The sequence below is a fragment of the Paraburkholderia sp. CNPSo 3076 genome, assembly GCF_026343935.1.
GTDB classification, from domain to species: Bacteria; Pseudomonadota; Gammaproteobacteria; order Burkholderiales; family Burkholderiaceae; genus Paraburkholderia; species Paraburkholderia nodosa.
In genome coordinates, this window is record NZ_JAPMAL010000024.1 from 1 (window position 1) to 56222 (window position 56222).

The following is a 56222-nucleotide window of genomic DNA, read 5'->3' on the forward strand; positions in this document are numbered from 1 at the left end:
CGCAGCGTTCACCCCAATGCGGGTGCCCTCCACGCGCACCGTCGTTAGCTGCGGTGTGGTTTCGGTCGCGAACTCCAGATCGCCGAAACCGCAGATCGCCAGTTGCGAGGGCACCTGCACGCCCATCTGGCGCGCAGCGCCAAGCGCGCCGATGGCGAGCAGATCCGAGCCGCAGAACACAGCGTCGATGTCTGGTGCACGTGCGAGCAAGGGCGGTAGCGCGCGCTTGCCGTGCGCGACCGAACTGGGCGGCGCGACCAATTCTTCGGGCACGTCCTCGATGCCTTCCCGCGCGAGCCGTTCGCGAAAGCCCGCGCGCCGCGCGAGCGCGCGCGCGTCGTTGGCGGAGATGAGCGCGGGACGGCGAGCGCGGCGCGCGAGCAAATGCGCGGCCACCGCGGCGCCGATCTGGTAGTGAGAAAAGCCCACCAGCATATCGATCGGCGTATCGGTCATGTCCCACGTTTCGACCACGGGAATGCCGACGTTCTTCAGGCGCTCGCGCAACGAATCGGTATGCGCGACGCCCGTGAGCAGCACGCCTTCGGGGCGGCGGCTCAACACCGTATCGAGCAGGCTCTCTTCGTTCGACGCGCTATAGCCGCTCAACGCGAGCAGTACCTCGTAACCCGCGCGCGACATCGTCTCGCTGAAGACCTGGATGGTTTCCGAAAACAGCGAGTGCGAAACGGTCGGCACCATGGCCGCGATGAGCCGCGAGCGCGCCGACGACAAACCGCCTGCCAGCCGGTTCGGCACGTAGCCCAGCTTCTGCACGACCTGACGCACGCGCTCCAGCGTTTCCGGCGCGACCGACCGCGGGTTGTTGAACACGCGCGAAACCGTGATGGGCGAGACGCCCGCCTGCGCGGCCACGTCGGTAATGCGCAGGCCTTTGGGCCCGCCGCGCGTGCGCTTCGTGCGCCCGGTGGCGTCCGCGTGTTCGATGCTCGGAGCGGGTTTGATGGTCGACATGAACTTGAACGGAGGTGGGCAATGCGCGGCTATAGTAGCGAAACCGCCTCGCCGGCTAGCGCGCGTTGCTCGGCAGGGGCGCGCCGTCGACGGTTTGCGGCGTGCGCTCGCCACGGCGCAGGATCATGGCGGTCACGATCGCGAAGATCACCATGCACGCGGCGGGCACGAGCATGGGCATGCGCGTGCTGCCCGTTACCTGCTTCACGAACGGCACGAGATTTTGCGCGATGAAGCCGCCGATATTGCCGAGCGAATTGATCGCGGCGATGCCCGCCGCGGCACGCGCGCCGTAGAGGAATTTGGGCGGCAGCGTCCAGAAGCACGGAATCAGCAGATACATGCACGGCGCGCCAAGACACAACGCGGCGAAGCGCAGCGCATGGCCCGGCAGAAAAACCGACGAAACGAAGAACACCATGCCGAGCAGTGACGACACCAGCATCGCGACGGTCGCATGATTGCTCGCGCGCAGCCGCGAAGGCAGCGTGGCGAGCACGATCGTCGCCAGCAGCCAGGGAATGATGTTGAGCAGCCCATTGGTGGTATTGGTCACGCCAAAGCCTTTTACGAGCGTAGGCAGCCAATAGCTCACGCCGTACACGGAGATCGACAGCATCATGTAGTAGAACGCCATGCCGAGCACGCGCGGCTCCGTGAGGACGCTGAGCACCGAGCCGTGGCGCGACTGGTTGCGCGCGGCCGCGTTCTCGGTCGAGAGCGTGTGCGTGAGCCAGCGCTTCTCGCCTTCCGAGAGGAACGTCGACTGCTGCGGCGCCTGCGGCAACAGGAACAGCACGACAATCGTGAGCAGTACCGATGGAATGCCGGTGACCACGAACACGAGCTGCCAGCCTTGCAGGCCGAACAGTCCGCCCTTGTCGAGCAGCCAGCCGCAGATCGGCGCGCCGATCATGTTGCCGAGGCTGCTGCCCACCGTGAAGTAACCGAGCATGCGCACGCGGTGGCGCTGCGGGAACCACAGCGTGAGGTAGTAGATCACGCCGGGATAGAGCCCGGCTTCGGACGCGCCCAGCAAAAAGCGCAGGATGTAGAACATCGTGGCGTTGCGCGTGAAGGCGAGCAGAATCGTGACCGCGCCCCACGTGAACATGATGCGCGCCATCCAGCGCGGCGCGCCGTACTTGTGGAGCAGCACATTGCTCGGCACCTCGAACAGCAGATAGCCGATGAAGAAGAGCGAAGCGCCAAGCCCGTACGCGACTTCGGAAAGCCCGAGGCTGCCGAGCATCTGCAGCTTCGCGAAGGCGATGTTGGAGCGGTCGATATACGCGACCAGGTAGAGCACGCCGAGCAGCGGCATCAGCCGCCAGCCCATGCGGTTGATCAGACGAGGCTCGTCGATCGCTGCGGTGGCATCGTTCACGTTGTCTCCTGAGCCCGCGTCGCGCGCGGGCCTCTGATTATCGGTATCGTCCTGCGTGCTGCGTGAGTTATTTTGCCTGCTGCGCGCACCATGCGCGATACGCCGCCAGCGTTTCCTCGTTGGGCGGATAGGTGCCGCGCAGTGCCAGTCCCGACTCGATGCGCTCGGTGATGAACGCCTCGAGCCGCTCCTGCTCGGTGGCGTCACGCGCCACTTCCTCGACCATTTCGTGCGGCACGATCACGACGCCATCGGCATCGCCCACGACGATATCGCCCGGATAAACCGGCACGCCGCCGCATGCGATCGGCACGTTCAGATCCACGGCGTGATGCTTCGCGAGGTTGAGCGGCGCACTCGCGCCCGCGCACCAGATCCGCAGGCCAAGCGCCGCGATCGTGCCGCTGTCACGCACGGGGCCGTCCGAAACCATCCCCGCCACGCCGCGCTTCGCGAGGCGCAACGCGAGAATCGAGCCCACCGAAGCCACCGTGCGGTCGCCCCGGCAATCCTGCACGAGCACGCTGCCCACGGGTGCGGTTTCCACGGCCTTGCGCTGCGGGTGGTCCGGATTCTGGAACACGCCCACGTGGTCGAGGTCCTCGCGCGCCGGAATATTGCGCAGCGTGAACGCCGGGCCGACGAGATTCGGCGAGCCCGGTTCAGGCTTCACAAGCGGCGCCACGCCCTGCAGAAACACGTTGCGCAGACCGCGCTTGAAAAGTTGGGTCGTGAGCGTGGCGGTGCTGACGTGACGCAGTTGTTCGAGCGCGGCTTCGCTGACTGGCGGATTCGGTGCGGTCATGATCGGTGATGTCTTCGAGGGTGGGGATTAGTGAATTTCCGGTTCGGCGCCGTGGGCTTCGCACGGCGTAGCGGCCGGCGTTTCGAGGAAATCGAAATCGCAGCCCTTGTTCGCCTGCGTCACGTGCAATTGATGCATCACGCCGAAGCCGCGTTCGAACGGCCGCTTCGGCGGCGTCCACGCCGCCTTGCGCGCGGCCAGTTCGGCGTCGCTCACATGCAGATGCAGACGACGCGCCTCGACGTCGAGTTCGATGACGTCGCCGTCTTTCACAAACGCGAGCGGCCCGCCCACGAACGATTCAGGCGCGACGTGCAGCACGCACGCGCCGTAGCTCGTGCCGATCATGCGCGAGTCGGAAATGCGCAGCATGTCGCGCACGCCGAGCTTGAGCAGTTTCTGTGGAATCGGCAGTTGGCCCCATTCGGGCATGCCCGGCGCGCCAACCGGGCCGGCGTGTTGCAACACGATCACGGAGTCGGCGCTCACATCGAGATCGTCGCTGTCGATGCGCGCGGCCATGTCGTTGTAGTCCTTGAACACCACCGCGGGGCCGCGATGCCTGAGCAGATGCGACTCCATCGCCGCGGGCTTGATGACCGCGCCGTCCGGCGCGAGATTGCCCGTGAGCACGGCGAGTCCATCGCGCGCGACGAGCGGATTGCTGCGCGTACGGACGGATAAAAAAGCCGTCGAAGGCCGGGGCGCCGGTCGCGCCACCCGGTGACGTGATGGGGTGAATGGTAGCGTTATCATTGGCGGCGCGATCCTGGGGGAAGTACGGAGCGTGGCTTGACGAAGCATCCTTCGGTGTGTATGTTTTCGTTAACGAATTTTGTAATGGAGACGTTTATGTCTATTCGTGCCAAGGACGTCGTGCCGATCAGCGAAGCACGCGCGCGGCTCACCGAACTGGCGGAAGACGTGGTCGCCGGTGCCGAAAAGGTCCTGACGAAGAATGGCGCGGCGTTCGTCGCGCTCGTCGATGCGAAAAAGCTCGACTTCTATCATGCCCTCGAGGCCGAGTACGGGCGGCTGATCATGATCGACGACGCCGAGAAGGGACTCAAGGACGCGCTCGCCGGGCGCACACAGTCTCTGGAGGACATGCGGGAGTCGATGCGACGTCGCGCTGAGCCGCGCAAATGATCCGGGTCGATTTTGCCGAAACGTTCGCAGAGCGCCTCGAAGCAATCAGCGAATTCATGCTGGAGCAGGACTCGTCGTCGGCTCCGCAGCGAATGGACGACCTTTGGGAGCAGATTTTTCGCTTCCGCGATCTCGTGATGATTCATCCAGAACTTGGCCGTCCGGCCGGCTTCCTTGCGGCGCAAACCATTGAGGGGCAGACGCGCCTCGACAAGCTGAAGCGTCTGGCAATCGAAGCTGGCGTTCCCGATTTCCGTGAATATGTGCTGCGATCGCACGTGATCCTGTATGCCCACTCGGGTACGCGCGTCGTAGTCCTCTCGATTCATCACCAGCGCGAGCTTGGCTATGCACCGTCGAGTGATTGATTGCTCCGCTTCGCTTCCGGACCGGCATCACCCGATTGTCGTCCGCAGTTGAACGCAGCATCGCGTTCCAGCCACTTTATCCACGCACGCGCCGACCGCATACTTCGTGACGTAGCCTCCACTCACCCGTCAACGCCATGCTAAACAGGGACGCCATTCGCTCCGGTGCGTTTCTCGAGAGTTTCAGCCATCTCCCGCCGGAAATTCTCTGGACGCAAGCCCAGATCGCCCAGTCGCTCGCCGATACGATGGCGAAGCGCCCCGCTGGCGAAGAGGTCTGGGTGTTCGGCTACGGCTCGCTCATGTGGAATCCGCTCTCGCACTTCGACCAGCGCGCGTACGCCACGCTGCACGGCTGGCGCCGGAGCTTTTGCATACGCCTGTTCGGCGGGCGCGGCACGCCGCAGCGCCCCGGCCGCATGCTCGCGCTGGAGCGCGGCGGCGATACGCAAGGCGTGGTGCTGCGGCTCGATGCCGCCACGCTCGACGAAGAGCTGCACATCCTCTGGACCCGCGAGATGTTGACGGGCGCCTACACGCCCGCCTGGAACGCGGTGACGCTCGCCACGGGCGAAACGCGGCACGCCCTCGCCTTCGTGGCAAACACCTGCCCGCGACAATACGAGGCTGATTCGAGCCCCGCGACTGTCGCGCGCGCGATTGCCCAGGCGCATGGACCGCTCGGCAGCAACGCGGAATACGTGTTCCAGCTCAGGCAGGCGCTTACGGACTGCGCGTTGACCGACGCCTACATCGAGGAAGTGGCGCAAGCTCTCGAACGTTTCGAAACGACATCTTAAGCGAGCCGCGCGAGGCCCGTGACCATCTGAACGACGCCGAACGCGGCAATCGCAACGGCGGAAAATATGGAGATGCCCCGCGTAAACGCGAGCGGCACCTTCGTACGCAACGCGGACGTCACGCCGCTCAGGAACAGCCACCACACGGCCGAACCCGCGAACACGCCCGTCACCATCGTCACCATCGGCGCCACCGAAAGCCCGCCCGGCGCGCCCTGCTCGCCTGGCATGGCCGGCAGGGGCCCGAGCGCGGCAAACGCAGCGATGAACGAAAAAATGGTCAGGGGGTTCGAGAGCGTCAGCGCAAACGTCGTGAGGAAATCCCGCGTGACAGGGCTGCGCTGGGTCGCCTGTACGGCGGCCGGCGCGGCGGGCGACTCGCGCGCGATGGTCCACGCCATCCACACCAGAAATGCGCCGCCCGCGGCCTTCAACACGACCGTCAGCATCGGCAGCGCCGTCACGATACCGGCCACGCCGAGCGCGCCGAGCAAGCCATAAAACGCATCCGCGCAGGCAGCGCCAATGCCCGTCGCGAAGCCGGAGTAAAAACCGCGGCTCAGGCTGCGCTGGATGCACAGCATGCCGATGGCCCCGACCGGTGCGGCGATGCAAAAGCCCATCGCTACGGCTTTGACGAACAACATCTCCCCTCTCCCCGCAATGCATGTCCTATAGGGGACTATCGTAGACGGCGCAGATTATCCGCAGAAGGCGAGTTTTAAGGGAAAATTGGCCTTTCACCTTAAACATTTCGCCATGATGGACGATCTGGACTGGAAAGTACTGGCGCTGTTGCAGGACAACGGCCGCATGACCTACACCGAGCTTGCGCGCCAGGTGCATCTCTCCGTGCCGGCGGTCACGGAGCGCGTGAGACGTCTCGAAGAGGCCGGCGTGATCGAAGGCTACACGGCGCGCGTCAACCCGGCCGCCGCCGGCTATCCGATCTCGGCCCTGATCGGCATTACGGTGCCCCAATCCGCGAAAGCGAAGTTTCTCAAGCTGCTCGGCACGATTGCCGAAGTGCTCGAATGCCATCACGTGACTGGTGCGGACTCCTATGTCATTCGCCTCGTCGCGACGAGCGTGGCCGACCTGGAGCGCCTGATCCAGCGCATCAACCTCTACGGCGAGACGCGCACGTCCATCGTCATGTCCACGCCGCTCGCTGCACGTGCGCTCGCGCGGCCCCAGGTCAACCCGGCCGGATCGCGCAGCAAGGCATAGCCGCGACGACCCGGGTCCTCAGAGCGAACGCTCGATCGCCTGCCCCAGCAGTTCCACGCCGAGATCGACCTCCTGCTCGCTCACGGTCAGCGGCGGCGCGATGCGAAACACGCCGCCCATGCCCGGCAACTGCACGATGTTCATGCTGAGCCCGAGCTTCATGCATTCGCGCGTGATTTTTGCGCCAAGGCCGTCGGCGGGCTCCTTCGTGCGGCGGTCCTTGACGATCTCTAGACCGAGCAGCAGCCCGCGCCCCCGAATGTCGCCGATGCATTCGAAGCGCTCCATCAGATCCAGCAACCCGCGCCGCAAACGCTCGCCCATGATGTTTGCGCGCGCAACGAGTCCGTCGCGCGCCACCACGTCCAGCACCCGCAGGCCGACCGCAGCGGGAAGCGGATCGGACACATGCGTCGTGTAGAACAGGAAGCCCCGTTCGTGCGCGGCTTCCTCGATCTGCGCGGACGTGACCACGGCCGCGAGCGGCAGGCCGGCGCCCAGCGTTTTCGAAAGCGTGAGGATGTCGGGCGTCACGCCGTCGTGCTCGCACGCGAACATCATCCCGGTGCGCCCAACGCCCGTTTGCGCCTCGTCGAGAATCAGCAGCATGCCGCGTTCTTCGCATTTGCGCTTGAGCGCCGCCATATAGCCGGGCGGCAGTTCGATGATGCCGCCCGAGCTCAGGATCGGCTCCGCGATGAAGGCCGCGAGATTCCCGCTGGACTGGCGGTCGATGAGATCGAACGCGTAGTCGAGTTCCGCGAGGTAATCGTATTGCCCGTTGCGCTCGAAGCGCGGCCGGTACATGAACGGCGCGGGAATCGCATACGAGCCCACCGCTGCGGGACCCACGCCCTTGCGCCCAGCGCTATAGGTGGCCGAAGCCGCGCCGCCCGTCATGCCGTGCCACGACTGCGCAAAGCCCACGATTTCGAATTTGCCCGTGACGAGCTTCGCCATGCGGATGGCGGCCTCGTTCGACTCCGCGCCGGTGCTCAGCAGCAGCGCGCGGTCGAGCCCGGCGGGCGTGACGTCGGCGAGGCGCGTGGCCAGTTCGACCACGGGCCGCGAGAGCATGCCACTGAACAAGTGGTCCAGCTTGCCCGCGTATTCGTTGATGACCGAAACGATTTCGGGGTGGCTGTGACCGAGCACCGCGCTCATCTGCCCCGAAGTGAAGTCGAGAATCGGGCGCTCGTCGGCGTCGTAGACGAAGCTGCCCTGGGCGCGCTCGATGATCATCGGCTCGAACGTGCCGCCATAGCGGATCAGGTGCTGCCTCGCGTTGCGCCAAAACTGTTCGTCGTCGTTCCTGGACACGGGCTTCTCCTCGTCGGGTAGCGGGTTTTCCTTGCAGTCTAGTCGGCGCTCTGGTTTTATAGAATCGAATAGTTCTTATGCAAGCTAGAAGAGAGGCTAATATCGTGAGCCGTCCGCTGGAAATCGATCTGCTGCGTTCGTTCGCGGTCATTGCCGAGGTGCGCTCGCTAAGCCGTGCGGCCGAACGCGTGGGCCGCACCCAGTCGGCGCTGAGCCAGCAGATCAAGCGGCTCGAGGAGATCGTCGATCAGCCGCTGTTTCAGCGCACCGGCCGCGGCGTCGCGCTGACCCACCCCGGCGAGCGCCTGCTGGTGCACGCCCAGCGTATCCTGCGCCTGCACGACGAGGCCATGGCCGACCTGTGCGGTACGGGCTTGTCGGGCACCCTGCGCTTCGGCTGCCCGGACGACTATGCCGCCGTGTTCCTCCCCGCCTTGCTACGCCGGTTTTCGGGCCAGCATCCCAATGCGCTCGTGGAAGTCGTGTGCGTTCCGACGCCGCGCCTTCTCGAACAACTCGACAAACGTGCGGTCGATCTCGCCATGGTGTCGCTGCCTTTGTCCGCCACTGGATTTGCCGACGCTAGCGGCCCGCACGACGAGATCATTCGTCGCGAGCAACTGGTCTGGATCGGCTCGCCCGAACTCGACTCCGCCCACTTCGATCCGTTGCCGCTCGCGCTCTCCGATCCGGACACGCTCGACCACATCGCGGCCTGCGAAGCGCTGGAGCGCGTGGGCAGGGCCTACCGCGTCGCGTATGCGAGCAGCAGCCTGGCGGGTCTCACCGCGCTCGTGCGTTCGGGCCAGGCCTTCGCCGTCATGACGCAAACGGCCGTTCCGGCGGATCTGGCGATACTCAATGGCGATCCCGCGCTGCCGCCCTTGCCGGCCGTCGGCATCACGATCAAGTTCGGGCGCAAGCGGCCGTCGCTCCTCACGGCGGCGTTTGCCGAGCACATTCGGCTCACGCTGCCGCTGTTGTGAACGCATGGCGGCGCGCAGGGAAGCCACGCCTCACAGCGTTTGCGGCGCGCTTTCGCCTTCGCGCGCACCCGCGGCCAGCGCGATGTCGTACGGATCGCGCACGCTGCGCGCGTACTGCTTGGGCGCCATGCCCGCCCAGCGCCGGAACGCGCGAATGAATGCCTTCTCGGACGCGTAGCCCACGCTCATGGCGATCTCGATGAGCCGGCGCCGCGAATCGCGCAGCGCACCGCTCGCGATATACATGCGATACGACGTGAGATGCCCGATAGGCGTTTCCTCGACCAGTTCGACAAAACGCGCGCTGAAACGCGAGCGCGACATACCGGCAATCGCCGCCAGCGACTCGACGGTCCAGTCTTGCTCCGGGTGCCGGTGCAGTTGCGCGATGGCGCGGCCGACCTGCGGGTCCATGAGTCCGCGCAACCAGCCCGTGTGGCTGACGGCCGAGGCGAGATGCGCGCGCAGCAACTGCACGAACAGCACGTCGGCGAGGCGCGCGGCCGCAACAGCCCAGCCCGGCTGGCAGGCCATCGATTCGCGGATAAAGGCCATGAGCGTGTCCGCGAGCCACGGGCCAACCGCGGCGTCGTTCGCACGCACGTGAATGAGCGGTGGCAGCACCGAAAACAGCGGATTGCGCACCGCCTCGCGGTAGAACACGATGCCGGTGTAGAGATCGCACACTGCGCCGCCGCGGCCCGACTCGATGCGCAAAGGGGTGTCGAAGCTGGGGCGAATGCCTGCGCGCGCAGCGAGATCGTCGAAGGGGACGGGCGCAACGTCGGGCGCGGAAGCCAGCACGTGTTCGTGGCCGTGCGGCAGCAGCACGAAATCGCCGGGCTCGACACAAAGCGGCTCCATGCCCTGCACGATCACATAAAACGGCGCGCCGCGGCCCGTGCGGAACATCACGCCCTCGATCGCCGGCTTGCGGAACGCCCATGACGCCGCGAGCGAGAAGTGTCCCGTTACCACAGCGTCGGCGCGCAGATCCGCCAGTGCGGCGCTCAACAGGTCCGTCGCCATTGTCCCCTCCGAATGTGTGGCGCTGCGCGGCATGCGTGCCGCGTCAGAAGCGTTGCTGAATGCCCATCATCGCGCCGAACTGGTTCGCGCCCGTCTGCACCGTGCCCGCGGCGGCTACCGCGTTCGCGGCGAGCGCGCTGTTCAGCATGTACCCAAGCGACGCGTAAAGCGTCGTGCGCTTCGAAACGAAATAGTTCGCGCGGCCGACGAACAGTGTCGAATTCGATTGATCGCGCAGAATATAGCGCAGCCCCTGGAAGTCCAGTGAAAAAGCCGGGGTCACGTAGTAGTCTGCGCCCAGAAAAAAGAGATCTGATTGCATATGCTCCGCCGCGGCCGTGTTGCGGCGAATCCAGCCGCCGCCCACCTTGGCCGAGCCGAATTTCACGTAGCCGTCCACGATCACGCGCCTGTCTGTATCCGCGCTGCTTACGAGCGGCGCCGAGGCGCCCGGGCCGCCATACATCACGTCGTACGACGCGGCGGCGCCGCCCCATGCGTTGTCGTAGGCGAGCATCATCGTGTACTGGCGGCAGGCCACGGCGTCGCCGGCCAGCTGGCCGGCGCAGTTCGTCGCCGACGAGCCCGCGGGACCCGCTGCATCGCGCCCGAAGCTGTAGGTCCCGCCAATCGTCACGCCATGGAATTTGCCGAGATAGCCTACGGCGTTGTCGCTGCGCGCGTTCGGCAGATAGCTGTCGAAACTCGCCATCGAATGGATCGACGGGCCGATCACGTCGGCGTTGAACAGCACATACATCGACATGTTCATCTGGCGGCCCAGCGTGAGCGTGCCGTAGTCGCTGCTCACGCCCACGTTCGCCTGGCGGCCGAACAGGCGCCCGCCATAATTGAGCGCGCCGCTATTGGGCGCGAAGCCGCTTTCGAGCACGAAGAAGGCCCGGTAGCCGCCGCCCAGCTCCTCCTGGCCGCGCAGACCGAAGCGCGACGGCACCTCGCCCGTGAGCGAGGGCATGCCGACGAACGAGCCACCTCTCGCGGTATTGTTGTAGTACTCGATGCCCGTATCCACGATGCCATAGAGCGTCACGCTGCTCTGCCCCCACGCGAGCGCCGAAGCGAACGCGAACGATCCTGCCACGATTGCCTTTTTCATCACGATCTCCAACCCTTTATTTCGTCATACTTATTTATTTGAATAGATACCGGACCATTCAACGCGGCCCGGCTTCAGCATCAGCTTCGCGCGATCGGCGCAATCTGCGCGGTCATTCGCTCTTGCTGCCGGCGAGGATCCATTGCGCGACGATCTGCGCATCGCCCGCGCTGATCGCGTTGGGCGGCATGGGTATGGCGCCCCAGTTCCCCGAGCTACCGTTCTGGATATGCGCGACAAGCGCGCTCGACGCGCCCGGCTTGCCCGCGTAGCGCGCGGCCACGTCTCGGTATGCGGGGCCAACGAGCTTCTTGTCCACGGCGTGACAGCCGAAGCAGGCATGCTGCGTGGCGATCTGGCGCGCGCGTGCAATATCCACTGCGGGCTCGGCAAACGCACTCTGGGCGAGCACGGCAACCGCGAGCGGCACGATGAAATAAGGAATACGAATCATGAATTAAAGCCTTTTTTTGGGGATGAAACGGGGATTCGATTTCAGGCTAGCGGCTGCTCGAGCGGCATGGTGCGCAGGCGTGCGCCCGTCGCTTCGAAAAGCGCGGCGGCCACGGCGGGCGCGACTGGCGGTAGCGCCACCTCGCCGCAGCCTTGCGGCGCACGGTCGCTCTCCACGATCTCGACCTCGATCTTCGGCATCTGCGAGAGATACAGGAGCGGGTAGTCGGCGAAGTTCTCCTGCACCACCGCGCCGTCCTTGAACGTGATTTCGCTCTTGAACGTGTTGGTGAGCGCGAAGCCGATGCCGCCCTCGACCATCTCGCGGATCAGCGTGGGATTGATGGCCTGCCCGCAATCGACGCCGCACACCACGCGTTCGAGTTTCGCGTGGCCTTCCACCATGCGCAGTTCGACGATGGTGGCGACGTAGGTCGTGAATGCGCCGCCACGGCCCGTATAGAGGCAGTACGCGAGGCCGCGGCACACGCCCGCTGCCGGCCTGCGCGTCCAGTTCGCCCGCGCCGCTGTGCGATCGAGCACGCGCAGCGCGAGCGGATCGTCACGCAGCAGCGTGCGGCGGTAGTCGAGCGGGTCGATGCGCGCCGCGTGCGCCAGTTCGTTGATGAAGCTCTCGAGAAAAAAGACGCTGGACGTGCTGCCCACGCTGCGCATGAAGCTCACGGGAATGGGCTGATCGACGCTCACCGAATCGACGAGCAGATCCGGCACCGAGTAGCCGAGATCGTAAAGGCCGTCGAGCATGGTTTCGTCCCAGCCGCCCGCCTTTTCGAAGTAGTCGCGCTTGATCGACCAGTAGAGCGATTGGCCCACCACACGCAGATGCATGGCGCTCGGGTAGCCATCGGGACCGAGCACCGCGCGCATGCGCGCCGAAACGCCGGGTCGGTAGAAACCGTGGCGAATATCATCCTCGCGCGAACGGATCACCTTGACCGGCCGCCCCACCGCCTTCGAGGCGACAGCCGCATGGATCACGAAGTCGGGCACGTACTTGCGCCCGAAGCTGCCGCCAAGGAACGTTGTGTTCACAATCACCTTGTCGGACGGCACCTTGAAGATGGCGGAGAGCGTCCAGCGCACCTTGTCCTGCCCCTGGATCGGACCCCACACTTCGATGTCGTTTTCGCGCACATGCACCGTGGCGTTCACGGGCTCCATCGTGGCGTGAACGATATAGGGCGTGTGGTAATCGGCTTCGATCAGCCGCCCTGCTGCCTGCGCTCCGTGTGCGCTGTGTGCGCTGTTTAAGTTACGCGCGGCTTCGAACCGCGCGCTCGCGTCGCCGATGCGCGTGGCCACCACTGCTTGTTCCGACATCAGCGCGGCCTTACGCTCTGCGAGTATCGTCGCGCTGTCCGCGGGCGGGGCGCCATCTTCCCACTGTACGTCGAGCGCGTCGCACGCCTTCTTGGCCTGCCAGTAGGTATTGGCCACGACGATCACGGCGTCCTTCGCCTGCACCACCTCGACCACACCAGCGAGCGCGCGCACCGTATCGCGGTTGCGCACGGCGCCTGGCTTGCCGTTGAGCGTGGGCGCCATTTTCACCGCACCAATCAGCATGCCGGGCACCTGCACGTCAATGCCGAATATCGCGCTGCCGTTCACCTTGGCCGGTGCGTCGAGCTTGTGCAACGGCTGGCCGATGAGCGTGCGCGCCGACCCGGCCTTCAGGCGCGGCTGCGGATTCAGCGGCAGTTTCGCGGCGTCCGCAAGCAGTTCGCCGTAGCCGACCGAACGCCCCGTTTGCAGATGGATCACGCGACCCGTCTTCGTCGCGCACTGCGTGGGCCGTACGCCAAGACGCCGCGCACCCGCCGCGAGAAACACCTCGCGCGCCTGCGCGCCTGCAATGCGCAAACGCTGCGTGAACATCGTGACCGACATCGAGGCGCCCACGAACTGCTGAGGATGCTCGTTCGCCGCCGCGATGCGATACGCGTCGCGCCCCGTCACGAACTGCACGCTCACGCGCCGCCAGTCGGCGTCCATTTCGTCGGCCAGCACCTGCGGCAAGCCGGTGTAGACGCCCTGCCCCACTTCGGCCTGCGAGAGCCCGATGATCGTCTGGCCGTCCGGATCGACGCGCACCCAGTCGTTGATCTCGCGAAAGCGCGTCCCGTCCTCCGTTGCCGTCGCCTGCTCGCTGAACGCGAGCGGCAACACGAGGCTACCCGCAAACGCGAGACCGGCCTTGAGGAAATCGCGGCGGCTTTCGCGCGGCGGTTCGCCCGCGCCTTGCGCACGCTCAGGAATTCGCTGCGACATGAATAGCCTCGCGAATTCGGTGATAGGTCGCGCAGCGGCACAGGTTCGTCACGCCCTGGTCGATCTGCGCCTCGGTGGGGTGCGGATGCTGCTTGAGCAGCGCGGCAACGGCCATCACCATGCCGGACTGGCAATAGCCGCATTGCGGCACATCCTTCGCGATCCAGGCCCGTTGCACCGGATGCGAGGTGTCGGGCGCAAGGCCCTCGATGGTCGTGATCCGGCGGCCCGCTATCGCCGAGACAGGCAGCACGCACGAGCGCGTCGCCTCGCCTTCCAGATGCACGGTGCAAGCCCCGCACGCGCCGATGCCGCAGCCGTACTTGGTGCCCGTCAGGCCCGCGGACTCGCGGATCACCCAAAGCAGGGGCGTATCCGGATCGCCTTCGAACTCGAAGAGCCGGTCGTTTAGTGTGAATAGCATGCGCTGTCTCCCAAGATTCGCCGCCTTTTTGCCGTTTGAAAAACGGTTGGCGATGAGTGGAATTCTTGGCGCGCCTAAAATACCCGGCAATGGCGCGACGGCCCAAATAAGTTGCCGTTCGTCTCTTTCATTGATCCGGGATATTCAACTGAGGAAACTCAGGCGTTTGCCGTTTCACCTATGAATTTCAGCTTGTTTCAGCGTTCTGGCCACTTGAGCGCCGCGCTTTCGAATTCACATATGCATTCTCGTTCCATCTATGGAATATTTGCTGGACGCCTGGCGACTGCCGTCAATCCGGGCGCGTAAGAAAAAACGGCACGCCATTGCTGGCGTGCCGTTGCTGGTGAGCGAACCCGAGCGCGGTATGCCGCTCAAGCCTCCAGTTGCTCAAGCACCTTCCCCTTCGTCTCAATGCCGAGCAAGTGCACCGTCACGGCCGCGAGGAACGGCACCGCGGCGAGAATATAGAACGCCACGTCGAGATTGCCGCCGATCATCGTCTTCGAAACGATCGTCGGCGCGAAGATGGCGGCCACCTTCAGCCACGCGCCGCCCACACCACAGCCCAGCGCACGGATGCTCGTGGGATACAACTCAGGCGTGTAGACATAAGCGGTGATGAAGCCGCTGGCGAGCAGGCCCAGCGCCAGCGCGCAGAACGTCGCGACCACGTAGACCGACATCGCATGGCACACGCCGGCCAGCACGAGTGAAATCGCGCACAGCACGAAGGAGACGTTGATCACGGGCTTGCGACCCACCTTGTCGACCAGCAGCGCGCAAGCGAGCGAACCGAGCACGCCGAGCACCGAGGCCGCGACCGCGAGATTGAGCGCGAGCTGCAGCGGCGCGTGATAGACGTTGCGATAGATCGTGGGCAGCCAGGTGGACAGCCCGTACTGGATGAAACCGCAGGTGATCCAGAGCATGGCCACCGCGATCGTGCGCTTGCGATACGCGGGTCCGAACAGGTCCTTTACGCTGCGCTTGGGGTGGCGCGCGACGAGCGCGTCGAATTCGGCGGCGTTCGTGACCGGCGCGAGCGGACCCTTCGCGGTGCGCTCGAACGCGCTCACGGCGCGATCCGCTTCCTGCACGCGTTCGCGTTCCGCGAGCCAGCGCGGCGACTCGGGCACGAGCTTGCGCAGCACGAAGAACAGCACGAGCGGCATTGCGCCGATGAAGTACATGATCTGCCAGCCGAAGCGCGGCACGAGCCACGCGCCCAGCGCATTCGAAGCGAGCAGGCCGACCGGGAAGACGATCTCGTAGAGGAGAACGAAGCGTCCACGGCCATGTGCGCGGCTGACCTCGTTGATATACGTCGCGGCCACGGGCAACTCGCCGCCGAGGCCCAGACCTTGCACCACGCGCAGTGCCGCGAACACGGCGAAGCTCGGCGCGAAACCGCACGCAATGCTCGTCACGCCGATGATGCCCGAACTCCAGGCAATCGCGCGCACGCGGCCGTGGCGTTCCGCAAGCCACGGGAACAGAAACGCGCCGAACAACTGCCCGACCGAGCCCGACGCGATCAGAAAGCCAATTTCCCACGGCGTGAGATGCCACTTCTGGATCAGGATCGGCAATGTCGCGGCGATCGCGATCACGTCGAAGCCGTCGAAGAACGTGGCGAGGCCGATGAGGATACGCGCGCGCACCAGCATGGCGTTGGTCGGCAGCCGTTCGAGCCGCGCGATGATCGACCCGCGCGTGTGGGGCCCACCGGTCGCGTCGCTGAGCGGCTCGTACATGGCGGCGCCGCCGCGATGGCCGATGGAGTTATCGAGGGTTCTCATGCCTGTGATCCCGTCCCGTGTTGTCTCGTATATGAGGGGTTAAGCGAGCGCCTTGCTGCTGTCGACGAGGGCGGCGAGATCCACCGCGCGCCCCTGGCTCATCCATTTACGCGCGAGCTTGAGTTCGCGTGCGGCGTTGATGGCGATGACCCCGCGCAGATGGCCGTCTTCCACGAAGAAGAGCGAAGCGCGCTTCTCTTCGAGGCTGCCGCGCAGCACCGGCGCGACGCCAGCGGGAAGGTCGCCGAGGATCTGCAGGTTCACGTCGTACTGATCGGACCAGAACCACGGAATTTCCGCATACGGCGTCTTCACGCCGAGCACGGCTTTTGCCGCCGCAATGGCCTGATTCTGCGCGTTGGCCCACGATTCGAGCCGCACGCGGCGCTTGAGCCACGCGTTCGGATGGTTCGCCACGTCGCCGCAGGCGAATATGCAGGAATCCGATGTTTCTCCGAATTCGTCCACCACGATGCCGTCGTCCACCGAAAGCCCTGCCGCAACGGCGAGCGCCGTGTGCGGCGCAAGGCCGATGCCGGCAACCGCGAAATCGGCATCGAGCGTGCTGCCGTCGGCGAAGGTTGCGCGCACGCCGCCTTCGGCCCGGTCTTCGAGCGTGAGCAACATCGCATTCAGGCGCACATCCACGCCGTTCGCGCGGTGCAGATCGAGCAGGAAACGCGACACCTCCTCCGTCAACGAGCGGGCGCACAGGCGCGGCGCGCCCTCCACCACGGTTGCCTGCACGCCGAGCTTGCGCGCCGTCGCGGCGACTTCGAGGCCGATCCAGCCGCCGCCGACCACCAGCACACGCTGGCTGTTGCGCAAACGCTCGCCGAGCGCCAGCGCTTCGTCCAGCGTGCGCAGGTAAGTCACGTGTGCGCTGTTCGCCACGCTCGCGGGCAGCTTGCGCGCCGCGCCGCCCGTGGCGATCACGAGCCGGTCGTACTTCACTTCGCGCCCCGATCGTGTGGTCACCACGCGCGTTGCGCGGTCGATGGACGTCGCGCAGTCGGGTTGCCACGTTTCGACGTTGAGCGCGGCGAATTCATCGGGCTTCGCGATGCGCACCGTTTCGATATCGGCTTCGCCCGCGAGCACGGCTTTGGAAAGCGGCGGACGCTCGTACGGCAGATGCACTTCGTCGGCGATCATTACGAGGCGGCCTTGGTAGCCCTCCTTGCGCAGCGTCTTCACGACCCAGCCCGCGGCCTGGCCGCCGCCGATCACGACGACGGTACGCGGTGCCTCCGTTGAGGCGTTTTCAGGTGACGCGCTCATGGCTTGCGCTCCGTCATGAACTTGCCTTGCGGCGCTTCGGCGTGCTTCTGGCGGCGCGTATTGCCGTCGAGGCCGCCGTCCACGGCCCACTCCGCGAACACGGTGGGGCCCGGCTCGAAATCGCGCGGCTGCCATGCGGGCGTGAGCACGTCTTCGTCGGCGTAATACTCGATCAGGCCGCCCGCCGGGTTTTTGAAGTACCAGAAGTAGGCGGACGAAACCGGATGCCGGCCCGGACCGAGCTGCGTGGTCCAGCCGCAGCGGCTGATATGCAGGCCGCCGCCGAACACCTCATGGATATCGCGCACCGTGAACGCCACGTGGTTCAAACCCTTCTTGCCGTCAGGCAGCGCGAGCAGGAACAGGTCGTGGTGGCCGCCGTGCGGCGCGCAGCGCATGAAGGCGCCGCGGTTCGGATAGCGGTCCGAGGTCTCGAAGCCGAGCCGTTCGTGATAGAACTTTTCCTGTTGCGCGAGGCAGTTCGTGAAGAACACCACGTGGCCCACTTCCACCGGCTCCGCGCGCTCATAAACCGGCGAGCGCTGGTCCACACGCAGCGTCTGCCCCCAGACGTTCGAAGGCGAGCCCTTCACGTCGATCTCGCGCCGGCGCGTGACTTCCACGCGGATCGCCATCCCGGCCGGGTCGAAGCAGCCCACCGCTTCGGCTTCGCTGTAGTAACCGGGCTGGTCCTTCAGGCGTTCGCGCAGCGCGTCGAGTTCCGTGCGGCTGGCCACGCCCCACGTTACTTCGCGCAGCGTCGGGCCCGCTTCGAACGCTGCGGGCAGCGTCGCATCGTTCGCGTCGACCACGAGCACAGTGCAGCCGTTGAGCGTTTCGAAGCGCGCGCGCGTTTCGTCATGCGCGGTTTCCTTCAAGCCCCAATCCGCGAAAAAGCGGCGGCAGGTTTCGAGGTCCGCCACGCCGTATGTAATCTGTTCGATGCCGAGTATCGTCATGTTGCCTGTCTCCTGTCGACCGCAACTGGCGCTTTCACGCTCAGTGCGGTCCCATGCGTAGCGGGTCACGCGCCCTCAGGCGTTGGCCCAGGGCAGTGGCGCGTCGTTCAAGCCCCAGTAGAGGCTCTTTTGCTGCATGTATTCACGAATACCGAGCCGCCCTTTCTCGCGGCCCATGCCGCTCTCCTTCCAGCCCGAGAACGGCGTAGAGATCGAGAACAGCTTGTAGGTGTTGATCCACACCGTGCCGGCTTCGAGCTTGCGCGCGACGCGCCACGCGCGCTTGTAGTCGCGCGTCCAGATGCCGGCGGCGAGGCCGAACACGCTGTCGTTCGCTTGTTCGATCAACGCCGCCTCGTCGTCAAAAGGCATCGCCACGAGCACCGGCCCGAAAATCTCTTCCTGGCAGATGCGCGCGTTGTTCCGGAGTCCTTCCAGAATGGTCGGCTGATAGAAAAAGCCGTGCTCGCGCCCGTCGCCTACCGGGCGCTCGCCGCCGCACAGCAGCCGGCCGCCTTCCTCCAGACCGAGCGCCACATAGCGTTCCACCGACTCGCGGTGCTTCGCCGTAATGAGCGGGCCCATCTGCGTGTTCTCGCGCGACGGGTCGCCCACCCGCAGCTTGCGCGCGCCTTCCACGAGGCGCTTCACGAACGCGTCGTAAATCGGGCGCTGCACGAAGAGGCGCGAACCGGCGATACACGCCTCACCCGACGAACTGAAGATGCCGTACAGCACGCCATTCACGGCGTGATCGAGATCGGCGTCTTCGAACACGATGGTCGGCGACTTGCCGCCCAGCTCCAGCGACACCGGCGTGAGCTTTTCCGCCGCAATGCGCGCGATGCCGCGCCCCACTTCGGTGCCGCCCGTAAACGACACCTTCTTCACGAGCGGATGGCGCACCAGCACGTCGCCGATCACCGAACCCTTGCCGGGCAGCACGCTCAACATGCCCTGGGGTACGCCCGCTTCCTCGCAGATGCGTGCGAGTGCGAGCGAAACGAGCGGCGTGACTTCGGCAGGCTTGAGCACTACCGCGTTGCCGGCCGCGAGCGCCGGCGCGAGCTTTTGCGCGTCGGAGGCGATCGGCGAATTCCACGGCGTGATCGCCGCCACGACGCCAATCGGCTCGTGCACGCTCATCGTCAGATAGTCGCCGCGCGAGGGCGTGAGGTCGTCGTCGAGCGTTTCGAGGCACGCCGCGAAATAGCGGAACGTGTTCGCCGCGCTCGCCACCAGCACGCGCGTTTCGCCGATCGGCTTGCCGTTGTCGCGGCGCTGCAGCTGCGCGAGCGCTTCGTGGCGCTGCATGATGAGCTCGGCGATGCGATAGAGCACGAGGGCGCGCAGATGCGGCTTCATGCCGGCCCATTCGCCCTGCTTCCATGCCGCGTGCGCGTTCTCGACCGCAACGCTTGCGTCTTCGGCGCTCGCCGTCGAGACCACCATGTTCACCGACTGGTCTGCCGGATAAAGGCTCGAAAAAGGCGCTGCGCGGCCCTGGCGCCACTCGCCGCCGATCAGAATATCGCCGTTCGGGATGAGGCTCGTATCGAATGAAGTCATCGTTGGGGGTCTCACATTTGTTCGCTTCAAATCACGCAGCGCGCGGCCCGGTTGCGCAGTGCGCGAATCGCGCTATACGCGGTGAGCGCGGAGGTCTTCGGGTTGTCGGGCAGCGGCTTGCCGCACATTTCAAGCGACATCTCGCCGAACGCGCCGCGCGCCACGATACGGTGCACGTTGCGCTCCACAGCCGGATCGGCGATCAGGCGCACCGTCGTCTGGTCCAGACCGAGGCCTGCAAGCGCGATGGTCGCCGCCACGTTCGCGTTCTTCGGAAAGAGCCGCGCCGCTTCGCGCGCGCTGCCTTCGAAAATCACCTGCTCCTGCGTAAGCGCACGCAGGTCGCAGACCTTTTCCGCGGGCGTATCGAGCCAGCCGAGCGGCGGCTTGCGACCCGTGTACAGCACTTCGTCGAGGCCGCCCAGCTTCGCCGCGGAAAGCGCGTCGATACCGCCGATCGCGCCCGAAAGCAGCGTGAGCGTAGCGTCGCCTTCGTCGGCGGCGTGCGAGAGGCGTTCGAGCAGTTCGAGATCGGAAAGCGCGCCGATCGAGGCTACCGCGCAATCCGTGCCGCTTTGCAAGAGCGGCACGACATGATCGACGAGCGCCGCATGACCGGCGCATTCGAGCGCGAAGTGCGGCCGCGTGGAAAGCGCGTGCACCGACGACACCACCTCCACCGCGCCGTCCACCAGCTCGCGCACGGCAGCGGCGTGGTGTTCGGGCACGATCACGTGCGAGACGTGCACGAGCGGATCGGCGGCGACCGCGCGATACACGGTCTGCCCGATCGCACCGAAGCCGATCATCGCGATGTCGATGGGTGCGTGCGGCACGGCGTGGCCGTTATGCATGTTGGGGCTCCTCCTTGCGCACCGGCGGGCCCGCGAACGCCGTCTCGAAGCTGCCCACGGCCTTCATGTCCACTTCGAGCAGCACGGGGCCTTCGAACGCGATGCCTTCGCGAATCACAGTGTCGGCGTCGTCGAGCGACGAGAGACGGTAGTGCTTGAGGCCAAGGCTCGCGCAGAACTGCGAGAACTCCGGCTGGTGCAGATCGACATACATGCGGCGGCCGCCGTATTGCGCGTCCTGGATGTTGCGGATCACGCCGTAGCACTGGTCGTTCATCAGCACGATCATCACGTTGGCCTTTTCCTGCACGGCCGTTGCGAGTTCGCCGACGTTCACCATCAGGCCGCCGTCGCCCACGAGGCACACGGTCTTCGCGGCGGCGTTCGCGAGCGCCGCGCCGATCGCCATCTGCATGCCCTGACCGATGCCGCCGCCGAGCGCATGCACGCCCGCGCGCGGCGTGAAGATCTTCAAGAGGCGGTTGCCCCACGTGCTGTTCGAGATCGTGACGTCGCGCACCCAGTTGTAATCGCGGCCCACGGCGCGCTGCAGCGCTTCCACGAGACGGCGGTAAGGACCGAGACCCTTGGCCGTTTCCGCCACGGCGATTTCGCGCGCCTCGGCAATATCAGCAGCGAATTGCGGATCGACCTTGATGCGGCTTTCCAGGCGCGTGGCGAGCGCGTCGAGCACACGCGCGGCGTCGCCATGCACGAACAGCGCGTTACGGTAGCCGCGATTGTCGGCGAGCGCGTCCGCGTCGATGCGATAGAGCGGCTGCGGCAGCGCGAGCTTGTACTTGAGCGTTTCGTTGCCGCGCAGGCGCGAGCCCACCACCAGCATCGCGTCGCAGGTCTTGTACAGGCGCTCGACCGAGGGGCTCACATTGAACGCGCCGAGCGTGGCCGGATGATCTTCGGGCAGCACGCCGCGGCCCTGCACGCTCGTCACCACGCCAAAGCCGAGCGCGACGAGGCGGTCCACCGCGGCGCGCGCATGACGCGTGCCGCCGCCCAGCCACAGCAGCGGGCGCTTCGCCTTCGCGAGTTCGCTCGCGAGTTGCTCCACGCGCGCTTCATCGTGCGTGAGTGTCGTGAGATGCGGCGCGGTGAGATCGGCGGGCCAGTCGGTGAGCGCCGCCTGAATGTCGATGGGAATCTCCACGCTCACCGGGCCGCTCGGCGCCGTCTGCGCCACGCGCACTGCTTCGCGGATCGTGGGCAGCGCGGTCTCGACCGAACGCACGCGAAATGCGGCCTTCGAAATCGACGACAGCATGCTCAGTTGATTGGGCGCCTCGTGAATGTAGGCGAGGTCTTGATCGAGGTATTCGGTTTCGATCTGACCGGTGATATGGAGCAGCGCCGTGCCTGCCGTGAGCGCCTCGACCATTGCGCCCGCCGCGTTGCCCGCCGCCGTGCCCGTGCTGGTGAACGCCACGCCGAGGCCGCCCGAGACGCGCGCAAGGCCGTCCGCCATGTTGACCGCGCCCGCTTCGCCGCGCGCGCCGACGTAGCGGATGTTGCCGCGCGTCCCGATGGCGTCGAGAATCGGCATGTTGTGGATCGAGATCACGCCGAAAGCGGTTCGGACTCCACATTGTTCGAGGAAGGCGGCGATCAGTTCGCCGACGGTGGTTTTGTTAGACATGACGTGCAACGCCTCCAGATACATCGATATGACTGCCCGTCGTATAGGACGACAGGGACGTGGCCAGATAAAACAGCGCCTGGGCGGCTTCTTCGGGGCGGCCGAAGCGGCCAAGCGGAATGTGCTTCTTGCGCGCGAGCGCTTGCGTCCAGTCTTCCCAGCTCTGGCCCGCGGACTGCGCCTCCTGGTCGTTCTCGTAGCGCCGGCGCCACTGCCCCGACTCCACGATGCCGATCAGGATCGAGTTCACGCGGATCTGCTCGGGCGCGAGTTCGACGGCGAGCGACTTGATGAGGCTGAGCACACCGGCGCGCGCGGACGAGGTCGCGACCATATGCGGCTCGGGCTGCAGTGCGAGCAGCGAATTCACGCAGACGATCGCGGCGTTGCCTGCTTTCGCGGCATGGCGCAGCAAGGGCAAAAACGCGCGGGTCGGGCGGATGATGCTGAAATACTTGAGGTCGAGTTCCTCGCGCCACGCTTCGTCCGACGTATCGGCGAAGGTGGAGACGCGGCCTTGTCCCGCGTTGTTCACGAGCATGTCGGCGCGGCCGAAGCGTTGCTCGACTTCTGCCGCGAAGGCGGCGACTTCGCCCGCGTCGAGCACATCACAGCGCGACTCGAGCAGTTGCCCTTGCGGATAACGCTCGCGCAGGACGCGTTCGGCGCGCGCGAGGCGGTCGCTGTCGCGGCCGCAGATCGCAACCGCTGCGCCCGCGCGCAAAAAGAGTTCGGCGGTGGCAAGGCCGATGCCGGACGAACCGCCCGTCACGACCGCGACCTGACCGGTCAAATCGAGTTGAATCATTTGATCCCCAATGCTTTCATGTAGGGCGCACCCTTGCCGGCGGACGCCTGAAGCCTGTTCTGAGGCCGATAGTTCAGGCGCTTCGAGAGTTCGTTGGCCGCGTGGCGCACCTTCTCGATCAACCCGCCGTCGAGCAGTTGCACGTCGATACCGGGGCGCGGAATGGTCGTCGTCACCACGGCGGCGATGCGGCCCGTGTCGTTGCGCACGGGCGCCGACACCACGGAAATGCCGCGCTCGAACGACGATTCGCTCACGGCATAGCCGCGCTCGGCGTCTTCGCGAATGCGCTCGAAGAGCGCCTCGACTGTCTCCGGCGTGGAGGGCGTGAAGCGTTCCAGGCGCGGCTCCGGATAAAGCGCGCGCAGTTCGCCGAGGGTGAGATCGCCCATCAGCACCTGGCCGTGGGTCGTGGCGTGCGCCGGCAGGCGCGTGCCGACGTTCACCTTCACCGAGCTGAAAATGGGCGCGTGGCTCTGTGCCTTGGCGACGAACACGATGTCGCGGCCGTCGCGAATCACGATATGCGAGGTCAGTCCCGTTGCGTCGCGCAGCGCCTCGATCAACGGCAGGCCGAGGTCGGTGAGTTCGAGCGAGCTGAGGTATTCGAAGCCCAGACGCAGCACGGCTACGCCGAGGCGATAGTTGCGGTCGCGGTCGGCGCGCTCGAGAAAGCCCAGCGATTCGAGCGTTTGCAGGAGACGAAACACCGTGGTGCGCGGAATGCCCAGGCGGCGCGAGAGTTCGGGCGCGTCGAGCACCGGCTCGCGCGGCGAGAATTCAGTCAGGATGCGCAGGCCGCGCTCCAGACCCGGTACGCGGTAGCTGGCGTCGTTGCGGTCTTCGTCGACGTCGGGTGTCATGCCTTGAGCTCCGTAGTACTGAATGTACGAGTCAGCGTGGATTCGATCAGCGTGCTATAAGCCTGCGGTTGTTCGATGTAGCCCGCGTGGCCCGCGTGCGGCACGGTATGAAATGGCGCATGGGCGATCTGTGCGAGCCGCTCGCAGGCCTCGGGCGGCGTAATCGTGTCTTGTGCGCCCACCGCGACGGCCATCGGCACCTTGCCCACGCAACGCGCGAGGTCGGCGGCGAGGTCGGCGTTCGCGAGCAGATGCGTGGCCTGGGCGTAACCGTGCGGCACGATGCGCCCCATGTTCCAGCGCACCCAGGCGCGTGCGGCGTCGCTGGCCTGCGGCGAAAGCATGTTCGCGCTGCGCTGTTGCGCGAGACCTTGCGGACCGAGTTCGGCCAGCATGGCGAGGCGCGCGTCGCGCTTTTGCGCGCGCACGGTGGGATCGGCGGCGCCGTAGCCACCGGCCGGCGAGATCAGCAGCAAACCGGCCACGCGTTCGGGATGCGCGGCGGCAAACGCACCGGCCATGATCGCGCCGAGCGAATGGCCCACCAATGCACAACGCGCGATGCGCAGCGCGTCGAGCCAGTCCGCCAGCACACGCGCATAGTCCGCCGCGACCGGCGACGCGCTCGCGACCGGCGTGGAAGCGCCGTAACCGGGCGCGTCCCAGGCGAGCACGCGGCGCGCGCCGCCGAGCGCTTCGAACTGCTGCACCCACGACGCCGCGCCGGAGCCGATGCCATGCAGGAGCACGAGCGGCAGCGCCTCCTTATCGTCCTCACCCGCGCCCTCGCCCACGGCCTCGCGATAACTCACGCTGGCCTCGCCCGCCCGCGCACTATGCAGTGCGAAGCGCGCGAGCCGCGTTTCGAGCGTGGCGGCTGATGATGCGGTGTGGATCGTGTCGTTCATGGCTTCGGATCGGGTTGCGGCTATGTCGCTTACTTCATCTCGCGCTTGATCTTCGCGAGCGGCGAGTCGGGCGGATACGTCGGCGTGATGGGCTTCGACGAGCCGAGCATCACGCACATCAGCGCGTCCTCTTCGCCCACGTTGATTTCCGTGCGGTACACGCCCGGCGGCACCGAAATCAGGTCGCGTTCGCCCAGCACGGCTTCCCACGTCTCGCCGTCCTTCTCGCAGACGACCTTCATCTTGCCGCGCAGCACGAAGAAGATTTCTTCGACATCGATATGGATATGGCTCGGGCCGATGTTGCCGGCCGGAATCACCATGGTCGAGAACGTAAAGCCGCCAGCGGGCACGGTGTTGACGTCCTTCGCGACGCCCGTGCCGCCCGTGCCCACATAGCGCATCTGCGCGCGGCGGTACTTCGGGTCGTAGTCGGCCTGGAACTTCAGCGCGTCCCAGTCGTAGCGGCGCGTTTCGAAACGCGCCACGCGCGTGTTCATCCAGTCTTCAAAGCTCGCGTCGGCGGGGCAGTCCCACGACTTGCGCTCGATATCGGCATCAGCCATGTTTTCTCCTTGGGTTCTTTCGAACGTATCGTCAGTTCTACGAAATCAGTTCATCACGAAGCCGCCGTTGACCGGCAGCAATTGTCCGGTCACGAAACGCGCGGCGTCGGACAAGAGGAACAACACCGGGCCGGTCACGTCCTCGGGCACCTGCGCGCGCCGCAGCGCCCGCCCTTCCAGGTAATACGCATGGCGCTCGGCCGGCACGTAGGCCGTCGCCTCCACTTCGGTCAGGCCGGGCGCAATGGCGTTGACGGTGATGCCGTCCGCGCCGAACTCACGCGCGAGCGAATGCGTCATCGCGATCACGGCGCCCTTGCTCGCCACGTAGGCGAGCAGTTTGGGCGCGCCCCACAGTGCCGTATCGGAAGCGATGTTGACGATCGCGCCGCGGCCCGACTCGCGCAGCCAGCGCTGTGCTGCCGCGCACATGAGCCAGGTGCCGCGCACGTTCACGTCCATCACCGCGTCCCACGTCTGTACGCTCACTTCGTGCGCGAGTTTGCCGCCCGAGTTCGTGATCGCCGCGTTGTTGATGAGCGCGTCCACGCCGCCCATGCGCTGCGCGGCGGCATCGACGAAGGCGGCGATGCTTGCCGGTTGCGCGAGATCGAGCGGCGCGAAGGCGACGTCGTGCCCGGCTGCGGCGAGTTGCTGGGCGAGCGCTTCGCCCGCCTCGGCCAGCACGTCGCCGAAGGTCACGCGTGCGCCGGCCGCTGCGAGCGCCCTCACGAACGCCGCGCCCAGACCGCGCGCGCCGCCCGTGACGACCACGCGCCGCCCAGCGAGCGCGACCTGCGCCGCGAACGTAGCGTCATGCATGGCCATGCCCGGCGGGTTGTGCGTTGGCGTCCGGCTGGGCGCGCAGCGCGCCGAGTTCGGCAAAGTGCTGCTGGGCGCGCTGGCGCAGCATGCGGCGCACACGCGTCATGCCGACGTCGTGCTGATAGAGAAATTCGTGATCGCGCGCGTTCGGCGCCATGCTTTCCAGCACGTAGCGATCTTGCTCCAGCACGGCCCAATGCAGACCTTCCAGACGATTGCGATACATGAAGCGCCATGCGTCGCGCTGCCAGCCCTGTACCTTGCGCGTGCGCCAGAAGTAGACCTGGCAGTTGTTCTCGTCCACCGGCACGGCGAAGCCGATGATGCCGAAGTTGCCGCCCGGGCCGAACTTCTTCTTGTACGGAATCGCGAGGCGCATCCACAGGCAGCCGGTTTCGCCCAGTTCGACCCAGTCGAAGTTGACGTCGCGCTGGCCGATCTTTTCGAACATGAGGCCGGATTCGGTCTTGCGCACGCGCATGTCGGCCTGCTTGTCGCCATCGGCCATCGAATGGGAAGTGGCGTGCAGATACGCGCCGTGCATCGGGTCCATCACGTTGTCGATGGCGTACTGGTAATTGCACTTCCAGTTCGACATGCACAGAAAGCTTGCGTACTCCTCACCAACGAGTTCCTCCGGCAATTGCAGCGGGGCGGCTTCCTGGTGCGCTTCGTCGCCGAACCACAGAAACACCGCGCCGGCATGCTCCTGCGCCGGATACGACTTCACGCACTTCTGCCCTTCGAGCGGGCACGCAGAAACGGCCGGCACGTTCTCCACCGTGCCGCCGCCATCGACTTCGATGCCGTGATACCAGCACGCCACGCGGTTGCCGAGGTTCCAGCCGAGGGACAGGCGTGCGCCGCGGTGCGGGCAACGGTCTTCGAGCGCATGGACCTGGCCATCCTGATCGCGCCACAACACGATCTGTTCGCCGAGGCGCGTGATGCCGATGGGCGCGTTGCCCACTTGCCAGCTCGGGGCAACGGGATACCAGTAGTTCTTGATGCCGCGATCGAGATAGGCGCGGATGGGATCGGCGCCGCCTGCGGCTTCAATCTTGGGGGACGTCATGTGGGGTCTCCGTATTCAGTGTGGGCAGCGCCGGCTCATTCGGCGAGCAGACGGAACTCGGCGGCGAGACGCTCGGCGTTCCAGGCGGCGCCTTCGGGCGTGCGAAAGCCGATGCGGTTCAGGCCCGCCACGACTTCCTCGAGTTCGGCGGCGCCCGCTTCGAACACCTGTTCGAGCGCGTCGCCGAAGTCGTTTTCGTATTGCGTGGGCTCCGCCTTACGCGTTTGCCACACCATGTTTTGCGCCTCGCCCGGCTGCTCGATCACGCCCTTGCCAGCGACGTTGTTCGGTTGCGGCGCGAGCCAGGGCTTGAGCCACGGATTGAAATTCACGGGGACTTCTCGCATGTCATTCCACCTTGATCTGGATTTCTTCACCGGCGAGCCGCACTGAGTACCTCTTCAGATCGCGGCCGCCGGGCTCCTTGAGGCACTTGCCGGTCGGGATATGGAACACGGCTTCGTGCAGCGGACATTCGACGGTGTCGCCATCGACGAAGCCCTGCGTCAGCAACGCGTAAGCGTGTGGGCAGACGTTTTCGAGCGCGTAGATATCGTCGCCCACCTTGTAGATGCCGATCTCCGTGCCGTCGAGTTTGTATTCGAGCGGCCCGTCTTCGGTCAGATCGCCGGCATGCCCGGCGCAGCGCCATTCTTCAGCCATGTGTCACCTTTCCCGTTCAACCGTGTTCCATATACGGAACAGTAGTTCGTGTATGGTCAATTATGAGACGGTCTCGGGAAGAAAAAAATAGAAATCCGGCGTGCCTGGGGAAAACACCGACCGCAGCATGCAAGATGACACCGCCAGGGTCGCCGAGGGTGCCGTTCCGGTTGCCAAAACGCTTACGGCACGTGCACTTACGCGCGTATGGCGCATCCGGGCGCCGGGCCGCACCTGGGGGAATCACCGTCCCAAAAAAGTGTTTTGGCGTCTCGCAAGAGTCTCTATACTTTCCATAGGCAGCACGTCTAACCATATATGGAACAAAGGGAGCCACGCGAGAGCGCTTGCCGACAGAAGCACGCCGCGCACTGCCTATGAGTTGGCCATGCGGGTTGGAGATGCCGGAGCAACTCGCCCGGCTTTTCGTCATACGATCAGGAGTCCAAAGTTGAAGCATTTCATTGCCGCGGGGTTGACGGGCATTTGCGCCGTCTCGTCTGCATGGGCGCAAAGCAGCGTCACGCTTTATGGCAGTCTGGATGCGGGCGTGGCCTACATCAGCAACGTCGGGGGCCACTCGAAGTGGATGATGGAGCAGGGCAACACCCAGCCCGACCGCTGGGGCCTGCGCGGCCAGGAAGATCTGGGCGGGGGCCTCAAGGCGATCTTCCAGCTGGAAAACGGCTTCTACACCAATACGGGCGCGTTGGCGAAGGCCAACACGCTGTTCAACCGCCAGGCGTATGTGGGCCTGAATTCAGAGCAGTTCGGCACGCTCACGCTGGGCAATCAAACGCCGTTCTCGTTCGACACACTCGGTCCGTTCAGCACGGCTTATCTCGCGGCGAGCTGGTACGCGTTCCACCCGGGCAACATCGACCAGTTGGCGGATACGGGCGTCGTGCCGTACAACAACTCGGTCAAATATCGTTCGCCGAGCTTTTACGGCTTCACGGCGGGCGCCATGTTCGGCTTCGGCAATACCACGAACTTTTCGACCGGCAGAACGATGAGCTTTTCGCTCAGTTATGCTAACGGTCCGTTCAAGGCCGGCGCGTCGTGGTCGAACGAGCACGACCGCTCGGTGTCGATAGCGACCACCGGCATCACGGAGTTCCAGGGTCAACCGGCGGCCACGTATATCGCCGACAAGGTCGAGAACATGGGCGTGGGCGCGTCGTACTCATTCGGCAAGCTGCTCGTACACGGGCTCTACACTCGCACGAAGCTGCAGTCCAACGGCTACTCCGACACGTTCCAGAGCTACGATGCCGGTGCGAACTACCAGTTCACCACGGCCAATGCCGTAGTGGGCGGCGCGGCAACGTCCACGCTGTCCGGCCGCCGCTGGACCCAGGCGATGATCGGCGACGTGTATTCGCTTTCGAAAAGCACGCAGGTCTATGTGAACGCGCTTTACCAGCACGCCAACTCCGAAGCGCAGGCGGCCTTTTTCACCGCGGGCGTGTCGAGCGGGCGCAATCAGGCGATTGTGCTCGCGGGCATTCACCACTCGTTCTGATCGCGGCGCCTGCGGGCGCCGTGCCTGAGCCTGGCCTCAGATTCAGAGCGCGTGCGAATTGCGGGTGCGCGCGGCCTGTGCCGCAGTGGGGTCGCTCGGCGCGGGCCGGTAATTGAGCCGCGCCGAGAGGTCGATCGCCGCGGCGCACACGGCGGCGACGAGCGGCGCGCGCTCGGCCTCGCCGATGTCCGATCGCGGCACGGTTGCCGTGAGCGCCGCCACGATACGGCCCGACTGATCCCGCACCGGTGCGCTCACCACCGAGATGCCGGTTTCGAACGACGCTTCGCTCACCGCATAGCCCTGCTGCGCGAACTCGCGCACGCGCGCATAGAGATCGGCGACGGTCGCGGGCGTGCGCTCCGTATAACGTTCGAGCTGCTTCTCGGGGTAAAGCGTGCGCAGTTCGGCGAGCGTGAGGTCGCCCATCAGCACCTGGCCATGCACGGTGGCGTGCGCGGGCAAGCGCGTGCCCACGTGAACCTTCACCGAGCTGAACATCGGCTCACGCGTTTGCGCCTTCGCCACGAACACCACGTCGCGCCCGTCGCGTATCAGCAGATGGGTGCTGAGGCCCGTCGCGTCGCGCAGGCGCTCGAGCAGCGGCGTGCCGAAGTCGGTGAGTTCGAGCGAGCTGAGATATTCGAAGCCGAGGCGCAACACCGCCACGCTCAGCCGGTATTGCCGGTCGCCGTTGGCGCGCTCGATGAACCCGAGCGCTTCGAGGGTCTGCAGGAGGCGAAATGTGGTCGTGCGCGGAATGCCGATGCGTCGCGAAAGTTCGGGCGCCCCCAGCACGGGCTCGCGCGCCGAGAATTCGGCGAGAATGCGCAGGCCGCGCTCGAGGCCCGGCACGAGATAGGTGGACGCGCCCGCGCCCTCTTCGTCCGCTTCGGGATTCGCTTCGGCATTCGAGCCGGCGGCATCCACGTCGGCTGGGGTCTCCTCGGGAGGCAGCGCTGCGCGCTTGCCCGGCCCGGCGCTGCGGCGCGCGGGGCCTGTGGTTTGTTTCGTGACCATTGGCGGCTTGAATGGGTGGACCGGGTTGGACCGGGTGTTACCCGGCCGGACCTTTCTTTGATGGGGTCAATCATAACGCGAAGCACCGCGACCCCATGCCGCCCCGTCGATATGCGAACATCGCAGCTTCTCTCGCGGATGCCATCCACCCATGCCGAAAATCCGGAAAACACTCGCCACGTTGCTGGGCATCGCACTCGCCGCGGGCAGCGCCGCCGCGCAACCCGCGCAGAAGCCGCCGGGACCGGCCATGATGGTCCATTTCGACTACTACCCGAAAGACCGCCCCCAGATTCATACGCTCGAACAGCGGCTGGCCAGCGCCATCGAGCGCGCGGACGCCGGCGAACTCGGCGAAACCGAAATTCACCTCGACGGCAACGACGGCTACCTATACATGTACGGGCCCGACCCGGACCGGCTGTATCGCGTCACGAGCCCGATTCTGAAGTCGTCCAGATTCACCGCGCACTCCGAAGTCACGAAGTGGTACGGGGCTCGCCGGGAAACGTTCGTGATTCGCTGAGGCGCACGCGCCTCAAAGCTTGGGATGGCACTCGAAGCGGATAACGGAGGCCTGCTGCTGCAGCGCCTCGAGCCCTTCGGTGTGCTCCATGCCGAGACTCGTTTGCATGCCGCGGCTCTCGCAGTAGTCGTTGGCTTCGCTCACCGCGCGCTTGTGGGCGCGCGCCCACGCGAGGCGCCCGCCCGTTGCGGACGCCGAAACGACGTACGTGCCCGGATTGCCCGCCGTGGTGACGTCGCCGGCCGACGCGCAACCCGCGAGCACCGCGCAGGCGGCGGCAAGCGATACGGCGAGCTTGGGCCAGGACCGGCTCGCCACACCCGCAAGCCTGACGGTCCCCTCGAAAATCTGCTCCATGAATCCCTCTCACATCGAGCGTCGCAATACGCTCACATGAAAGTGGATTTTAGGGTCGCCCTATCGAAAGTCTATGCTCATAGACTGAATTCACTGTTACCGCCAGAAATACAATCGCGATCCCTTTCTGGCCCTATGGACGCGACGAGCGGCTACGCCAGTTGTTTCGCGAGAAACGCGTGCATCAGCGCCGCGATTTCATCTACTTTTTCGTCGAGCGCGAAGTGGCCCGCATCGAGCAGATGCACCTCGGCGTCGGGCAGGTCGCGCTGATACGCGGCCCCCGCCGCCGCGACGAACGAACTGTCGTAGCGGCCCCACATCACGAGCGTGCGCGGTCGATGCGCGCGCAGCCATGCCCGCCATGCCGGGTAAGCGGCAACATTGGTGCGGTAGTCGCAAAGCAGCGCGGCCTGGATTTCGGCGTGGCCCGGCAGATTGAAAAACGCGAACTCGTCCGTCCACGTGTCCGGGTTGTAGCGCTCGGGGTTCGGGCTGTCGCCAGCATGGCGAAGCCGCGCGCCTTCGAACGAAACGAACGCCTCGAAGACCTCGGGCTTCGCCGCCGGGTTGGCCCAGTACTCCCGGATCGCCGCCCACTTGCGCCCGAGGCTTTCCTCGTGGCTGTTCGCATTCTGGATTACGAGCGTTTGCAAGCGTTCCGGGCGCGCCAGCATGATGCGAAAGCCCACCGGGTCAAGCCAGCTTCAAGCCGGCACGCCCTCCAACGCACGCCCGGTACGTCCCCACGCCACCGCGACGCCGAGACCGAGCACCGCGAGGCACACGATCGGCACGATCATCGGTCCGAATGCGGTGCCCGTGACCTTGCCCGCGAGCGGCATGAGGTTCTGGCCAAAGAATCCGCCGAGATTGCCGATCGAGTTGATCGCCGCAACGCTCGCCGCCGCCCGCGCGCCGGTGAAGTAGCGCGGCGGCATCGACCAGAAGCACGGGTACAGCAGCGGAATGCACGCGCCGCCGAACACGAGCGCGATGAAACGCAGCGGCGTGGAAGGCAGCAGGAGACTCAGCAGGAAGCCCAGCGTGCCGAGCGCCGCGACGATCGCCATCGCGCGCAGAATGCTTTTCGCGCGGCGCAGCTTCGATGGCAGCCACAGCAGCAGCAATACCGCCAGCGCCCACGGCAGCATGCTCAACAGCCCGTTCACGCTGCTCGACACGCCAAACGACTTCACGAGCGTGGGCAGCCAGTAGGTCACGCCGTAGAGCGACGTCGACATCAGCATATAGGTCGCCGCGAACAGCATCACGCGTGGATCGAGCAGCGCCTTCCAGGGCTGCGCGTGTTCGGCGTGCTCGGGCTTCTCGCGCTCGTGCGCGGCCGCTACGATCTGCTTTTCGCGCTCGTTCAGAAAGCGCGCTTCCTGGTATGACGCCGGCAGCAGCCTGAACACGGCGACGCCGACGAGCACGGCGGGCAGGCCCGTGGCGATGAACACCCACTGCCAGCCGGCGAGGCCCCAAACGCCATTGAGACTCAGCAGCCAGCCGCCCACGAGCGAGCCCAGCATATTCGCGAGCGCGCTGCCCAACGTGAAGATGCCCAGCACGCGCGCGCGATAGCTTTGCGGAAACCACAGCGTGAGGTAGTAGATCACGCCCGGATAGAAGCCGGCTTCGGCCACGCCCAGCGCGAGGCGCAGGCCGCAGAACACCTTCATCGACGTGGTGAAGCCCATCAGCACCGTAATCACGCCCCAGGTGAGCATGATGCGCGCTAGCCACACACGCGCGCCGAAGCGGTGCAGTGCTAGCGTGCTAGGCACTTCGAACAGCAGATAGCCGATGAAGAACAACGACGACGCAAGGCCGAACGCCGTTTCGGTCATGTTGAGGCTGTGCACCATCTGCAGCTTCGCGAAGCCGACGTTTTGGCGGTCGATGAACGAGATCAGAAACATCACGACGAGGATCGGCATGAGGCGGCGCGCGATCTTCGACATGACATCCCGTTCTTCGGCGGACTGTTGATCGACGGTTGTGTCTATATTCACTCTGTTCTCCTACGTTTAATTGTGTCTATGCGTATGTCTAGGACGGACGGAATTCCCCGAGCATCGCCACGAACATGTCGTTCCATGTGCGCGGCTTCGCCTTGATCGTGCCCACCATGTACAGAAAGTCCACGTACTCCATCAACTGCTCGGGCCAGACCGAAAAGCGCGACTCCGGCGCAGAGAGCGTCTGCACTACGTGCTCGCGCGACGCGCCGAAGCCCGACGAATCGACATAGATCTGCGCCGCGGCCGCCTTGTCCTGCGCGATCATCCGGTTCGCCTCGTCGAGCGCGTGAAGGAACGCTCTTGCCAGCACCGGCTCGGTATCGACAAGGCGCTTGGGCGCGAACACCACGTCGAGCGTGAGCGGCCCGAGCACGTCGACCGAATTGACCACGCGGTGGATGCCCGGCTGCTGCAATTCCAGCGTCGAGAATGGCGGCGACGCGAAATGCGCGGTGACGCCACCCTCGCGCCGGATCAGCGACTGCATGGCCTGCGGATGCGGCAGGCCGACGGTGATCGAATCGAGCTGCGCGAAGTGCTGCGGCCCGAGCAGCTTGCTCGCCACCATTTGCAGCACGACGGCCGAAAGCGAGGTGCGAATGCCCGGCACCGCAATGCGGTCGGCGCTCGTGAAGTCGCGCAGCGTCGCGATCTGCGGCCGGTTCGTGTTGAGCGAGAGCGCCGTGGCCGAAAGACCGCTGATGCCGATCACCTCGACGTTCGGTATGCCGCGCGCCCGCGCCCACAGTTCGATGAAGCCGGGCGCGCCCACGGCGGCGAAGTCGAGCGTGCCGGCCATCATGGCGTCGTCTACCGAATTGCCGCCGTCGAGCCTCACCCACTCCACGCTCACGTCCGCGAGCCCCTGGCGGGCCGCATGGCGCTCGAACAGGCGCGCCTTTTCCATCACGAGCAGCGGCAGGTACAGCAGCCCGTAGCCCTTCGAAATGCGCACCGTGCGCGGCGTGGCCCGGACCCAGGCAGGCGCGAGCCCCGCGGCAACGGCAGCCACGCCAAGCCCCGCCGCAACGAGCGCGCGCCGACGCGGTGAAGGCCGCGGCGCCTTCACGCGCATCTTGCCGTCTCCGGTGGTTCGTGTCGTAATCACGTCGCTCTATCTTCCATGGTTCGCGAGATTACCGGGCGAGTCTGAGAAAATGCTGAGAAACACGCAGAGTAGACCTCGGGGAAAACCCGCAATCGCACCCATGAAGATTTTGGCAGGAACCGCATCATGCGCATTCTGGTGGTAGAGGACGACGCGGAAATCGGCGCGGCGGTCCGCAGCCGCCTCACGCGCCTCGGTCACGCGGTGGACCTCGAAGCGAACGGCGCCACGGCGAACAGCCTGCTCAGCGTGGAGCGCTTCGACCTGGTCGTGCTCGACGTGATGCTTCCCGCCATGGACGGCTTCGAGATCCTGCGCCATCTGCGCGCGGCGGGCTCGACCACGCCGGTGCTGCTGCTCACGGCACGCTCGGCCATCGACGACCGCGTGAGCGGCCTCGGCCTCGGCGCCGACGACTACCTCGTCAAGCCGTTCGACTACCGCGAACTCGAAGCGCGCGTGCAGGCGCTCCTGCGCCGCAACAGCGGGCACGCGAACGATGTGGTGAGGCTCGGCGGTCTCGCCATCGACCGCAGCAGCCGGCTGGCCGAACTCGACGGCAAACCGCTTTCGCTCTCGCGCCAGGAGTTCGCGCTGCTCGAAATCCTCGCCAGCCGTCCGCAACGTATCTTCCCAAAGGAAGAACTGCTGAATCAGTTGTTCAGCTACGGCAACGAGCCGACCGCGAACGCGGTCGAACAATACGTCACGCGCCTGCGCAAGAAGCTGCAGGGCAGTTCGGTCGAAATCCGCACGGCGCGCGGCATGGGATATCAAATTGCCGCGCTTTGACTGGTTCCCGAAAACGCTGCTCGGCCGCACGCTGCTCTTCATTGCGCTGGTGGTGGCGTCAGGCGCGGCGGCGCTCGCGGGTATCGCGCGCTATTACGCGGGCGTCGCGTCCGAGCGCGCCTACGACCAGCTGCTTGCGGGCGCAACCATCCAGGTCGCCGAAAACCTCTATGTGCAGGGCGGCGTGCTCGCGCTCAATCCGCCGGTGGCGGCGCTCTCCACGCTCTCGCGCTATGACGTCGTCTACTACAAAGTGGTCGACGCGCGCGGCCTGGTCGTCGCGGGCTATGGCGACCTTCCCGGACCGGCCGATACAACGAGCGCGATGCGCGCGCGCCAGGGTCCGACATTCGCGAACGCGCGCTACCAGGGTGAGCGCGTGCGCACGGCGACCATCGGGCGCTACATGCCGGACGCGCGACCGCCCGGCTGGGCCCTCGTCACGGTCGCGCAGACCACGCACGCGCGCCAGCAGCTCACGAACGACATGAGCCTCAAGGTCTGGACGCTGATTCTGCTGATGAGCGTGCTCGCCATCGGCGCGAGCGGACTGGCGATCCGGCGCGGCCTGCGCCCGCTCGCGCAGATCGAGCAGATCATCGCCGCGCGCGACCCGGCCGACCTGCGGCCCGTGGCGCACGACACGCCAAGCGAAATCAACGCGCTGATCGGCGCCATCAACGGGCTGATCGGCCGGCTCGCTGAGCGCATGACGGCCATGCAGCGCTTTATCGCCGACGCCGCGCACCAGATGCGCACGCCGATCGCGCGGCTGGACGCGCAGATCGAGCTGCTCAGCACCGAGTCCGATCCCGCGCGCCACGCCGCACGGCTCGAAGCGTTGCGGGCCACCTGCTCGGACGTGGGCCGGCTCACCGGCCAGTTGCTCAATCACGCGATGGTGATTCACCGCACCGAAGTGGTCCCGCTGCAGCGCGTGGACCTCGCAAAGCTCGCCAGGGAAGGGCTGGGCCGCACCATTCCGCTCGCCGACGAGCGCGACGTGAAAGTGGCATTCGAGAGCAGCGCGCCGCAAGTCTGGATCGCGGGCGACCCAGTGAGCCTGCAGGAAGCGCTGTCGAATGTGCTGCACAACGCGCTGCTGCACGGCAAGGCCGACGATATCGTCGTCACCGTGAGCGCCTCGCCGGAGGCCGTTACGCTGACCGTGACCGACAACGGACGCGGCATTGCGCGCGAACACTGGGACGCCGCGTTGCGGCCGTTCGAGCGCATCGGCCAAGAAGGCGCGGAGCGCACGACGGGCTCGGGCCTTGGGCTCGCCATCGTGCAGGCGGTGATAAAGGCGCACGGCGGCCGCGTGAACTTTGCGTTTCCCGCCGGGGGTGGCTTTGCCGTGGTGCTGACGTTTCCTCCCGCGGAAGGCGAGCCGCCGCCCGCTACGCCACTGTGAACGCCTCGCGAAAGCGTTGCAGCGCGAGTTCGGCGTCGCCGCTCGCCCAGGCTTCGAGGCCGATCGTGCCGTGATAATCCAGCGCGGCAAGCGCCCGGGCGTACATCAGTGCTCTGAAGGATGCGCCCGCGCATACATGCGCAACGCCAGCCAGCATACCGCCGCGCCGAGGCCGCCCACCACCCCGCCGAAGCTGCCAACCCACGACACGCCAAAGCCGTTGGCAATATGGTTGCCAAGCAGTGCGCCCGCGCCGATCCCCACGTTATAGAGGCCGGAATAGATCGAAACCGCGAGATCCGCGGCTTCGGGCGCGAGCTTGAGCACCCACGCCTGCATGGCAAGGCCGAAGGAAACGATCGCCCCGCCCCACACCAGCGTGTGAACGGACAACGTGACGATGCTCAGCGCGGCGGGAAACAGCACGAGCAGGCACACGCACACCGCGACCACAGCCGCTTGCAGGAACTGCGCCGGATCGCGCGGATAAAGGCGATTGAAGAAAACGGCCGCGGGAATGCCGGCACTGCCGAACAGGATCAGGATATAGGTGATGCGTTGACTGCTTTCGTGGCCCACGGTGTGAATGAAGGGCTCGATGTACGTATACGACGTGAAGTGCGCGGTCACGACGAGTATCGTGAGCAAATAAAGCGAGGCCAGCATCGGCTTTCTGAACAGCACGGGCACGCTGCTGAACGAGCCCGTTTGCTGGCTCGGCAACACGGGCAGCATGATGCGCAACATGAGCAGCGCAACCGCCGCCGCGCCCGCAATGACGAAGAACGTCTGCCGCCAGCCCAGCGTCTCGCCAATCACGCGCCCAAGCGGAATGCCCGCCACCATGGCGATCGAGGAGCCCATGCCGAGCATGGCGAGCGCCCGGCTCTTGTTGCCGGGGGGCGCGAGCCTCACCACCAGCGAGACGGAAATCGACCAGAAGATGGCGTGCGCGAAGGCAATGCCGATCCGGCCCACCATCAGCACCGTAAAGTTCCACGCCACGCCCGTCACGATATGGCTGACGACGAAGAGCGCGAATATCCAGGTCAGCAGCTTGCGGCGTTCGACGTTGCGCGTCATCAGCATCAGGGGCAGCGACGCCACGGCCACCGTCCACGCGTAGATCGTCAGCATGAGGCCGACGTCGGTCGGCTTCATGTGCAGGCTGTCGCCAATGGCGCTCAGCAGCGCGACGGGCACGAATTCGGTCGTGTTGAAGATGAAGGCCGAGAGCGCCAATACGAGCACGCCCCACCAGGAGTGTCCGGACGAGACCGGTTCAGGCGTCGACATACGAGAGATGCGGGAATCGATAAAGGGCGATTATCGCGTATCGCGCGGTATGCGATGCCTGAACCGTGCAGTGCCTCTTCTGGCCCTCGCCGCAACCTGCGCGGGCCGGCCCGCTCATTTCACGGCTGCGGCTGCATGCTTCGGCCGCGCAAGCCGAACGCAAACGCGAGCGCCGCCGAGACGAGCAGCGTCGCGCTGACGAAATACAGCCCCAGCGAATAGTCGCCGCTCAGGTCGCGCAGCCGGCCAATCACCATCGGGCCGATCGTGCCGCCGATGAGGCTGCCCATCGCGTTGATGATCGCAATGCCCGCAGCCGCGGCAGAACCCGAGAGAAACTGCGTGGGCATGCTCCAGAGCGGCGGCTTCGCCGCGTTGATGCCGAAGTTCGCGATCGAAAGCCCAATGATCAGCACAATCGCGTTGGCGGCGTGTCCGGACATCAGCATGCCGATACCGGCCGCGAGACACGCAATCGCAACGTGCAGGCGCCGTTCGTTCGTGCGGTCCGAGTTGCGCGCCCACAGCACCATCGTCACGACCGCGAACAGATTCGGAATCGCGTTCACAAGGCCCAGCTCGAAGTAGCTGAAGCCGAAGCGGTGGATGATCATCGGCGCCCAGATGCCGATGGCATAGAGTCCGGTCGACGTGCCCGCATAGACGAGCGCGAGCAGCAGCACGCGCGGGTCTTTCACCGCGCCCCACACGCTCGACTTGCTCTGCGCCGCCTTCGCTTCGCGTTCGCGCCGCATTTCGCCGCTCAGCCACTCGCGCTCGGTGGGCGCGAGCCACTGCGCGTCCTCGGGCCGGTCAGTCAGATAGAAGTACGAAACGATCCCGAGCAGCACAGTGGGCGCACCCTCGACGAGGAAGAGCCATTGCCAGCCGTGCAGATGCGCCACGCCCTCCAGGCTCATGAGCGCGCCCGAGATCGGCGAACCGATCATGTTCGAGAGCGGCGCGGCGGTCATGAACATTGCCGTGACGAATGCGCGATGGCGCGCGGGAAACCAGAAGCTCAGGTAGAGAATGATGCCGGGAAAGAAACCCGCTTCGGCGAGACCGAGCACGAAGCGCAGCGTATAGAAGCTATAGGGGCCCGTGACAAACGCCGTGGCCGCGGAAAGCAGACCCCATGCCACCATCAGCAGCGCGATCCATCTGCGGGCGCCAACGCGCTGCAGCGCGAGGTTCGACGGCATGCCGGCCGCGATATAGCCGACGAAGAAAATCCCCGCGCCAATGCCGAACATGGCCTGCGTGAGCCCGATGTCATGATTCATCGTGAGCCCGGCGAAGCCGACGTTCACGCGGTTCAGAAAGCTCAGGAAATACAGGACGATGATGAACGGCGTGATGCGTCGTGAGACCTTGCGCACGACGCTGGGCTCCAGCGCGGCGGCGTCCTGCGGATGGACTGCGGCAATGTTCATGGGTGTCTCGGTATGGGGGCGCACTTGCCGCGCCTGGCGGTAAGCGCGCTCCGGTGCCGTTGCGCGCGTCACACGAACGGTCTGGTTATGAATATGGGTTATCCGCGCTGCTGCTGCGCCGGCAGGTCGATGCGGCACCACGGCTGCGCGGCCCAGTGTTTCGCCTCGAACGCGTCGATCGCTTCCTGCTGGCGCAGCGTCATGCCGATCATGTCGAGCCCTTCCACGAGCATCTGCTTCTGGCGCGGCGGGAGCGAGAACGCGTAGCGCTCGCCCGAAGGCGCGATCACGACTTCGTTTTCGACATCGATCGACACGTGCTTGTCGTCGCCGTCCGCGATCTCCGCGACCAGCGCCTCGACCTGTTCCCGCGGCAGCGTGACGAGGAGCAGCCGGTTGTTCGTCGAGTTGAAATAGAAGATCTCGCCATAGCTCGGCGCGATCACGGCTTCGAAACCTGCCTGCTGCAGGCCCCACACGGCGTGTTCGCGGCTCGATCCACAGCCGAAGTTCGAGCCGCCGATCAGCACCTTCGCGCCGCGATACTCGGCGCGATTGAGCACGAACGTCTCCCGCGCGCCGCCATCGGCGTCGAAACGTAAGTCGTACAGCAGCCCGCGCGCGAGTCCCGACTTATCGATGCCGAGCAGAAACTGCTTGGGCATGATCTGGTCGGTATCGAGGTTGTTGACCGGCAGCGGCGCGGCAACGCCCGAGATCATGAACGGCTTAGCCATGTGCAAGCTCCTTGCGAATGTCGACGATGCGGCCCGCTATCGCGGCGGCGGCGGCCATCGCAGGGCTCATCAAATGCGTTTTGCTGTCGCGCCCCTGGCGCCCTTCGAAATTGCGGTTCGTCGTCGACGCACAGCGCTCGCCCGGCGCGAGCACGTCGTCGTTCATCGCGAGACACATCGAGCAGCCCGGCTGGCGCCACTCGAAGCCCGCGTCGATCAGCAGTTGCGCAATGCCTTCGCGCTCGGCCTGGTCGCGCACCATGCCCGAGCCCGGCACGACCATCGCGCGCACGGTCGCGGCCACCTTGCGGCCGAGCACGACCTGAGCGACGGCGCGCAGATCCTCGATGCGTGCGTTCGTGCAGGAGCCGATGAACACGCGGTCGATGGGCGTGCCCTCGATCGGCGCGCCTGCGGCGAGGCCAATGTAATCGAGCGCCTTGTGCAGCGTCGCGGCGTCGAGGCCCGCACCTTCGGCTGCCTCGGGAATGCGGCCGTCCACCGGTACCGCCTGGTCCGGGCTCGTGCCCCATGTCACGTAAGGCGCGACGCGCGCGGCGTCGAAGCGATGCTCGATATCGAACTGGGCATCGTCATCGGTGCGCAGTTTCGACCACGCGTTGCACGCGGCGTCGAGCGTCTGCGCGTCGAGGTCGCGGACCTTGCCGGCCACGTAGTCGAGCGTCGTGCGATCCGGCGCGATCAGCGCGGCGCGCGCGCCCGCCTCCACGGTCATGTTGCAAAGGGTCATGCGCGCCTCCGCGGAAAGCCCGGCGATCGCTGCGCCCGCATATTCGACGGCGTAGCCGCGCGCGCCCTGCGCGCCGATCTTCGCAATGATGTGCAGCACGAGATCCTTTGATGTCGTTCCCGGCGGCAGCGCGCCGTCCACCACGATGCGCATGTCCTTCGCGACGCGATAAACGAGCGTCTGCGTCGCCAATACGTGCTCGACTTCCGAGGTGCCGATGCCGAACCCGAGCGCGCCCAGTGCGCCGTAGGTCGTCGTGTGGCTGTCGCCGCACAGCACGACCATGCCGGGGCGAATCAGACCGATCTCGGGCGCCACCACATGCTCGATGCCCTGTATGGGATCGTGGATATCGAACAGATGAATGCCCTGCTCCACGCAGTTGCGCGTGAAATTCGCCGCCTGCTTCGCGGCATCGACGATCTCGATCGTGCGCGCGGCCACGGGCACCGGCTTGCTGGGAATCACGTGATCGACCACGCCCATCTGCTGGCGCGGGCGGCGCACGCGCAAGCCCTTCTCACGCAGGCCCGCGAATGCTTGCGGGCTCGTGTACTCGTTCATGATGTGCAGATCGGCGTAGAGCAGAACGTGCTCGGCGTCGATGATCGATACGGTGTGCGAATCAACCAGTTTCCGGTAAAGCGTTTGTGAGGACATGATGAAGCCCGACTGAAAAATGACAAACGAGCGAACGGATTAGCGCTGAAGAAACGGCAGCACGCGTTCGAGGAGCAATTGGGGCGCTTCTTCCGCGAGGTAGTGGCCGCACGGCAGCGCCGCGCCGCTCACGCCGGCGTTCCAGCTACGCCACTCGGCCAACGGATCGAAGCACTGGCCCACCGTGCCGTGCGCGCCCCATAGCGCGAGGAACGGGCACGCGATGCGCTTGCCCGCCGCCAGATCCGCGCGGTCGTGTTCGAGGTCGATGGTGATCGACGCCCGATAGTCCTCGCAGATGCCGTGTGCCGTCGCCGGGTCCGAGAGGCAGCGCAGATACTCCGCGTAGGCCTCGGGCGCGAATGGCGCGAGCCCGGCGCTGCGCGCGCCCATGGTCTGCTTCAGATACAGATCGGGGTCGGCGCGGATTAGCGTTTCCGGAAACGGCGCCGGGCGCACGAGAAAGAACCAGTGCCAGTAAGCGCGCGCGAATTCGAACGACGTTTGCTCGTACATCGCTACGGTTGGCGCGACGTCGAGCGTAATGAGCCGCGTGACCGTGTCCGGATGGTCGATCGCCATGCGCGCGGCGACGCGTCCGCCCCGGTCGTGACCCATGACCGCGAACGACGTAAAGCCGAGGCCGCGCATGAGCGCCACCTGATCGAGCGCCATGCGGCGCTTCGCGTAGTTCGCGTGGTCGAGCGTGCCCTGCGGTTTGCCGCTGTCGCCGTAGCCGCGCAGGTCGGCGGCAATCACCGTGAAGTGTTCCGCGAGCGTCGGCGCCACCTTGTGCCAGATGGCGTGGGTCTGCGGATGGCCGTGCAGGAGGAGCAGCGCGGGGCCGCGACCGCCCTTGATGGCGTGAATGCGAACGCCTTCGATGTCTGCCGAAGCGTCTGTGAAACCGTCGAACATGCTTGTCTCCCGAGGTTGCATGCAGTCTAATTGATGCCTTGGGCGATTGGGTTTCCGCAAAAGCAATCCTGTCGTAACTTTCAGGAACGAATCACACAAGCCAACGGGAGCGGCGCGATGGACGCGTTTTCCGATCTGAATCTGTTTGCGCTCGTAGCACGCAACCGCAATCTGGCGGCGGCGGCACGCGAGCTGGGGGTCACGCCGCCCGCCGTGAGCAAGCGGCTCGCGCAACTGGAGCAGCGCCTTGGCGTGCGGCTTGTGAACCGCACCACGCGGCGTCTTTCTCTCACGCCGGAAGGCGAGCTTTATCTCGCGAACGGCTCGCGCATCCTCGACGAACTCTCGGAACTGGAACAACTCGTCACGCGCAGCCGCGGCGAACCGGCCGGGCTGCTGCGCGTGAACGCGTCGTTTGGTTTTGGCCGCACGCATGTCGCGCCAGCGGTGTCCGCCTATGTCGAGCGCTTTCCCTCGATGAAGATTCAGTTGCAGTTGACCGAGCGGCCGCTCAGTCTTCAGGAAGAAGGCTTCGATCTCGGCATCCGCTTCGGCGAGGTGCCCGACGCGCGCATCAACGCGCGTTTGCTGCTGAAGAACCGGCGCGTCGTGTGCGCGTCGCCGGCGTATTTGAAGCGGCACGGCAAGCCATCGGCGCCGCACGATCTCACGCGCCACGCGTGCATCGTCCTGCGCGAAAACGAGTCGGCATACGGCACCTGGCACTTCACGCGGGGCAAGCGCACGGAAACCGTGAAGGTCGACGGCGCGCTGTCGAGCAACGACGGCAGCACCGTGCTGCGCTGGGCACTCGACGGTCGCGGCATCGTCGTGCGCTCGCAGTGGGAAATCGGCGAGCCTGTCGAGCGTGGCGAACTCGTGCCGCTGCTTACGGATTGGGCGCTGCCGAACGCCGATATTCACGCGATCTATCTCGAGCGCAACAAGCTCTCCGCGAAGCTGCGCAGTTTTGTCGAGTTCCTCGGCGACTACCTGCGCGATGCAGTCGGCGTGGAAATCGCCTAGCCGGGCGCGGCGCCGTTGAAGCTCACAAGCCGTCTGCAAACATCCGCGGCGCAGAGCGGATTTCAGGCCGCACAGCTTCGCGGCATCGCTCTGGCGTTCTCTCTATACTGACCCGCGTGCCCCCTGCCTCTTTCCACGACGCGCAGGTGCCGGCACGTTCCACCCGCATCGCCCCTTCCTGGACGCCGCCAAACACCGCCGCGCGAAGCGCGACCGCGCGCGCCAACGCGCCGGCGTCTGCCTGCTTTGTGATGCTGTAAAAGAAACTGGAGAGTTTCCATGAGCACCTTCACCACCCGCGATGGCACGTCGATCTATTACAAGGATTGGGGCAGCGGCAAGCCCGTCGTTTTCTCCCACGGCTGGCCGCTTACCGCCGACGCCTGGGACGCGCAAATGCTCTTTCTCGTGCAAAACGGCTTTCGCACGATCGCGCACGACCGCCGCGGCCACGGCCGCTCCGATCAGCCCGCCAAGGGCAACGACATGGACACCTGGGCCGACGATCTCGCCGACCTGCTCGACAAGCTCGACGTACAGGACGCCACGCTCGTCGGCCACTCCACAGGCGGCGGCGAAGTCGCGCGCTACATCGGCCGCCACGGCACGAAGCGCGTCTCGGGCGCGGTGCTGATCGGCGCGGTGCCGCCCATCATGATCAAGAGCGAGAAGAATCCGGGCGGCCTGCCCAAGGATGTGTTCGACGGCATCCGCAAGGGCGTGATCGACGACCGCTCGCAATTCTTCAAGGACCTGGCCGTGCCGTTCTACGGCTACAACCGCAGCGGTGCGAAGGTCTCGCAGGGCGTGATCGACTCGTTCTGGCAGCAGGGCATGTGGGGCGGCATCCTCGCGCTGCACGACTGCGTGCACGAGTTCTCCGAGGTCGATTACACGGAAGACCTCGAGAAGTTCGACGTGCCCACGCTGATCCTGCACGGCGACGACGACCAGATCGTGCCGATCGACGACGCGGGCAAGCTCTCCGCGAAGATCGTCAAGGACGCGACGCTCAAGATCTATCCGGGCGGCCCGCACGGCATGTGCACGACGATGGCCGGTCAGGTCAACGCCGACCTGCTCGCGTTCCTGAACCGCAAGTAGCGGGGTCGGGCGCGGCGTGCCCGCTTAACGCGCGCACGCCGTGAGCGCCTCCACGTATTGCGCCTGCCACGCCGGGTCTTGCGCGAACGCCGCGAGATCCGCGTGCAGATCGTTGGCGTAGGCGTTCACGCACGCGCGGTTGTTCGCCTCTACGGCGCGTGGCATGACGAGAATCGCCGCCACCACGCCGCCCACCGCCAGCCCGGCGATCGCCACGCCAATCGCCCAACGCCAGGCTTCCTCCCCCGTCCCTTTCAGCGCCGCTTCGTTCATCGCCCTTCTCCTTATTGATTAGCAAGACAATCATTGGATGTTTAGAAAAGGCGCGAACGCCTTACGCGAGTCCCTTGCGGATCTTGCGCATGCCGGTGACCGTCGACTCGAACAGGTCCGGGCCCACTTGCGCACGCAGGCGCCGCGCGACTTCGGCGCTCGCGCCGTTGATCGGGCCGTCGAGCGCCGTGCCGCCCGCCGTGGGAAAGAGTCCCCATTCGCGGCCATCGGCCTCGCCCTGGCGGCGCTCGAGCAAATCCTTCTCGCACAGGTTGTCGACGAGGCGCGTCGCGGTGGGCCGCGCGATGCCGAGCGTCTGCGCGACATCGCTCGCGAGGCACCCGGGCTTTGCCAGCACGACGCGAAGCACGAAGCCTTGCGCGGGCGTGAGGCCGAACGGCGCATAGGCGGCGCTCCACTCGCGCTCCACGAGCCGCGCGAGCGCCGACGAATTGAAGTAAAGGCAATGATCGAACATGAGGGCAATGAGACCATGAATTGATTAGCAAGGCAACCATTATGATGGGCGTCGGCGAGCCTTGCGGGACAAAATTCTTATATAAGACTCCCCGATTCACTTCTCTTTTCACAAGGGTCTTTACCAGCTTGACAGTCAATCAAGGGTGCGATCCATAAAACTTCGGAGCCGTTACCGGATCGCCGGTATCGCCTCGCAAAGCCTTATGCAACGGGGCTCCGTCGCGGAAACGTTTTCAGCGCACGGCCCGCCGATCAAGGCAAACGCACCGACATTCTGGTCAATTAACATTGCGCAAGCGCGTTCCACGATATGAAATATAGGCACGCTTGCCCCCCGGCCCGCTGCAAATTCAGGCAAAATCCAGGTGTTTCGCCGACTGCGCGCAGCCGGTGGTGTTATCACCCCGTTTTTGAACCCCGCCAAGAAGCCGATGAGTACCCAGCAACCCACCATCATCTATACCCTGACCGATGAAGCGCCGCTGCTCGCCACCAGCGCGTTTCTGCCGATCATCCGCACCTTCGCTGCGCCGGCCGGCGTGAACGTCGAGACCAGCGATATCTCCGTTGCGGGCCGTATCCTCGGCGAGTTCCCGGAATTCCTCACGGAAGAACAGCGCGTGCCGGACAATCTGGCCGAACTGGGCCGTCTCACGCAGTTGCCGGAAACGAACATCATCAAGCTGCCGAACATCAGCGCATCGGTGCCGCAGCTCGTCGCCGCGATCAAGGAACTCCAGGGCAAGGGCTACAAGGTCCCTGATTTCCCCGAAGATCCGAAGACCGACGAAGAAAAGGCTATCCAGAAGCGCTATTCGAAGTGCCTCGGTTCGGCCGTGAACCCGGTGCTGCGCGAAGGCAACTCGGACCGCCGCGCACCGCTCGCGGTCAAGAACTACGCAAAGAAGCACCCGCACAGCATGGGCGAGTGGAGCATGGCTTCGCGCACCCACGTCGCGCACATGAAGCACGGCGACTTCTACCACGGTGAAAAGTCGATCACGAACGACAAGGACCGCGAAGTCCGCATGGAGCTCGTGACGAAGGCCGGCGAAACCATCGTGCTCAAGCCGAAGGTCAAGCTGCAAGCCGGCGAAATCGTCGACAGCATGTTCATGAGCAAGAAGCACCTGCTGGCCTTCTACGAAGACCAGATGGAAGACGCGCGCAAGACCGGCGTCATGCTCTCGCTGCACGTGAAGGCGACCATGATGAAGGTTTCGCACCCCATCGTGTTCGGCCACGCCGTGCGCACGTTCTACAAGGACGCGTTCGCCAAGCACGCCAAGCTGTTCGAAGAACTCGGCGTGAACGTGAACAACGGCCTCGTCGATCTCTACACGAAGCTCGAAAAGCTGCCGGAATCGCAGCGCGAAGAAGTCATCCGCGACATGCACGCATGCCACGAGCACCGTCCGGCGCTCGCCATGGTCGACTCGGCCAAGGGCATCTCGAACCTGCACGCACCGAACGACGTGATCGTCGACGCGTCGATGCCGGCCATGATCCGCGCAGGCGGCAAGATGTGGGGCGCCGACGGCCGCCCGGCCGACACGAAGTGCCTGATTCCGGAAAGCACGTTCGCGCGCATCTACCAGGAAATCATCAACTTCTGCAAGACCAACGGCGCATTCGACCCGCGCACGATGGGCACGGTGCCGAACGTCGGCCTGATGGCGCAGAAGGCTGAAGAGTACGGTTCGCACGACAAGACGTTCGAGATCACGCAGGACGGCACGGCGCGCATCGTCGACAACGCCTCGGGCGAAGTGCTCGAAGCGCTGACGCAGCCAGTCGAGCAAGGCGACATCTGGCGTATGTGCCTCGTGAAGGACGAGCCGATCCGCGACTGGGTCAAGCTCGCCGTCACGCGCGCGAAGAACTCGGACACGCCGGCCGTGTTCTGGCTCGACCCGTACCGTCCGCATGAAAACGAAGTGATCAAGAAGGTCGAAACGTACCTGAAGGATTACGACACGAACGGCCTCGACATCCAGATCATGTCGCAAGTCCGCGCCATGCGTTACACGCTCGAGCGTGTGATCCGCGGCCTGGACACGATCTCGGTCACCGGCAACATTCTGCGCGACTACCTGACCGACCTGTTCCCGATCATGGAACTGGGCACCTCCGCGAAGATGCTCTCGATCGTTCCGCTGATGGCCGGCGGCGGCATGTACGAAACGGGCGCCGGCGGCTCGGCGCCGAAACACGTGCAGCAGCTGGTGCAGGAAGACCACCTGCGTTGGGACTCGCTCGGCGAATTCCTCGCGCTGGCCGTTTCGCTGGAAGACCTCGGCATCAAGACGAACAACGCGCGCGCCAAGCTGCTCGCGAAGACGCTCGACGCCGCCACCGGCAAGCTGCTCGACAACAACAAGGGCCCGTCGCCGAAGACCGGCGAGTTGGACAACCGCGGCAGCCAGTTCTATCTCTCGATGTTCTGGGCGCAAGAGCTGGCCGCACAGAAGGACGACGCGGAACTCGCGGCACACTTCGCGCCGCTGGCGAAGGCATTGGCCGAGAACGAGCAGAAGATCGTGGGCGAGCTGGCCGCGGTTCAGGGCAAGCCGGTCGATATCGGCGGCTACTACAAGCCGGACTTCGCGAAGCTCGCTGAAGTCATGCGCCCGAGCGCGACGTTCAACGCCGCACTCGCAGCCGCTGCGAAGTAACTGATGGAACCCGCCCCCGTGCGTTGCGCGGGGGACGTGCACCATAAAAAAATCGAGCCTCCCATGGGAGGCTCGATTTTTTTGCCCTGATGATTGTGACGGCCGATATCAGGCGGCGAGTTTTTGCTCAACCGGTCGATCGTCCTGCGTCGGATCGCACTGCTCGAGGGCAATGCCCGGTTCCAGGTTACAACGATCGGTTGCCAGAGCCACAGCAAGATCCAGAAGATGCTTGCCCGAATCCGCATGACCCAGATGAGGCGGCATGACCTCTTCAATCCCGTCCGTGTCGATGGCCCGAGGGATCTGCGCGAGTAAATCTGCAATCAGCGTCTGTCGCCTGCGGAAGGCAGCACGCCGGTTCGACGGCACCTCGCTGACGTCGCGGTGATGCAGACGAAGCGGCAGCACATACCGCCCATTGCGTTCGACGCCACCCAGTTCCTGCCAGAAACCATCGTAGTCCGCGTGTATCTGAGCCCGCCTGGAATCGGAGACGTGCGTCTTCTTCGTCACGCCGGTCAGCATGTCCACCCCTGCCATCCTGGACAATACGCAGACCGCCTCCATGACAGCAGCCTTGGGCCGCAATCCATGGCATGCACGCGTCGCCTCGCGCACCCGCTCCCTGGCCGCGCCGGATGGCCCTTGCAGGCCGCCGATTAGCGCCCCGATTTTCCCCGATTCGGCGTGCCACTCGAAACTGATTGTCGCCCACGCAAGATCGACGTGCTCGATAACGTCGCGCCAGGCGACGGTCAGCAATCCTTCGCGCCAACAGCGTACCGGCTCGCTCACGACGATGGCATACCTTCCGCTCAATGCCAAAGTCACGTCTTCCGAATTCAGATAGAGACTGCGCACCAATGCGTCGCCGAAGCGTTCCCGCACGACTCGAAAATGTCCGCACAGTAACTCGGCACGCGCGTAGGCACGCATGTCCGTCTGGACGAAGCGGCGAAAGGGACGTTCAAGATAGCGGCGGTTACGGACAACAATATCGGCAAGCAGGGAGTTTGCCGCCAATGCACTCAACCAGATGTGTGCTGCAAACGGATGAAGCAGTGCGTACATAAGCACGCGCCCCCTCCGAAACAGGGCACCGGGAGTTCTCCCAGGAATAACCCTCGCCAGCAAGCGGAAAATCTCGGAAATCGATGTCATTGACCGCGATCCGTTTTCATGAATGACCCAAACGCGGAGGCAACCGATGCAGCCGTGACGGCGCTGCAATTTGCGCCCGATGACGATCCGAATGCTCGAGGGTTGAATATGCCGCACAAATACGTCGCAATCCTTATAAACGATTGCCTCTCGCCGATCTTCGATACACGCGACGTCACGGACCAGTCGTTCGGTCAGCCGATGCGAACGCTCTTGCGAGGATTCGACCAGCCATCGAGGTCATGAAACATATCACAGTATTACGGACTATTACAGGATTTTTCAAATGAGGGCTATATCGTTACATTTTCGTAAACGTTATGAAACCTCCAGGCAAACGTACGGTCCAGTCAAGGCTTGGCCGAACCCCGCCGCCCCTGCCTCATTTCCCGCGAATCCGTGATGCACCAGCCCAAAAAAAGCCGCTCCGAGGAGCGGCTTTTATGCTGATCTGCCGATCAACGGGCGCGAAGCCCGCAATCTCAATCGTCCAGCAGCGAGAGATCGCGCACGGCGCCTTTGTCTGCCGACATCACGAGCTTGGCGTAGGCCTTCAGAGCCGCCGACACCTTGCGCGGACGTGCCTTCGCCGGCTTCCAGCCACGGGCGTTCTGCTCTTCGCGGCGGCGCGCAAGTTCCTCGTCCGGGACCAGCACGTTGATCGTGCGGTTCGGAATGTCGATGCGGATCTTGTCGCCGTCGCGCACGAGGCCGATTGCGCCGCCCGCCGCCGCTTCCGGCGAGCAGTGGCCGATCGAGAGGCCCGAGGTGCCCCCCGAGAAGCGGCCGTCGGTCAGCAGCGCGCACGCCTTGCCGAGGCCCTTCGATTTGATGTAGCTCGTCGGGTAGAGCATTTCCTGCATGCCGGGGCCGCCCTTCGGGCCTTCATAGCGCACGATCACCACGTCGCCGGCCTTGACCTTGTCGGCGAGGATGTTCTCCACCGCTTCGTCCTGCGATTCCGTTACGTGCGCCGTGCCTTCGAACACGAGGATGCTGTCGTCCACGCCTGCGGTCTTCACCACGCAGCCGTCGAGCGCGATGTTGCCGGTCAGCACGGCGAGGCCGCCTTCCTTCGAGAACGCGTGCTCATACGAGCGGATGCAGCCTTCGGCGCGGTCCGAGTCGAGGCTCGGCCAGCGCGTGTTCTGGCTGAACGCAACCTGGCTGGGAACGCCAGCCGGGCCGGCCATGTAGAACGTCTTGACCGCTTCGTCCTGCGTGCGGGTGATGTCCCACTGCGCGAGCGCGTCGCCGAGCGTCGGCGTGTGCACGGTCGGCACGTCGGTGTGCAGCTTGCCGGCACGCTCCAGTTCACCCAGGATCGCCATGATGCCGCCGGCGCGGTGTACGTCTTCGATGTGGTACTTATTCGTGTTCGGCGCGACCTTGCACAGCTGCGGCACGACGCGCGAAAGACGGTCGATGTCGGTCATGCCGAACTCGATGCCCGCTTCCTGCGCAATGGCCAGCAGGTGGAGGATGGTGTTGGTCGAGCCGCCCATGGCGATGTCGAGCGTCATGGCGTTTTCGAACGCCTTGAAGCCCACCGAGCGCGGCAGCACGCGCTCGTCTTCCTGCTCGTAGTACTGGCGCGCGAGTTCGACGATGCGGCGGCCGGCGCGCTTAAAGAGTTGTTCACGGTCCGCGTGCGTGGCGACCACGGTGCCGTTGCCCGGCAGCGAGAGGCCCAGCGCCTCGGTCAGGCAGTTCATGGAGTTGGCCGTGAACATGCCCGAGCACGAACCGCAGGTCGGGCAGGCGGAGCGTTCGACTTCGGCCACTTCGGCATCGGAGTACTTGGTGTCCGCCGCGATCACCATGGCGTCGATCAGGTCGAGCTTCTTGACCTCGATAGCCTTCGTGACCGGGTTCGCAAGGCGCGTCTTGCCCGCTTCCATCGGGCCGCCCGAGACGAAGATCACGGGGATGTTCAGGCGCATGGCGGCCATGAGCATGCCCGGGGTGATCTTGTCGCAGTTCGAGATGCAGACCATGGCGTCGGCGCAGTGCGCGTTGACCATGTATTCGACCGAATCCGCGATGATGTCGCGGCTCGGCAGCGAATACAGCATGCCGTCGTGGCCCATGGCGATGCCGTCATCGACGGCGATCGTGTTGAATTCCTTGGCCACGCCGCCCGCGGCTTCGATTTCGCGCGCAACGAGCTGGCCGAGGTCTTTCAGGTGCACGTGGCCGGGCACGAACTGGGTGAACGAGTTGACGACCGCGATGATCGGCTTGGCAAAGTCTTCGTCTTTCATGCCGGTGGCGCGCCAAAGGGAGCGCGCACCTGCCATGTTGCGGCCGGCGGTGGAAGTTTTGGAACGGTATGCGGGCATTGTGGCTGTAGGAGAAAAATCGCAGAAAGGAAGCGGGCCACGGGAATAAAGGCCCCACGCACGCCCTTGCGAACAACCTCTTGAGCTGCGCTCTGGGCAAAGCTTGCGATTATCCCACACGCATGGGCGCCCCGCTGGATCGGCCGGCGGCGGTCGTGGCGGGCGGGCAGTACGCCCAGAGAAGCATCGGCCGTTTTCTCAGGGTTGCCGAACCTTGCCGAATCCACACGCCTGCACCACTATTCTGCGTCAGACCCGCGTGACGGAGAGAACCCATGTCCCTGCAGAACATCAAGCACGTCGTTGTCGTGATGTTCGAAAACCGTTCGTTCGACACAATGCTTGGCGGCTTGTACACGAACGGCAGCAGCCCCACGCATTTCCTGCCCGCCGCCAGCGCGGAACAGCCATTCGACGGGCTCAAGGCGGGCCTGAGCAACCCGACGAAGGCGGGCGGCACCATCGCCGCAACCACGCCGGCCACCACGGCCACGCTGCCCGACCCCGATCCGCAGGAGACGTTCGCAAACGTGCGCATGCAACTGCTCGGCAACGCGGCAGGCGCAACGCCCATGTCCGGCTTCGTACAAGACTACGAAACAACTGCGACGACGGACGCAAGCCAGGTCATGCAGTGCCACAGCCCCGAGCAACTGAAGGTGCTTTCGACACTCGCGCGCGAATACGCCGTCTGCGACGCCTGGTTCGCCCCCGTGCCGAGCCAGACCTGGCCGAACCGCGCCTTCGCCCACGCGGGCACGTCGAACGGCCACGTCGACAACGGCGCGCCGCCGGACCCGTTCGACTGGCAAGTGCGCACTATCTTCAACGTGCTGGGCGACATGGACGCGAGCTGGGCCGTGTACAGCGCTGCGCTCGTCGCGCCCTCGCTCACGCTCACGATGTTCCCGACGTTATGGGATGCGAAATATAAGGCGAACTTCCAGCGCTTCAGCAACTTCGTCTCTGCCTGCCAGAGCAACACGCTGCCACAGTATTCGTTCATCGAGCCACGTTTTCTGCTCGATCCCAACGACCAGCACCCGCCACACGATGTCTATGCGGGCGAGAGCTTTCTCTACGACATCTGGCACGCGTTGAGCACATCGCCCGCATGGCCCGAAACGCTGCTCGTGATCACCTACGACGAGCACGGCGGCACCTACGACCACGTGCTGCCGCCCGCCAGCGCCGTGGCGCCCGATGCCGCGAGCAATCCCGGCGACCAGAACTTCGCCTTCGACAGTTTTGGTGTGCGCGTGCCGGCGGTCGTGGTGTCGCCGTATATCGCGCCGGGCACCGTGTTCCGCTCACCCGGCGCCACACCCTACGATCACACGTCGATTCTCGCCACACTGCGCGACTGGCTCGGCATCGCGCCCGCCGACATGCTCGCGAGCCGGCGCGTCGCGGCCGCGCCCACGCTCGCTGCGTTGCTCACGCTGGACACGCCGCGCACCGAACTGCCGGCTATCGCCGCGCCGCCCGCTTCCGGATTCATCGCCACCAATCTCGCCCGCCCGCTCAACGACCTGCAAAAGAGTCTCGTGAGCGGCACGGCGCGGCGCTCGGGGCTCGACCCCGCAGCCACGCTCGGGACGATGCCGACCCGTCAGCACGCGGTGGACTTCTTCCACAACCTGCTTTCGTCCGACCAACCCTGAGCCGACCAAAAAATCACCGGGCAGGCAAGGCCGCCTCAGGCTTCGCCCAGCCCTTCCTGCGAAATCAACGCGAGCAGCACGTCCGAAAACGCGTTGGCGGCGAGCGTGCTCGATGCGCGCCGCCGCTTGAGCAGCGCGACGGTGCGCTGTGGCAACGCCGGCGTGACGGGCAGCGTGACGAGCCCGCGATGCTCGCGCAGCACCGCCGAAGGCAGCAGCGTGGCGAGCGTGCCGTCCTTCACGAGCTTGAGCACGGTGCCCGCCGAATTGGCTTGCAGCATCACGCGCGGAATCAACTGGTGCGCGCGGAAATAGGCATCGGCGAAGCGTCGCACCACGAAGTCGGGGCTCAATAGCGCAAGCGGCATCGTCCCCAGCTGCTCCGCCGTCACCTCCGCGCGGCGGCGCGCCAGCGGATGGCGCGTGGCCACGAGCAGCGCCATGTGCTCGGCGAAGAGCGGACGCACTTCGATTTCGTCGGAGCGCACATCCGTGAAGCCGATGCCGAGATCGAGTTCGTCGCGCTCGAGTCCGCCTTCGATATCTTCGAGCGGGCGCTCGCTCACCTCGAGCGCGATAGCCGGGTGCGCTTCGCGAAAGCCGCGCAGCGCCGGGCCGATCAGATATTCCGCGAAGGTCGGGGTATAGGCGAGCCGCAGCAGACCGCGCGTGAGGTCGCGCACCTCGTTGAGCGCGCGCTTGCCGGCGTCGAGATGCGCGAGCGCCTGGCGCGCGTGTTCGATGTACACGCGCCCGAATTCGGTGAGGCTGATGGCGCGGCCGCTGCGGTCGAACAGCGCGCCGCCGAGATCGTTTTCCAGCTGGCGGATCTGCTGTGAGAGCGCCGGCTGCGAGACGTGCAGCACTTCGGCTGCGCGCGTGAAATTCTTCAACTCCGCTACGGTGAGCACGTAGCGTATCGAGCGAAGCATCAAGATGGCTGCCTCCCGAATATCTCCGGTTTTATTCATAAGGCGCGCTTATCGTGACGATCCGAATATCGTCTTGGACGTGGACGCGCGCCCTGCGCAAAATGGATTGCGATGGCGGCAATGCGGTGCGCGGTACGCGCGGCATCGGCCGCCGGACTCCATTCTACCGGGGGGCAAACGGATGTTCGAGTCGATCTCGATGAGCGTGGTAGCGGTGTTCGCAGGCTCGTGCCTGACGTTTCTCATCGCCATCCTGCTGCCGGAACCCGTCGCGGCCAAAGGCGCCCGGGGCGGCCTGTATGCCGGGCTCGGCAAAGAAGATGAAAGCGTCGCGCGCACGGACCAGGCGCGTACGCGCCGCTTTCGCGCGCTGCAAACGTGGCGCGCAGGCGGCCGTGCAGAGCCACACCGAAGCCGCGCCGCGCCCCTTCAATAGACGTCGCGCAGGTAGCGCTTGTCCCGTCCGAGCGCACTGACGTAGTCGTGTGCGGCCTCGGCGCTCATGCCGCCATGGCCCGCCACCACCTCCCTGAGCGCCGCATCCACGTCCTTCGCCATGCGGCTCGCATCGCCGCACACGTAGAGGTGCGCCCCTTCCTGCAGCCACGCCCATAGCTGCGCGCCCTGTTCCCGCATGCGGTCCTGCACATAGACCTTATCGCTCTGGTCGCGCGAAAACGCGAGGTCGAGCCGGTCGAGGTGGCCGTCCTTACGCATTTGCTCCAGTTCGTCGCGGTAGTAGAAGTCGGTGGCCGCGTGCTGCTCGCCGAAGAAAAGCCAGTTGCGGCCCGTGTCGCCGCGCGCCTGCCGCTCGTGCAGGAAGGCGCGGAAGGGAGCGACGCCCGTGCCGGGACCGACCATGATCATCGGCGCGTCGCCATTGCGCGGCGGCCGGAAATGCGTGCTCTTCTGCACGAACACCGGGACGCTGCCCTCCTGCGCACGGTCGGCGAGGAAGGTCGAGGCCACGCCTTTGCGCTCGCGGCGGCCGTTGTTGTAGCGCACGGCCGAAACGGTCAGATGCACTTCGCCCGCATGGGCCTTCGGGCTCGACGAAATCGAATAGAGCCGCGGCTGCAGGCGCTTGAGCATGCCGAGCAGTTCCGGCGCGCTCATGTCGACGGGATATTCGTGGAGCACATCGGCGAACTGCTGGCCCCAGAGCCAGTTGCGCAGATCGCCCTTGCGTGTTTCGTCGAGCATCTCGGCGAGACCCCGTGAGCGCGTGCGGGACGCAATGAACGCGAGCGCATCGGGGTTCGGGCGCGCGATCTCGTAGTGCTTGCCAAGCGCCTCGCCAAGGCGCATCTCGCCGTGGCCACTCACGGCGACCGGCGTGTCGGCGGCGAGGCGCGTGAGGTCAAGCAACTCGTCGACGAGCGCGGGACAGTTGGTGGGCCAGACGCCGAGCGCATCGCCCGCCTCATAGTCGAGGCCCGCCTCACCCGTTGCCAGCGAGAAGTAGCGCGTGTCCTTCGTCGCGCCCTTCATATTCAAACGCACGTTCTTCAGCAGCTTCGAGGCGGCTGGACGCGCCTTCGTCGCCGCGCAGCCGGGCAGCACCTCGGGAAACGAACCGTCGGCGGGCACCGCGTGCAGCGCCGCATCCTCCTGCTTGATGCGCACGACAATGCGCTCGAGCCATGCGTCGGCAGTGCTCTGGTATTCGCTGTCGCAATCCACGCGCTCCATGAGGCGCGTGGCGCCCAGCGCTTCGAGGCGCGCGTCGAGCTTGCGCCCGTGGCCGCAGAACGCGTCGTAGTTGCGGTCGCCGAAGGCGAGCACGGCGAAGCGCAGCGAGGCGAGGCGCGGCGCGTTTTCTGCCGCGAGCGCGCC

General features: G+C 65.4%; 54 protein-coding genes and 1 pseudogene (1 of these 55 running past the window's edge). 14 read left to right on the forward strand and 41 right to left on the reverse strand.

Going from position 1 to position 56222, the window contains the following annotated elements:
* The 4 genes and pseudogenes from M3A49_RS26210 to M3A49_RS26225 form a co-directional block, all read right to left on the reverse strand.
* Positions 1–975: LacI family DNA-binding transcriptional regulator (locus M3A49_RS26210; RefSeq protein ID WP_266231639.1), on the reverse strand; the 975-nt coding region annotated here is incomplete at its 3' end.
* A gap of 55 nt (positions 976–1030) precedes the next feature.
* Positions 1031–2314 (reverse strand): MFS transporter, encoded by a 1284-nt coding sequence (locus M3A49_RS26215; RefSeq protein ID WP_416339016.1) that lies wholly within the window; start codon positions 2312–2314, stop codon positions 1031–1033.
* A 115-nt stretch (positions 2315–2429) separates the two neighbouring features.
* The gene (locus M3A49_RS26220) at positions 2430–3167 is read right to left on the reverse strand and encodes a ribonuclease activity regulator RraA (protein WP_266231641.1); all 738 of its coding nucleotides are present in this window, start codon (positions 3165–3167) and stop codon (positions 2430–2432) included.
* Positions 3168–3194: 27 nt separating this feature from the next.
* Positions 3195–3845, reverse strand: a pseudogene (locus M3A49_RS26225) (dihydroxy-acid dehydratase); the annotation flags it as partial.
* A 174-nt stretch (positions 3846–4019) separates the two neighbouring features.
* Here M3A49_RS26225 and M3A49_RS26230 point away from each other — a divergent pair.
* The 3 genes from M3A49_RS26230 to M3A49_RS26240 all read left to right on the forward strand — a co-directional run bounded on the left by M3A49_RS26230 (position 4020) and on the right by M3A49_RS26240 (position 5484).
* Positions 4020–4316: a type II toxin-antitoxin system prevent-host-death family antitoxin gene (locus M3A49_RS26230; RefSeq protein ID WP_028207198.1), complete on the forward strand. Its 297-nt coding sequence runs from the start codon at positions 4020–4022 to the stop codon at positions 4314–4316.
* Complete coding sequence (locus M3A49_RS26235; RefSeq protein ID WP_266231642.1) at positions 4313–4684, forward strand: type II toxin-antitoxin system RelE/ParE family toxin; 372 nt, start codon at positions 4313–4315, stop codon at positions 4682–4684. Before M3A49_RS26230 ends, M3A49_RS26235 begins: the two co-directional genes overlap by 4 nt.
* A 137-nt stretch (positions 4685–4821) precedes the next feature.
* Positions 4822–5484 carry a gamma-glutamylcyclotransferase gene (locus M3A49_RS26240; RefSeq protein ID WP_266231643.1) on the forward strand — a complete coding sequence of 221 codons (663 nt, stop codon included), beginning with the start codon at positions 4822–4824 and terminating at the stop codon, positions 5482–5484.
* Here M3A49_RS26240 and M3A49_RS26245 read toward each other — a convergent pair.
* Positions 5481–6131 (reverse strand): LysE family translocator, encoded by a 651-nt coding sequence (locus M3A49_RS26245; protein ID WP_266231644.1) that lies wholly within the window; start codon positions 6129–6131, stop codon positions 5481–5483. The genes M3A49_RS26240 and M3A49_RS26245 overlap by 4 nt on opposite strands.
* 115 nt (positions 6132–6246) lie before the next feature.
* On the opposite strand from M3A49_RS26245, the gene M3A49_RS26250 reads away from it, so the two are divergent.
* Positions 6247–6714: an Lrp/AsnC family transcriptional regulator gene (locus M3A49_RS26250; RefSeq protein WP_266231742.1), complete on the forward strand. Its 468-nt coding sequence runs from the start codon at positions 6247–6249 to the stop codon at positions 6712–6714.
* Between the two features lie 18 nt (positions 6715–6732).
* On the opposite strand, the gene M3A49_RS26255 is transcribed toward M3A49_RS26250, so the two are convergent.
* Positions 6733–8034, reverse strand: coding sequence for an aspartate aminotransferase family protein (locus tag M3A49_RS26255; protein WP_266231645.1), 1302 nt, complete (start codon positions 8032–8034; stop codon positions 6733–6735).
* Between the two features lie 77 nt (positions 8035–8111).
* Here M3A49_RS26255 and M3A49_RS26260 point away from each other — a divergent pair, with 77 nt between their 5' ends.
* Complete coding sequence (locus M3A49_RS26260) at positions 8112–9020, forward strand: LysR family transcriptional regulator (protein WP_266231646.1); 909 nt, start codon at positions 8112–8114, stop codon at positions 9018–9020.
* Positions 9021–9050: 30 nt separating this feature from the next.
* Here the strand turns inward: M3A49_RS26260 and M3A49_RS26265 are convergent, their stop codons facing one another.
* From M3A49_RS26265 to M3A49_RS26355, 19 genes are all read right to left on the reverse strand, one after another.
* Complete coding sequence (locus M3A49_RS26265) at positions 9051–10049, reverse strand: AraC family transcriptional regulator (RefSeq protein ID WP_254356576.1); 999 nt, start codon at positions 10047–10049, stop codon at positions 9051–9053.
* A gap of 43 nt (positions 10050–10092) precedes the next feature.
* A complete protein-coding gene (locus tag M3A49_RS26270) occupies positions 10093–11166 on the reverse strand; it encodes a porin (RefSeq protein ID WP_266231647.1) in 1074 nt (357 codons plus the stop codon).
* A 112-nt stretch (positions 11167–11278) separates the two neighbouring features.
* The gene (locus tag M3A49_RS26275; protein ID WP_035514556.1) at positions 11279–11620 is read right to left on the reverse strand and encodes a c-type cytochrome; all 342 of its coding nucleotides are present in this window, start codon (positions 11618–11620) and stop codon (positions 11279–11281) included.
* A 41-nt stretch (positions 11621–11661) separates the two neighbouring features.
* Entirely contained in the window at positions 11662–13911 is a 2250-nt protein-coding gene (locus M3A49_RS26280; RefSeq protein ID WP_266231648.1) for a xanthine dehydrogenase family protein molybdopterin-binding subunit, read from the reverse strand.
* On the reverse strand, positions 13892–14335 hold the full coding sequence (locus M3A49_RS26285) for a (2Fe-2S)-binding protein (RefSeq protein ID WP_266231649.1): 444 nt from the start codon (positions 14333–14335) through the stop codon (positions 13892–13894). Before M3A49_RS26285 ends, M3A49_RS26280 begins: the two co-directional genes overlap by 20 nt.
* 374 nt (positions 14336–14709) lie before the next feature.
* Positions 14710–16137: an MFS transporter gene (locus M3A49_RS26290; RefSeq protein ID WP_416339012.1), complete on the reverse strand. Its 1428-nt coding sequence runs from the start codon at positions 16135–16137 to the stop codon at positions 14710–14712.
* 39 nt (positions 16138–16176) lie between these two features.
* A complete protein-coding gene (locus tag M3A49_RS26295; protein WP_266231650.1) occupies positions 16177–17418 on the reverse strand; it encodes an NAD(P)/FAD-dependent oxidoreductase in 1242 nt (413 codons plus the stop codon).
* Complete coding sequence (locus M3A49_RS26300) at positions 17415–18377, reverse strand: VOC family protein (protein ID WP_266231651.1); 963 nt, start codon at positions 18375–18377, stop codon at positions 17415–17417. Before M3A49_RS26300 ends, M3A49_RS26295 begins: the two co-directional genes overlap by 4 nt.
* 75 nt (positions 18378–18452) lie before the next feature.
* Complete coding sequence (locus M3A49_RS26305) at positions 18453–19946, reverse strand: aldehyde dehydrogenase (protein ID WP_266231652.1); 1494 nt, start codon at positions 19944–19946, stop codon at positions 18453–18455.
* Between the two features lie 26 nt (positions 19947–19972).
* Positions 19973–20800, reverse strand: coding sequence for an aspartate dehydrogenase (locus M3A49_RS26310; RefSeq protein ID WP_266231653.1), 828 nt, complete (start codon positions 20798–20800; stop codon positions 19973–19975).
* On the reverse strand, positions 20793–22451 hold the full coding sequence (locus M3A49_RS26315; RefSeq protein ID WP_266231654.1) for a thiamine pyrophosphate-binding protein: 1659 nt from the start codon (positions 22449–22451) through the stop codon (positions 20793–20795). The genes M3A49_RS26310 and M3A49_RS26315 overlap by 8 nt, the downstream gene beginning before the upstream one ends.
* Positions 22444–23259 (reverse strand): SDR family oxidoreductase, encoded by an 816-nt coding sequence (locus M3A49_RS26320; protein WP_266231655.1) that lies wholly within the window; start codon positions 23257–23259, stop codon positions 22444–22446. The genes M3A49_RS26315 and M3A49_RS26320 overlap by 8 nt, the downstream gene beginning before the upstream one ends.
* Positions 23256–24122, reverse strand: a complete 867-nt coding sequence (locus M3A49_RS26325) for an IclR family transcriptional regulator (protein WP_266231656.1) — start codon at positions 24120–24122, stop codon at positions 23256–23258. The genes M3A49_RS26320 and M3A49_RS26325 overlap by 4 nt, the downstream gene beginning before the upstream one ends.
* Positions 24119–25030, reverse strand: a complete 912-nt coding sequence (locus tag M3A49_RS26330) for an alpha/beta fold hydrolase (RefSeq protein WP_266231657.1) — start codon at positions 25028–25030, stop codon at positions 24119–24121. The genes M3A49_RS26325 and M3A49_RS26330 overlap by 4 nt, the downstream gene beginning before the upstream one ends.
* Positions 25031–25059: 29 nt before the next feature.
* Positions 25060–25596: a cupin domain-containing protein gene (locus M3A49_RS26335; protein WP_028207180.1), complete on the reverse strand. Its 537-nt coding sequence runs from the start codon at positions 25594–25596 to the stop codon at positions 25060–25062.
* Between the two features lie 45 nt (positions 25597–25641).
* A complete protein-coding gene (locus M3A49_RS26340; RefSeq protein ID WP_266231658.1) occupies positions 25642–26418 on the reverse strand; it encodes an SDR family oxidoreductase in 777 nt (258 codons plus the stop codon).
* The gene (locus M3A49_RS26345; RefSeq protein WP_266231659.1) at positions 26411–27496 is read right to left on the reverse strand and encodes an aromatic ring-hydroxylating oxygenase subunit alpha; all 1086 of its coding nucleotides are present in this window, start codon (positions 27494–27496) and stop codon (positions 26411–26413) included. The genes M3A49_RS26340 and M3A49_RS26345 overlap by 8 nt, the downstream gene beginning before the upstream one ends.
* A gap of 35 nt (positions 27497–27531) precedes the next feature.
* Positions 27532–27843, reverse strand: coding sequence for a recombinase-like helix-turn-helix domain-containing protein (locus M3A49_RS26350; RefSeq protein ID WP_133187556.1), 312 nt, complete (start codon positions 27841–27843; stop codon positions 27532–27534).
* Position 27844: 1 nt separating this feature from the next.
* A complete protein-coding gene (locus M3A49_RS26355; RefSeq protein WP_266231660.1) occupies positions 27845–28159 on the reverse strand; it encodes a non-heme iron oxygenase ferredoxin subunit in 315 nt (104 codons plus the stop codon).
* 451 nt (positions 28160–28610) lie between these two features.
* Between M3A49_RS26355 and M3A49_RS26360 the strand changes: the two genes are divergently transcribed.
* Complete coding sequence (locus M3A49_RS26360) at positions 28611–29684, forward strand: porin (protein WP_028207175.1); 1074 nt, start codon at positions 28611–28613, stop codon at positions 29682–29684.
* 42 nt (positions 29685–29726) lie between these two features.
* Here M3A49_RS26360 and M3A49_RS26365 read toward each other — a convergent pair whose 3' ends face one another.
* On the reverse strand, positions 29727–30704 hold the full coding sequence (locus tag M3A49_RS26365; protein ID WP_266231661.1) for an IclR family transcriptional regulator: 978 nt from the start codon (positions 30702–30704) through the stop codon (positions 29727–29729).
* Between the two features lie 151 nt (positions 30705–30855).
* Here M3A49_RS26365 and M3A49_RS26370 point away from each other — a divergent pair, with 151 nt between their 5' ends.
* Complete coding sequence (locus M3A49_RS26370) at positions 30856–31230, forward strand: hypothetical protein (protein WP_266231662.1); 375 nt, start codon at positions 30856–30858, stop codon at positions 31228–31230.
* A 12-nt stretch (positions 31231–31242) separates the two neighbouring features.
* Here M3A49_RS26370 and M3A49_RS26375 read toward each other — a convergent pair whose 3' ends face one another.
* The 4 genes from M3A49_RS26375 to M3A49_RS26390 form a co-directional block, all read right to left on the reverse strand.
* Positions 31243–31587 carry a hypothetical protein gene (locus tag M3A49_RS26375; RefSeq protein ID WP_266231663.1) on the reverse strand — a complete coding sequence of 115 codons (345 nt, stop codon included), beginning with the start codon at positions 31585–31587 and terminating at the stop codon, positions 31243–31245.
* Positions 31588–31739: 152 nt separating this feature from the next.
* Positions 31740–32243 carry an alpha/beta fold hydrolase gene (locus tag M3A49_RS26380; protein WP_266231664.1) on the reverse strand — a complete coding sequence of 168 codons (504 nt, stop codon included), beginning with the start codon at positions 32241–32243 and terminating at the stop codon, positions 31740–31742.
* 51 nt (positions 32244–32294) lie between these two features.
* A complete protein-coding gene (locus M3A49_RS26385; RefSeq protein WP_416339017.1) occupies positions 32295–33554 on the reverse strand; it encodes an MFS transporter in 1260 nt (419 codons plus the stop codon).
* An 88-nt stretch (positions 33555–33642) separates the two neighbouring features.
* Positions 33643–34689: an ABC transporter substrate-binding protein gene (locus M3A49_RS26390; RefSeq protein WP_266231744.1), complete on the reverse strand. Its 1047-nt coding sequence runs from the start codon at positions 34687–34689 to the stop codon at positions 33643–33645.
* Positions 34690–34848: 159 nt separating this feature from the next.
* On the opposite strand from M3A49_RS26390, the gene M3A49_RS26395 reads away from it, so the two are divergent.
* Positions 34849–35514, forward strand: a complete 666-nt coding sequence (locus M3A49_RS26395) for a response regulator transcription factor (protein WP_266231666.1) — start codon at positions 34849–34851, stop codon at positions 35512–35514.
* The gene (locus M3A49_RS26400) at positions 35501–36928 is read left to right on the forward strand and encodes a sensor histidine kinase (protein ID WP_266231667.1); all 1428 of its coding nucleotides are present in this window, start codon (positions 35501–35503) and stop codon (positions 36926–36928) included. Before M3A49_RS26395 ends, M3A49_RS26400 begins: the two co-directional genes overlap by 14 nt.
* 105 nt (positions 36929–37033) lie before the next feature.
* Here M3A49_RS26400 and M3A49_RS26405 read toward each other — a convergent pair whose 3' ends face one another.
* The 5 genes from M3A49_RS26405 to M3A49_RS26425 form a co-directional block, all read right to left on the reverse strand.
* A complete protein-coding gene (locus M3A49_RS26405; protein WP_266231668.1) occupies positions 37034–38224 on the reverse strand; it encodes a sugar transporter in 1191 nt (396 codons plus the stop codon).
* Between the two features lie 119 nt (positions 38225–38343).
* Positions 38344–39660 (reverse strand): MFS transporter, encoded by a 1317-nt coding sequence (locus M3A49_RS26410; protein WP_266231669.1) that lies wholly within the window; start codon positions 39658–39660, stop codon positions 38344–38346.
* A gap of 98 nt (positions 39661–39758) precedes the next feature.
* The gene (gene leuD / locus M3A49_RS26415) at positions 39759–40397 is read right to left on the reverse strand and encodes a 3-isopropylmalate dehydratase small subunit (RefSeq protein ID WP_266231670.1); all 639 of its coding nucleotides are present in this window, start codon (positions 40395–40397) and stop codon (positions 39759–39761) included.
* Entirely contained in the window at positions 40390–41808 is a 1419-nt protein-coding gene (leuC, locus tag M3A49_RS26420; protein WP_266231671.1) for a 3-isopropylmalate dehydratase large subunit, read from the reverse strand. Before leuC ends, leuD begins: the two co-directional genes overlap by 8 nt.
* A gap of 39 nt (positions 41809–41847) precedes the next feature.
* A complete protein-coding gene (locus M3A49_RS26425) occupies positions 41848–42726 on the reverse strand; it encodes an alpha/beta fold hydrolase (RefSeq protein WP_266231672.1) in 879 nt (292 codons plus the stop codon).
* A 117-nt stretch (positions 42727–42843) separates the two neighbouring features.
* On the opposite strand from M3A49_RS26425, the gene M3A49_RS26430 reads away from it, so the two are divergent.
* On the forward strand, positions 42844–43752 hold the full coding sequence (locus tag M3A49_RS26430; RefSeq protein WP_266231673.1) for a LysR family transcriptional regulator: 909 nt from the start codon (positions 42844–42846) through the stop codon (positions 43750–43752).
* Between the two features lie 279 nt (positions 43753–44031).
* Positions 44032–44856 (forward strand): alpha/beta fold hydrolase, encoded by an 825-nt coding sequence (locus M3A49_RS26435; RefSeq protein WP_254356546.1) that lies wholly within the window; start codon positions 44032–44034, stop codon positions 44854–44856.
* A 24-nt stretch (positions 44857–44880) separates the two neighbouring features.
* Here the strand turns inward: M3A49_RS26435 and M3A49_RS26440 are convergent, their stop codons facing one another.
* Positions 44881–45129, reverse strand: coding sequence for a hypothetical protein (locus M3A49_RS26440; RefSeq protein WP_028207161.1), 249 nt, complete (start codon positions 45127–45129; stop codon positions 44881–44883).
* A gap of 61 nt (positions 45130–45190) precedes the next feature.
* Positions 45191–45607, reverse strand: a complete 417-nt coding sequence (locus M3A49_RS26445) for a MarR family winged helix-turn-helix transcriptional regulator (RefSeq protein ID WP_266231674.1) — start codon at positions 45605–45607, stop codon at positions 45191–45193.
* Positions 45608–46040: 433 nt separating this feature from the next.
* Here M3A49_RS26445 and M3A49_RS26450 point away from each other — a divergent pair, with 433 nt between their 5' ends.
* The gene (locus M3A49_RS26450; RefSeq protein ID WP_254356544.1) at positions 46041–48284 is read left to right on the forward strand and encodes an NADP-dependent isocitrate dehydrogenase; all 2244 of its coding nucleotides are present in this window, start codon (positions 46041–46043) and stop codon (positions 48282–48284) included.
* 108 nt (positions 48285–48392) lie between these two features.
* Here M3A49_RS26450 and M3A49_RS26455 read toward each other — a convergent pair whose 3' ends face one another.
* Positions 48393–49448, reverse strand: a complete 1056-nt coding sequence (locus M3A49_RS26455) for a VirK/YbjX family protein (protein WP_266231675.1) — start codon at positions 49446–49448, stop codon at positions 48393–48395.
* A gap of 482 nt (positions 49449–49930) precedes the next feature.
* A complete protein-coding gene (ilvD, locus tag M3A49_RS26460) occupies positions 49931–51790 on the reverse strand; it encodes a dihydroxy-acid dehydratase (RefSeq protein ID WP_266231676.1) in 1860 nt (619 codons plus the stop codon).
* A gap of 275 nt (positions 51791–52065) precedes the next feature.
* On the opposite strand from ilvD, the gene M3A49_RS26465 reads away from it, so the two are divergent.
* Positions 52066–53454: an alkaline phosphatase family protein gene (locus tag M3A49_RS26465; protein ID WP_266231677.1), complete on the forward strand. Its 1389-nt coding sequence runs from the start codon at positions 52066–52068 to the stop codon at positions 53452–53454.
* Between the two features lie 35 nt (positions 53455–53489).
* Here M3A49_RS26465 and cynR read toward each other — a convergent pair whose 3' ends face one another.
* Positions 53490–54386: a transcriptional regulator CynR gene (gene cynR / locus M3A49_RS26470; RefSeq protein ID WP_266231678.1), complete on the reverse strand. Its 897-nt coding sequence runs from the start codon at positions 54384–54386 to the stop codon at positions 53490–53492.
* Positions 54387–54567: 181 nt separating this feature from the next.
* On the opposite strand from cynR, the gene M3A49_RS26475 reads away from it, so the two are divergent.
* Positions 54568–54822 carry a hypothetical protein gene (locus M3A49_RS26475; RefSeq protein ID WP_266231679.1) on the forward strand — a complete coding sequence of 85 codons (255 nt, stop codon included), beginning with the start codon at positions 54568–54570 and terminating at the stop codon, positions 54820–54822.
* Here M3A49_RS26475 and M3A49_RS26480 read toward each other — a convergent pair.
* A protein-coding gene (locus M3A49_RS26480) for a bifunctional nitrate reductase/sulfite reductase flavoprotein subunit alpha (RefSeq protein WP_266231680.1) crosses the window boundary here: on the reverse strand, positions 54816–56222 show its 3' portion. The gene runs 2787 nt beyond the window's last position; 1407 of the gene's 4194 nt are visible here — the last part of the coding sequence; its start codon lies beyond the right edge, outside the window; its stop codon occupies positions 54816–54818. The two genes, M3A49_RS26475 and M3A49_RS26480, sit on opposite strands and share 7 nt — an antisense overlap.

Coding starts and splice junctions, on each gene's coding strand:
- M3A49_RS26215 (WP_416339016.1), bottom strand. CDS start 2,314: ATGGGCTGGCGGCTGATGCCGCTGCTCGGCGTGCTCTACCTGGTCGCG.
- M3A49_RS26220 (WP_266231641.1), bottom strand. CDS start 3,167: ATGACCGCACCGAATCCGCCAGTCAGCGAAGCCGCGCTCGAACAACTG.
- M3A49_RS26230 (WP_028207198.1), top strand. CDS start 4,020: ATGTCTATTCGTGCCAAGGACGTCGTGCCGATCAGCGAAGCACGCGCG.
- M3A49_RS26235 (WP_266231642.1), top strand. CDS start 4,313: ATGATCCGGGTCGATTTTGCCGAAACGTTCGCAGAGCGCCTCGAAGCA.
- M3A49_RS26240 (WP_266231643.1), top strand. CDS start 4,822: ATGCTAAACAGGGACGCCATTCGCTCCGGTGCGTTTCTCGAGAGTTTC.
- M3A49_RS26245 (WP_266231644.1), bottom strand. CDS start 6,131: ATGTTGTTCGTCAAAGCCGTAGCGATGGGCTTTTGCATCGCCGCACCG.
- M3A49_RS26250 (WP_266231742.1), top strand. CDS start 6,247: ATGGACGATCTGGACTGGAAAGTACTGGCGCTGTTGCAGGACAACGGC.
- M3A49_RS26260 (WP_266231646.1), top strand. CDS start 8,112: ATGCAAGCTAGAAGAGAGGCTAATATCGTGAGCCGTCCGCTGGAAATC.
- M3A49_RS26265 (WP_254356576.1), bottom strand. CDS start 10,049: ATGGCGACGGACCTGTTGAGCGCCGCACTGGCGGATCTGCGCGCCGAC.
- M3A49_RS26270 (WP_266231647.1), bottom strand. CDS start 11,166: ATGAAAAAGGCAATCGTGGCAGGATCGTTCGCGTTCGCTTCGGCGCTC.
- M3A49_RS26275 (WP_035514556.1), bottom strand. CDS start 11,620: ATGATTCGTATTCCTTATTTCATCGTGCCGCTCGCGGTTGCCGTGCTC.
- M3A49_RS26280 (WP_266231648.1), bottom strand. CDS start 13,911: ATGTCGCAGCGAATTCCTGAGCGTGCGCAAGGCGCGGGCGAACCGCCG.
- M3A49_RS26285 (WP_266231649.1), bottom strand. CDS start 14,335: ATGCTATTCACACTAAACGACCGGCTCTTCGAGTTCGAAGGCGATCCG.
- M3A49_RS26290 (WP_416339012.1), bottom strand. CDS start 16,137: ATGAGAACCCTCGATAACTCCATCGGCCATCGCGGCGGCGCCGCCATG.
- M3A49_RS26295 (WP_266231650.1), bottom strand. CDS start 17,418: ATGAGCGCGTCACCTGAAAACGCCTCAACGGAGGCACCGCGTACCGTC.
- M3A49_RS26300 (WP_266231651.1), bottom strand. CDS start 18,377: ATGACGATACTCGGCATCGAACAGATTACATACGGCGTGGCGGACCTC.
- M3A49_RS26305 (WP_266231652.1), bottom strand. CDS start 19,946: ATGACTTCATTCGATACGAGCCTCATCCCGAACGGCGATATTCTGATC.
- M3A49_RS26310 (WP_266231653.1), bottom strand. CDS start 20,800: ATGCATAACGGCCACGCCGTGCCGCACGCACCCATCGACATCGCGATG.
- M3A49_RS26315 (WP_266231654.1), bottom strand. CDS start 22,451: ATGTCTAACAAAACCACCGTCGGCGAACTGATCGCCGCCTTCCTCGAA.
- M3A49_RS26320 (WP_266231655.1), bottom strand. CDS start 23,259: ATGATTCAACTCGATTTGACCGGTCAGGTCGCGGTCGTGACGGGCGGT.
- M3A49_RS26325 (WP_266231656.1), bottom strand. CDS start 24,122: ATGACACCCGACGTCGACGAAGACCGCAACGACGCCAGCTACCGCGTA.
- M3A49_RS26330 (WP_266231657.1), bottom strand. CDS start 25,030: ATGAACGACACGATCCACACCGCATCATCAGCCGCCACGCTCGAAACG.
- M3A49_RS26335 (WP_028207180.1), bottom strand. CDS start 25,596: ATGGCTGATGCCGATATCGAGCGCAAGTCGTGGGACTGCCCCGCCGAC.
- M3A49_RS26340 (WP_266231658.1), bottom strand. CDS start 26,418: ATGCATGACGCTACGTTCGCGGCGCAGGTCGCGCTCGCTGGGCGGCGC.
- M3A49_RS26345 (WP_266231659.1), bottom strand. CDS start 27,496: ATGACGTCCCCCAAGATTGAAGCCGCAGGCGGCGCCGATCCCATCCGC.
- M3A49_RS26350 (WP_133187556.1), bottom strand. CDS start 27,843: ATGCGAGAAGTCCCCGTGAATTTCAATCCGTGGCTCAAGCCCTGGCTC.
- M3A49_RS26355 (WP_266231660.1), bottom strand. CDS start 28,159: ATGGCTGAAGAATGGCGCTGCGCCGGGCATGCCGGCGATCTGACCGAA.
- M3A49_RS26365 (WP_266231661.1), bottom strand. CDS start 30,704: ATGGTCACGAAACAAACCACAGGCCCCGCGCGCCGCAGCGCCGGGCCG.
- M3A49_RS26370 (WP_266231662.1), top strand. CDS start 30,856: ATGCCGAAAATCCGGAAAACACTCGCCACGTTGCTGGGCATCGCACTC.
- M3A49_RS26375 (WP_266231663.1), bottom strand. CDS start 31,587: ATGGAGCAGATTTTCGAGGGGACCGTCAGGCTTGCGGGTGTGGCGAGC.
- M3A49_RS26385 (WP_416339017.1), bottom strand. CDS start 33,554: ATGTCGAAGATCGCGCGCCGCCTCATGCCGATCCTCGTCGTGATGTTT.
- M3A49_RS26390 (WP_266231744.1), bottom strand. CDS start 34,689: ATGCGCGTGAAGGCGCCGCGGCCTTCACCGCGTCGGCGCGCGCTCGTT.
- M3A49_RS26395 (WP_266231666.1), top strand. CDS start 34,849: ATGCGCATTCTGGTGGTAGAGGACGACGCGGAAATCGGCGCGGCGGTC.
- M3A49_RS26405 (WP_266231668.1), bottom strand. CDS start 38,224: ATGTCGACGCCTGAACCGGTCTCGTCCGGACACTCCTGGTGGGGCGTG.
- M3A49_RS26410 (WP_266231669.1), bottom strand. CDS start 39,660: ATGAACATTGCCGCAGTCCATCCGCAGGACGCCGCCGCGCTGGAGCCC.
- leuD (WP_266231670.1), bottom strand. CDS start 40,397: ATGGCTAAGCCGTTCATGATCTCGGGCGTTGCCGCGCCGCTGCCGGTC.
- leuC (WP_266231671.1), bottom strand. CDS start 41,808: ATGTCCTCACAAACGCTTTACCGGAAACTGGTTGATTCGCACACCGTA.
- M3A49_RS26425 (WP_266231672.1), bottom strand. CDS start 42,726: ATGTTCGACGGTTTCACAGACGCTTCGGCAGACATCGAAGGCGTTCGC.
- M3A49_RS26430 (WP_266231673.1), top strand. CDS start 42,844: ATGGACGCGTTTTCCGATCTGAATCTGTTTGCGCTCGTAGCACGCAAC.
- M3A49_RS26435 (WP_254356546.1), top strand. CDS start 44,032: ATGAGCACCTTCACCACCCGCGATGGCACGTCGATCTATTACAAGGAT.
- M3A49_RS26440 (WP_028207161.1), bottom strand. CDS start 45,129: ATGAACGAAGCGGCGCTGAAAGGGACGGGGGAGGAAGCCTGGCGTTGG.
- M3A49_RS26445 (WP_266231674.1), bottom strand. CDS start 45,607: ATGTTCGATCATTGCCTTTACTTCAATTCGTCGGCGCTCGCGCGGCTC.
- M3A49_RS26450 (WP_254356544.1), top strand. CDS start 46,041: ATGAGTACCCAGCAACCCACCATCATCTATACCCTGACCGATGAAGCG.
- M3A49_RS26455 (WP_266231675.1), bottom strand. CDS start 49,448: ATGACATCGATTTCCGAGATTTTCCGCTTGCTGGCGAGGGTTATTCCT.
- ilvD (WP_266231676.1), bottom strand. CDS start 51,790: ATGCCCGCATACCGTTCCAAAACTTCCACCGCCGGCCGCAACATGGCA.
- M3A49_RS26465 (WP_266231677.1), top strand. CDS start 52,066: ATGTCCCTGCAGAACATCAAGCACGTCGTTGTCGTGATGTTCGAAAAC.
- cynR (WP_266231678.1), bottom strand. CDS start 54,386: ATGCTTCGCTCGATACGCTACGTGCTCACCGTAGCGGAGTTGAAGAAT.
- M3A49_RS26475 (WP_266231679.1), top strand. CDS start 54,568: ATGTTCGAGTCGATCTCGATGAGCGTGGTAGCGGTGTTCGCAGGCTCG.